55 protein-coding genes and 1 tRNA gene (1 of these 56 only partly in view) are annotated in these 55593 nt (G+C 71.5%); 19 read left to right on the top strand and 37 right to left on the bottom strand.

Annotated elements, in window-relative coordinates:
- A protein-coding gene (gene murA / locus ABZ805_RS13345; RefSeq protein WP_358438826.1) for a UDP-N-acetylglucosamine 1-carboxyvinyltransferase crosses the window boundary here: on the bottom strand, positions 1 to 1117 show its 5' portion. It extends 140 nt beyond the left edge of the window; only the first 1117 of its 1257 coding nucleotides appear in the window; it begins with the start codon at positions 1115 to 1117; its stop codon lies beyond the left edge, outside the window.
- 151 nt (positions 1118 to 1268) lie between these two features.
- Here murA and ABZ805_RS13340 point away from each other — a divergent pair, with 151 nt between their 5' ends.
- A complete protein-coding gene (locus ABZ805_RS13340) occupies positions 1269 to 1841 on the top strand; it encodes a cob(I)yrinic acid a,c-diamide adenosyltransferase (RefSeq protein ID WP_358438824.1) in 573 nt (190 codons plus the stop codon).
- Positions 1842 to 1844: 3 nt separating this feature from the next.
- On the opposite strand, the gene ABZ805_RS13335 is transcribed toward ABZ805_RS13340, so the two are convergent.
- Together ABZ805_RS13335 and ABZ805_RS13330 are read right to left on the bottom strand one after the other, a co-directional pair.
- Positions 1845 to 2315, bottom strand: a complete 471-nt coding sequence (locus ABZ805_RS13335) for a GNAT family N-acetyltransferase (protein ID WP_358438822.1) — start codon at positions 2313 to 2315, stop codon at positions 1845 to 1847.
- A 19-nt stretch (positions 2316 to 2334) separates the two neighbouring features.
- Complete coding sequence (locus ABZ805_RS13330; RefSeq protein WP_224956412.1) at positions 2335 to 2826, bottom strand: GNAT family N-acetyltransferase; 492 nt, start codon at positions 2824 to 2826, stop codon at positions 2335 to 2337.
- A gap of 71 nt (positions 2827 to 2897) precedes the next feature.
- On the opposite strand from ABZ805_RS13330, the gene ABZ805_RS13325 reads away from it, so the two are divergent.
- On the top strand, positions 2898 to 3815 hold the full coding sequence (locus ABZ805_RS13325) for a LysR family transcriptional regulator (RefSeq protein WP_358438819.1): 918 nt from the start codon (positions 2898 to 2900) through the stop codon (positions 3813 to 3815).
- 101 nt (positions 3816 to 3916) lie between these two features.
- Here the strand turns inward: ABZ805_RS13325 and ABZ805_RS13320 are convergent, their stop codons facing one another.
- From ABZ805_RS13320 to ABZ805_RS13265, 12 genes are all read right to left on the bottom strand, one after another.
- Positions 3917 to 4369, bottom strand: coding sequence for a DUF2550 domain-containing protein (locus ABZ805_RS13320; protein ID WP_358438817.1), 453 nt, complete (start codon positions 4367 to 4369; stop codon positions 3917 to 3919).
- A gap of 12 nt (positions 4370 to 4381) precedes the next feature.
- Positions 4382 to 4747: a F0F1 ATP synthase subunit epsilon gene (locus ABZ805_RS13315; RefSeq protein WP_358438815.1), complete on the bottom strand. Its 366-nt coding sequence runs from the start codon at positions 4745 to 4747 to the stop codon at positions 4382 to 4384.
- Positions 4748 to 4992: 245 nt separating this feature from the next.
- Positions 4993 to 6426, bottom strand: a complete 1434-nt coding sequence (gene atpD, locus ABZ805_RS13310; protein WP_224956408.1) for a F0F1 ATP synthase subunit beta — start codon at positions 6424 to 6426, stop codon at positions 4993 to 4995.
- Between the two features lies 1 nt (position 6427).
- On the bottom strand, positions 6428 to 7351 hold the full coding sequence (locus tag ABZ805_RS13305; protein ID WP_358438813.1) for a F0F1 ATP synthase subunit gamma: 924 nt from the start codon (positions 7349 to 7351) through the stop codon (positions 6428 to 6430).
- A 10-nt stretch (positions 7352 to 7361) separates the two neighbouring features.
- The gene (atpA, locus tag ABZ805_RS13300; RefSeq protein ID WP_358438809.1) at positions 7362 to 9005 is read right to left on the bottom strand and encodes a F0F1 ATP synthase subunit alpha; all 1644 of its coding nucleotides are present in this window, start codon (positions 9003 to 9005) and stop codon (positions 7362 to 7364) included.
- 64 nt (positions 9006 to 9069) lie between these two features.
- Positions 9070 to 9900: a F0F1 ATP synthase subunit delta gene (locus ABZ805_RS13295; RefSeq protein WP_358438806.1), complete on the bottom strand. Its 831-nt coding sequence runs from the start codon at positions 9898 to 9900 to the stop codon at positions 9070 to 9072.
- Positions 9901 to 9972: 72 nt separating this feature from the next.
- Positions 9973 to 10530 carry a F0F1 ATP synthase subunit B gene (locus tag ABZ805_RS13290; protein WP_224956477.1) on the bottom strand — a complete coding sequence of 186 codons (558 nt, stop codon included), beginning with the start codon at positions 10528 to 10530 and terminating at the stop codon, positions 9973 to 9975.
- 37 nt (positions 10531 to 10567) lie between these two features.
- Positions 10568 to 10825, bottom strand: a complete 258-nt coding sequence (locus tag ABZ805_RS13285) for an ATP F0F1 synthase subunit C (RefSeq protein WP_308011215.1) — start codon at positions 10823 to 10825, stop codon at positions 10568 to 10570.
- Positions 10826 to 10887: 62 nt separating this feature from the next.
- Entirely contained in the window at positions 10888 to 11667 is a 780-nt protein-coding gene (atpB, locus tag ABZ805_RS13280) for a F0F1 ATP synthase subunit A (RefSeq protein WP_224956399.1), read from the bottom strand.
- A 231-nt stretch (positions 11668 to 11898) separates the two neighbouring features.
- A complete protein-coding gene (locus tag ABZ805_RS13275; RefSeq protein ID WP_358438802.1) occupies positions 11899 to 12354 on the bottom strand; it encodes a hypothetical protein in 456 nt (151 codons plus the stop codon).
- On the bottom strand, positions 12355 to 13530 hold the full coding sequence (locus ABZ805_RS13270; protein ID WP_358438799.1) for an MraY family glycosyltransferase: 1176 nt from the start codon (positions 13528 to 13530) through the stop codon (positions 12355 to 12357).
- A 247-nt stretch (positions 13531 to 13777) separates the two neighbouring features.
- Positions 13778 to 14428 carry an L-threonylcarbamoyladenylate synthase gene (locus ABZ805_RS13265; protein ID WP_358438797.1) on the bottom strand — a complete coding sequence of 217 codons (651 nt, stop codon included), beginning with the start codon at positions 14426 to 14428 and terminating at the stop codon, positions 13778 to 13780.
- A gap of 255 nt (positions 14429 to 14683) precedes the next feature.
- Between ABZ805_RS13265 and ABZ805_RS13260 the strand changes: the two genes are divergently transcribed.
- Positions 14684 to 15553 (top strand): alpha/beta fold hydrolase, encoded by an 870-nt coding sequence (locus ABZ805_RS13260; RefSeq protein WP_358438794.1) that lies wholly within the window; start codon positions 14684 to 14686, stop codon positions 15551 to 15553.
- A gap of 61 nt (positions 15554 to 15614) precedes the next feature.
- Here the strand turns inward: ABZ805_RS13260 and ABZ805_RS13255 are convergent, their stop codons facing one another.
- Genes ABZ805_RS13255 through ABZ805_RS13240 form a run of 4 tightly spaced genes read right to left on the bottom strand, consistent with a single transcriptional unit; the run spans position 15615 to position 19452 of the window.
- Complete coding sequence (locus ABZ805_RS13255) at positions 15615 to 16574, bottom strand: ABC transporter substrate-binding protein (RefSeq protein WP_358438885.1); 960 nt, start codon at positions 16572 to 16574, stop codon at positions 15615 to 15617.
- A gap of 58 nt (positions 16575 to 16632) precedes the next feature.
- Complete coding sequence (locus ABZ805_RS13250; RefSeq protein ID WP_358438791.1) at positions 16633 to 17676, bottom strand: ABC transporter permease; 1044 nt, start codon at positions 17674 to 17676, stop codon at positions 16633 to 16635.
- On the bottom strand, positions 17676 to 18440 hold the full coding sequence (locus ABZ805_RS13245) for an ATP-binding cassette domain-containing protein (RefSeq protein WP_358438788.1): 765 nt from the start codon (positions 18438 to 18440) through the stop codon (positions 17676 to 17678). The genes ABZ805_RS13250 and ABZ805_RS13245 overlap by 1 nt, the downstream gene beginning before the upstream one ends.
- Before the next feature lie 37 nt (positions 18441 to 18477).
- Positions 18478 to 19452, bottom strand: a complete 975-nt coding sequence (locus tag ABZ805_RS13240; RefSeq protein WP_358438785.1) for a LacI family DNA-binding transcriptional regulator — start codon at positions 19450 to 19452, stop codon at positions 18478 to 18480.
- A gap of 356 nt (positions 19453 to 19808) precedes the next feature.
- Between ABZ805_RS13240 and ABZ805_RS13235 the strand changes: the two genes are divergently transcribed.
- Positions 19809 to 20168 (top strand): DUF3817 domain-containing protein, encoded by a 360-nt coding sequence (locus ABZ805_RS13235; RefSeq protein ID WP_358438782.1) that lies wholly within the window; start codon positions 19809 to 19811, stop codon positions 20166 to 20168.
- 379 nt (positions 20169 to 20547) lie between these two features.
- Here the strand turns inward: ABZ805_RS13235 and ABZ805_RS13230 are convergent, their stop codons facing one another.
- The gene (locus ABZ805_RS13230; RefSeq protein ID WP_358438779.1) at positions 20548 to 21048 is read right to left on the bottom strand and encodes a MarR family transcriptional regulator; all 501 of its coding nucleotides are present in this window, start codon (positions 21046 to 21048) and stop codon (positions 20548 to 20550) included.
- Between the two features lie 123 nt (positions 21049 to 21171).
- On the opposite strand from ABZ805_RS13230, the gene ABZ805_RS13225 reads away from it, so the two are divergent.
- Entirely contained in the window at positions 21172 to 21477 is a 306-nt protein-coding gene (locus ABZ805_RS13225) for an MTH1187 family thiamine-binding protein (protein WP_358438882.1), read from the top strand.
- 60 nt (positions 21478 to 21537) lie between these two features.
- Here the strand turns inward: ABZ805_RS13225 and ABZ805_RS13220 are convergent, their stop codons facing one another.
- Positions 21538 to 21798, bottom strand: a complete 261-nt coding sequence (locus ABZ805_RS13220) for a hypothetical protein (protein WP_358438776.1) — start codon at positions 21796 to 21798, stop codon at positions 21538 to 21540.
- A 337-nt stretch (positions 21799 to 22135) separates the two neighbouring features.
- Here ABZ805_RS13220 and trxA point away from each other — a divergent pair, with 337 nt between their 5' ends.
- From trxA to ABZ805_RS13205, 3 genes are all read left to right on the top strand, one after another.
- Positions 22136 to 23062, top strand: a complete 927-nt coding sequence (gene trxA / locus ABZ805_RS13215) for a thioredoxin (RefSeq protein WP_358438773.1) — start codon at positions 22136 to 22138, stop codon at positions 23060 to 23062.
- Between the two features lie 223 nt (positions 23063 to 23285).
- Positions 23286 to 23471 (top strand): hypothetical protein, encoded by a 186-nt coding sequence (locus ABZ805_RS13210; RefSeq protein WP_358438770.1) that lies wholly within the window; start codon positions 23286 to 23288, stop codon positions 23469 to 23471.
- Positions 23472 to 23585: 114 nt separating this feature from the next.
- Positions 23586 to 24911 carry a DNA polymerase IV gene (locus tag ABZ805_RS13205; protein ID WP_358438767.1) on the top strand — a complete coding sequence of 442 codons (1326 nt, stop codon included), beginning with the start codon at positions 23586 to 23588 and terminating at the stop codon, positions 24909 to 24911.
- A 181-nt stretch (positions 24912 to 25092) separates the two neighbouring features.
- Here ABZ805_RS13205 and ABZ805_RS13200 read toward each other — a convergent pair whose 3' ends face one another.
- The 3 genes from ABZ805_RS13200 to ABZ805_RS13190 form a co-directional block, all read right to left on the bottom strand.
- Positions 25093 to 25878, bottom strand: coding sequence for a hypothetical protein (locus ABZ805_RS13200; RefSeq protein ID WP_358438764.1), 786 nt, complete (start codon positions 25876 to 25878; stop codon positions 25093 to 25095).
- A gap of 109 nt (positions 25879 to 25987) precedes the next feature.
- On the bottom strand, positions 25988 to 27175 hold the full coding sequence (locus ABZ805_RS13195) for an acetyl-CoA C-acetyltransferase (RefSeq protein WP_358438761.1): 1188 nt from the start codon (positions 27173 to 27175) through the stop codon (positions 25988 to 25990).
- 335 nt (positions 27176 to 27510) lie between these two features.
- On the bottom strand, positions 27511 to 28452 hold the full coding sequence (locus tag ABZ805_RS13190) for a hypothetical protein (protein ID WP_358438758.1): 942 nt from the start codon (positions 28450 to 28452) through the stop codon (positions 27511 to 27513).
- A gap of 124 nt (positions 28453 to 28576) precedes the next feature.
- Here ABZ805_RS13190 and mce point away from each other — a divergent pair, with 124 nt between their 5' ends.
- Positions 28577 to 29017, top strand: a complete 441-nt coding sequence (gene mce / locus ABZ805_RS13185; protein ID WP_358438755.1) for a methylmalonyl-CoA epimerase — start codon at positions 28577 to 28579, stop codon at positions 29015 to 29017.
- A gap of 3 nt (positions 29018 to 29020) precedes the next feature.
- On the opposite strand, the gene ABZ805_RS13180 is transcribed toward mce, so the two are convergent.
- Both ABZ805_RS13180 and ABZ805_RS13175 read right to left on the bottom strand, forming a co-directional pair.
- Complete coding sequence (locus tag ABZ805_RS13180; protein ID WP_358438753.1) at positions 29021 to 29593, bottom strand: TetR/AcrR family transcriptional regulator; 573 nt, start codon at positions 29591 to 29593, stop codon at positions 29021 to 29023.
- A gap of 310 nt (positions 29594 to 29903) precedes the next feature.
- Entirely contained in the window at positions 29904 to 30293 is a 390-nt protein-coding gene (locus ABZ805_RS13175; RefSeq protein ID WP_358438750.1) for an SPW repeat protein, read from the bottom strand.
- 184 nt (positions 30294 to 30477) lie between these two features.
- Here ABZ805_RS13175 and ABZ805_RS13170 point away from each other — a divergent pair, with 184 nt between their 5' ends.
- Complete coding sequence (locus ABZ805_RS13170) at positions 30478 to 32148, top strand: M protein (protein ID WP_358438747.1); 1671 nt, start codon at positions 30478 to 30480, stop codon at positions 32146 to 32148.
- A 216-nt stretch (positions 32149 to 32364) separates the two neighbouring features.
- Here ABZ805_RS13170 and prmC read toward each other — a convergent pair whose 3' ends face one another.
- From prmC to rpmE, 3 genes are all read right to left on the bottom strand, one after another.
- Positions 32365 to 33240 (bottom strand): peptide chain release factor N(5)-glutamine methyltransferase, encoded by an 876-nt coding sequence (prmC, locus tag ABZ805_RS13165; protein ID WP_358438745.1) that lies wholly within the window; start codon positions 33238 to 33240, stop codon positions 32365 to 32367.
- 137 nt (positions 33241 to 33377) lie between these two features.
- A complete protein-coding gene (gene prfA / locus ABZ805_RS13160; protein ID WP_358438742.1) occupies positions 33378 to 34451 on the bottom strand; it encodes a peptide chain release factor 1 in 1074 nt (357 codons plus the stop codon).
- A gap of 138 nt (positions 34452 to 34589) precedes the next feature.
- Entirely contained in the window at positions 34590 to 34814 is a 225-nt protein-coding gene (gene rpmE / locus ABZ805_RS13155) for a 50S ribosomal protein L31 (protein WP_358438739.1), read from the bottom strand.
- A gap of 237 nt (positions 34815 to 35051) precedes the next feature.
- Here rpmE and ABZ805_RS13150 point away from each other — a divergent pair, with 237 nt between their 5' ends.
- A complete protein-coding gene (locus tag ABZ805_RS13150; protein WP_358438737.1) occupies positions 35052 to 35438 on the top strand; it encodes a hypothetical protein in 387 nt (128 codons plus the stop codon).
- A 147-nt stretch (positions 35439 to 35585) separates the two neighbouring features.
- Here the strand turns inward: ABZ805_RS13150 and ABZ805_RS13145 are convergent, their stop codons facing one another.
- Both ABZ805_RS13145 and ABZ805_RS13140 read right to left on the bottom strand, forming a co-directional pair.
- Entirely contained in the window at positions 35586 to 36275 is a 690-nt protein-coding gene (locus ABZ805_RS13145) for a DUF305 domain-containing protein (protein ID WP_358438734.1), read from the bottom strand.
- 4 nt (positions 36276 to 36279) lie between these two features.
- Positions 36280 to 37080, bottom strand: a complete 801-nt coding sequence (locus tag ABZ805_RS13140; protein ID WP_358438731.1) for a DUF3105 domain-containing protein — start codon at positions 37078 to 37080, stop codon at positions 36280 to 36282.
- Between the two features lie 208 nt (positions 37081 to 37288).
- Here ABZ805_RS13140 and argS point away from each other — a divergent pair, with 208 nt between their 5' ends.
- The 6 genes from argS (at position 37289) to rho (ending at position 46564) form a co-directional block, all read left to right on the top strand.
- Positions 37289 to 38950 carry an arginine--tRNA ligase gene (gene argS / locus ABZ805_RS13135; RefSeq protein WP_358438728.1) on the top strand — a complete coding sequence of 554 codons (1662 nt, stop codon included), beginning with the start codon at positions 37289 to 37291 and terminating at the stop codon, positions 38948 to 38950.
- Between the two features lie 86 nt (positions 38951 to 39036).
- Positions 39037 to 40455: a diaminopimelate decarboxylase gene (gene lysA, locus ABZ805_RS13130; protein ID WP_358438726.1), complete on the top strand. Its 1419-nt coding sequence runs from the start codon at positions 39037 to 39039 to the stop codon at positions 40453 to 40455.
- The gene (locus tag ABZ805_RS13125) at positions 40456 to 41760 is read left to right on the top strand and encodes a homoserine dehydrogenase (RefSeq protein ID WP_358438723.1); all 1305 of its coding nucleotides are present in this window, start codon (positions 40456 to 40458) and stop codon (positions 41758 to 41760) included.
- The gene (gene thrC, locus ABZ805_RS13120; protein ID WP_358438720.1) at positions 41757 to 42842 is read left to right on the top strand and encodes a threonine synthase; all 1086 of its coding nucleotides are present in this window, start codon (positions 41757 to 41759) and stop codon (positions 42840 to 42842) included. The genes ABZ805_RS13125 and thrC overlap by 4 nt, the downstream gene beginning before the upstream one ends.
- Positions 42843 to 42844: 2 nt before the next feature.
- On the top strand, positions 42845 to 43765 hold the full coding sequence (thrB, locus tag ABZ805_RS13115) for a homoserine kinase (RefSeq protein ID WP_358438880.1): 921 nt from the start codon (positions 42845 to 42847) through the stop codon (positions 43763 to 43765).
- A gap of 855 nt (positions 43766 to 44620) precedes the next feature.
- A complete protein-coding gene (rho, locus tag ABZ805_RS13110; RefSeq protein WP_358438717.1) occupies positions 44621 to 46564 on the top strand; it encodes a transcription termination factor Rho in 1944 nt (647 codons plus the stop codon).
- A 332-nt stretch (positions 46565 to 46896) separates the two neighbouring features.
- Here the strand turns inward: rho and ABZ805_RS13105 are convergent, their stop codons facing one another.
- Positions 46897 to 47817 (bottom strand): cation diffusion facilitator family transporter, encoded by a 921-nt coding sequence (locus tag ABZ805_RS13105; protein WP_358438715.1) that lies wholly within the window; start codon positions 47815 to 47817, stop codon positions 46897 to 46899.
- 165 nt (positions 47818 to 47982) lie between these two features.
- Here ABZ805_RS13105 and ABZ805_RS13100 point away from each other — a divergent pair.
- Positions 47983 to 48055, top strand: a tRNA-Arg gene (locus tag ABZ805_RS13100).
- 70 nt (positions 48056 to 48125) lie between these two features.
- Here ABZ805_RS13100 and ABZ805_RS13095 read toward each other — a convergent pair.
- Positions 48126 to 49583 (bottom strand): SDR family oxidoreductase, encoded by a 1458-nt coding sequence (locus tag ABZ805_RS13095; protein ID WP_358438712.1) that lies wholly within the window; start codon positions 49581 to 49583, stop codon positions 48126 to 48128.
- A 227-nt stretch (positions 49584 to 49810) separates the two neighbouring features.
- Between ABZ805_RS13095 and ABZ805_RS13090 the strand changes: the two genes are divergently transcribed.
- Positions 49811 to 50416 (top strand): GNAT family N-acetyltransferase, encoded by a 606-nt coding sequence (locus tag ABZ805_RS13090; RefSeq protein ID WP_358438710.1) that lies wholly within the window; start codon positions 49811 to 49813, stop codon positions 50414 to 50416.
- A 131-nt stretch (positions 50417 to 50547) separates the two neighbouring features.
- On the opposite strand, the gene ABZ805_RS13085 is transcribed toward ABZ805_RS13090, so the two are convergent.
- Genes ABZ805_RS13085 through ABZ805_RS13070 form a run of 4 tightly spaced genes read right to left on the bottom strand, consistent with a single transcriptional unit; the run spans position 50548 to position 55437 of the window.
- Positions 50548 to 52119: an ABC transporter ATP-binding protein gene (locus ABZ805_RS13085; protein WP_358438707.1), complete on the bottom strand. Its 1572-nt coding sequence runs from the start codon at positions 52117 to 52119 to the stop codon at positions 50548 to 50550.
- Positions 52116 to 52922 carry an ABC transporter permease gene (locus tag ABZ805_RS13080; RefSeq protein ID WP_358438704.1) on the bottom strand — a complete coding sequence of 269 codons (807 nt, stop codon included), beginning with the start codon at positions 52920 to 52922 and terminating at the stop codon, positions 52116 to 52118. Before ABZ805_RS13080 ends, ABZ805_RS13085 begins: the two co-directional genes overlap by 4 nt.
- Positions 52919 to 53866, bottom strand: a complete 948-nt coding sequence (locus ABZ805_RS13075; protein WP_358438702.1) for an ABC transporter permease — start codon at positions 53864 to 53866, stop codon at positions 52919 to 52921. Before ABZ805_RS13075 ends, ABZ805_RS13080 begins: the two co-directional genes overlap by 4 nt.
- Positions 53863 to 55437, bottom strand: a complete 1575-nt coding sequence (locus ABZ805_RS13070) for an ABC transporter substrate-binding protein (RefSeq protein ID WP_358438699.1) — start codon at positions 55435 to 55437, stop codon at positions 53863 to 53865. The genes ABZ805_RS13075 and ABZ805_RS13070 overlap by 4 nt, the downstream gene beginning before the upstream one ends.
- Between the last annotated feature and the right edge of the window lie 156 nt (positions 55438 to 55593).

The raw sequence follows: 55593 nt of genomic DNA, 5'->3' as shown, positions 1-55593 counted from the left end.
CGGCGCGGATGTCCGACGCCCACACCGGGGCGCTGGAGAGCCGCTCCAACCCGCGCACCACCGCGTGGTGCCCGTCGGTGCGCGCGTCCGCACCCATCCGCACCAGTTCCTCGATGAACCGGAAGCGGGACTCGAACAGGTTCTCGGTGATCATCGAGGTGCCGTCGGCGACCGCGGACAGCGCCAGCGCCATCGGCTGCAGGTCCGTCGCGAACCCCGGGTACGGCAGCGTCACGTAGTCCACGGCCAGCGGGCGGCGGTCCGCGACCACGCGGAACTCCTCATCGCCCACCACGACCTCGGCACCCGCGCTGCGCAGCTTCTCCAGCACCAGGTTCACGTGCTGCGGGTCCACCCCGCGCACCTTGATGTCGCCCTGGGTCGCCACCGCGGCGAACGCCCAGGTGGCGCCCACGATGCGGTCGCCGATGACCCGGTGTTCCACCGCCTTCAGCGAGGTCACGCCGTGCACGGTGAGCGTCGAGGTGCCCGCGCCCTCGATCTTCGCGCCCATCTGCTGCAGCATCACGCACAGGTCGACGATCTCCGGCTCGCGAGCCGCGTTGTCGATCATCGTGGTGCCTTCGGCGAGGACCGCGGCCATCAGGATGTTCTCCGTGGCGCCGACGCTCGGGAAGTCCAGCCAGATCTGGGCGCCGCGCAGGTTCTCCGCCTCGGCCACCACCGCGCCGTGCTCGATGTGGCTGGTCGCGCCCAGCTGCCGCAGCCCGCTCTGGTGCATGTCCAGCGGGCGCGAACCGATCGCATCGCCACCGGGCAGCGTCACCACGGCCTTGCGGCACCGCGCCACCAGCGGGCCCAGCACGCACACCGAGGCGCGCAGCTTGCCCATCGACGGCGACACCGCCTCGTGGCTGATCTCCGCGGGCGTCGTGATGTACGCGGTGCGGCCGTCGATGTCGACCTCGCAGCCCAGGCTGCGCAGCACGTCGCCCATCAGCGGGACGTCCAGGATCTCCGGGCAGTTGGTGATCGTCGTCGTGCCCTCGGCCAGCAGCGCGGCCGCCATCAGCTTCAGCACGCTGTTCTTCGCGCCGACCACATCGACTTCGCCGACGAGGCGCGCCCCGCCGTGCACGCGGAAGTGCTCACTCACGAACAGCAGGTTACGGGCCGGGCGCCGCCCCGTCCGTGGCGGGTGCGCCGCGTCGCGCGGCCGTGCGATGAAGGGAACCTTCCTGCCACCGGTGACCGGAAGGTTCCCTTCATCGCACGATCACCGGACCTGCGGCACCTACCCTGGGGGCATGGCCGTACACCTGACGAAGATCTACACGCGGACCGGAGACGCGGGCACCACCCGGCTCTCGGACAACTCGCAGATCAGCAAGACCGACCCGCGGCTGGTCGCCTACGCCGACGTGGACGAGACGAACTCGGTGCTGGGCGTGGCGCTGGCCACCGCGACCTTCGACGCGGCGATCGTCGAGGTGTTGCGGACCGTGCAGAACGACCTGTTCGACGTGGGCGCCGACCTGGCCACCCCGGTGGTGCCGGATCCGGAGTTCCCGCCGCTGCGCGTCACCCAGGACTACGTCGACCGGCTGGAAGGCTGGTGCGACGAGTACAACGCGCGGGTGCCGAAGCTGAACTCGTTCATCCTCCCCGGCGGCACCCCCGGCGGTGCGCTGCTGCACCAGGCGCGGTGCACGGCCCGGCGCGCCGAGCGCTCCGCGTGGGCGCTGCTCGAGGTCGATGCGGAGCGCAGCAACGCGCTCGCCGCGAAGTACCTGAACCGGCTCTCCGACCTGCTGTTCATCCTCGCCCGCGTCGCCAACCCGGACGGCGACGTGCTGTGGCGCCCGGGCGGCGGCGCCTGACGCTCACAGCTGCTTGGCGAAGCACACCGAGTCGGGGTCGTCGCGGTACGGGCCGAACGCGGGGATGCCCGCGTAGCCCGCCGAGCGGTACAGGGCGATGGCCTCCGGCTGCCGGTTCCCGGTCTCCAGCAGGACCCGCTTGTGCCCGGCGTCGGCGGCCCGTCCTTCCAGTTCGGCCAGCAGCCGCCGCGCCAGGCCGCGACCGCGCGCCGCGGGCGAGACGTACATCCGCTTGAGCTCGACGTCGCCGTCCTCGAACTCCGGTTCCGCCGGGTCGTACACCCGCCAGCCGCCGATCGCGACCGGTTCCGCCTCGAGGTAGCCGAGCAGGAACGTCCCGTGCGGGGCGCTGAACTGGCCCGAGTCGATCGGCGTCTCGTCCCGGCGCCCGTAGCGGCCCACGTACTCCTGCTGGACCTCCTCGATCAGCCGCTGCGCGTCGGGGTGGTCGAACTCGGCGATCTCGATGTGCATGCGCCCAGCTTAGGAGCGCTCAGCCCAGCACCTTCTCGAACCAGTGCCGGGCGTACTCGTTGTCGTTGTAGGCGGGGATCTCCGCGTAACCGGCCGAGCCGTACAGGGCGCGCGCGGCGTGCAGCTCGGCGGCGGTGTCCAGGCGCACCACCCCGCACCCCAGCTCCGCCGCGCTGCGCTCCAGCTCGGCCAGCAACGCCCGGCCTGCGCCGCGACCACGCAGCACCGGGGAGATCCACATCCGCCGGATCTCCGCGATGCCGGGCTCCAGCACCCGCACCGCGCCGCAGCCCCGCACCGCGCCCGCCGCGTCCCGGACCAGCAGGAAGCGGCCGCGCGGCGGCGCGAAATCGCCCGGTTCCGGCGGCGCCGCCCGGCCCGGGTCGAACCCGGCGGGGAACACCTGCGCCAGCTCGGCGACGTACTGCTCCAGCGCGGCCGTGGCGTCCGCACCGGCGATCGATTCGGCGGTGATCGTGAACCGGCCGCTGTCCGGGGTCGCGTCCATCATGCGACCAGTCTTTCCGAGCCGGAGCCTTCACCGCCAGTTACCCCGGCTTCCGATGGCTAAAGTGGAGCTTCATGGATCCGGCGAAGTTGCTGCTGCTGTTGGCGTTGCGCGAGGGCGGCAGCGTCACCCGTGCCGCCGAGCTCACCGGGCGTACCCCGCCCGCGGTGTCCCAGCAGCTCGCCCGGCTGGAGCGGGAAGCGGGCACCGCGCTCGTCGAACGCCTCCCGCACGGTGTCCGGCTCACCCCACTCGGGGAACAGCTCGCCGAACGCGCCGACCGGATCGCGCACGCCCTGCGCGGCGCCGAAGCGGACCGGGCGCGGCACCTCCGGCTGCACCGCACCAGGCTGCGGCTCGGCGCCTTCCCCACCGCGGGCGTGCGGCTGCTGCCCGAGGCCCTGGCCGCGCTGAACCGGCTGCACCCGGACAGCGAGCTGTCCGTCGTGGACCTCGGTCCCACCGAGGGCAACGCGCTCGTCGCCGAACGCGAACTGGACCTGGCGCTCGTCGCCTCCTACGGCGAACCGCTGCACCCGCCCGCCGGGGTGCGACTGGTGCCGCTGCTCGACGACCCGGTGCTCGCCGTGCTGCCCGAACGCCACCCGGCCGCCACCGGTGGATCCCCGCTGGTGCTGCGGGACTTCGCCGCCGACGCGTGGGCGTGCGCGCCGCGGGAACTGCCGAACCGGCGCCAGCTCGACGACCTGGCCCGCACCGCCGGGTTCACCCCGCACGTCCCGTTCGAATCCGAGTCGTACGCCGTCGCGCAGGCCGTGGTGTCCGCCGGAGTCGCCGTCGCCTTCCTGCCGCGGCTCGCCATCGGCGACGTGCCGGGCACCGTCACCCGGGAACTCGACGAGCCCGCGCTGTTCCGGCGGGTGCACGCCGTGCTGCCCGCGCACTCCCCCACCGAGCTCGCCGAGGTGTTCCTCGGTCTGCTCCGCGACCTCTGCGCCGAACACGGCGGCACCGCGCACCCGGTGCGATGAAGGGAACCTTCCTGTCACCGGTGACAGGAAGGTTCCCTTCATCCACCCCCGACGCGCGAAAAAGCGCCCCCTCCGAAGAGGGGGCGCTGCACGTTCGGGGATCAGGAAGCCCAGGGCACGGAACGTCCGGGCGGCGCGGATTCCAACCAGGACAGGAAGCCGGTGAGCGCGTCCGCGCCCATCGCGACCTCCAGCTCCTCACCGCGACCGGTCAGGTGCAGCACGGTCGCGGCCTGCGGCAGCGCGTACACCTCGGACGCGGACGGTTCGCGGCGGGTGGCGATCTCCACCTCGCGGCGGTTCACCACCCAGTTCGGGCCCGAGCTGAGGCTCAGCACCCGGTACCAGCTGAACTCCTCGCCGCGGTAGTGCGCGACACCGAGGTGCCAGCCCCGCCCGCGGTCATCGGTGCGCAGCCGCAGCGCCACGTCGATCCCGCCGGCGCGCAACTGCTGCAACCGCCGGCGCGCGGCCAGCACCACGCTCAGGGCCGCGGCCGCCAGGAGCAGCACCAGCCCGAAAACGATGATCGACCACACGCCCGCGGAGCCCATGTTCGCGGCCCGTCAGACCGACTGCCCGGCCGCCCGGAGTCGGCTCAGCGCTCTCGTGCGCGCTTCCTCGTCGTCGCTCTTCGCGTCGGTGCGCGCCTGCGCGACGTCGATCTCCTGGGCGAGTTCGGCCGACTCGGCGAGGACGCTGACGCCGTCGGCGGTGACGGACAGGAATCCGCCCTGGACGGCGGCGGTCACGGTGTCGCCGTCGATGGTCGTGATCTTCACGACGCCACCCTCGACGAGCTGGCCGAGCAGCGGCTCGTGCCCCGGCAGGATGCCGATCTCGCCTTCGGTCGTCTGGGCCACGACGGTGGTCGCCTCACCAGACCACAGGCGGCGCTCGACAGCGACCAGCTGGACGGACATGTTGGCCACGCGCGTCTCCTTTGTCGGGTGTACAGCCCGCAGTCTAGCCAACGCCAGGCGGGCCCTGGTGACGGGCCGAGCAGGGCCGCGTCACATCCGGAGGGGTGCGAGCAGGGGAACCTTCCGGTCACGGGTGACCGGAAGGTTCCCTTCCTCTGGGAAGGGCGAAAAAGAAGGCCGGGGCCCGTGACCGGACCCCGACCCCTGCCGATGGGTCTTCGCCGCGGTGGGTGCACCGCGGCGAAGACCGGGGCTCACTTCTCGGTGAGCTTCTTGTAGGCCTGCTCCAGGTCCTCCAGACCACCGATGGACAGGAAGGCCTGCTCCGGGTAGTGGTCGAAGTCGCCCTTGCAGAGCTTGTCGAACGCCTCGATGGTCTCCTTCACCGGCACGAAGGAGCCGTCCTGCCCGGTGAACTGCTTCGCCACGAAGAAGTTCTGCGACAGGTAGCGCTGGATGCGCCGCGCCCGCTGCACCGTCACCTTGTCCTCTTCGGACAGTTCGTCCATGCCGAGGATGGCGATGATGTCCTGCAGCTCCTTGTACTTCTGGAGGATCCGCTTGACCTCCTGGGCGACGCGGTAGTGCTCGTCGCCCACGACGGCCGGGTCCAGAATGGTGGAGCTGGAGGTCAGCGGGTCGACCGCCGGGTAGATGCCCATCTGCGAGATCGGCCGGGACAGCTCCGTCGTCGCGTCCAGGTGGGCGAAGGTGGTCGCCGGCGCCGGGTCGGTGTAGTCGTCCGCGGGCACGTAGATCGCCTGCATCGAGGTGATCGAGTTGCCGCGGGTCGAGGTGATCCGCTCCTGCAGCTCACCCATCTCGTCGGCCAGCGTCGGCTGGTAACCCACCGCGGAAGGCATCCGGCCCAGCAGGGTGGACACCTCCTGGCCTGCCTGGGTGAACCGGAAGATGTTGTCGATGAACAGCAGCACGTCCTGGTTCTGGACGTCGCGGAAGTACTCCGCCATGGTCAGCGCCGACAGGGCGACCCGCATGCGGGTGCCCGGCGGCTCGTCCATCTGCCCGAAGACGAGGGCGGTGTCGGCGAGCACGCCGGACTCCGCCATCTCGACCCAGAGGTCGTTGCCCTCACGGGTGCGCTCGCCGACGCCGGCGAACACCGAGGTGCCACCGAAGTTCTTGGCGACGCGGCGGATCATCTCCTGGATGAGCACCGTCTTGCCGACACCCGCACCGCCGAACAGGCCGATCTTGCCACCCTGCACGTACGGGGTGAGCAGGTCGATCACCTTGATGCCGGTCTCCAGCACCTCGGTGCGGCCTTCGAGCTGGTCGAACGCCGGGGCCTTGCGGTGGATGGACCAGCGCTCGGCGTCCGAGGCGTAGCCCGGCTCGTCGAGGCAGTGCCCGAGGGCGTTGAACACGTGGCCCTTGACCACGTCGCCCACCGGCACCGAGATGCCCTCGCCGGAGTCGCGCACCGCGACACCCCGGACCAGGCCCTGGGTCGGCTGCATCGAGACGCAGCGCACCACGCTGTCGCCGAGGTGCTGTGCGACCTCGAGCGTCAGCGTCTTCGCCATGGCCTCGGCCGTGATGTCCACGGTGAGGGAGTTGTTGAGGTCGGGCACCTGGTCGCGCGGGAACTCGACGTCCACGACCGGGCCGAGAACCCGGACGACGCGGCCGGTGCCAGTAGCCGTGCTAGTGGCAGTCGCAGTCATGTCACTCACTTCCTGCTGACGAGAGCGCCTCGACACCACCGACGATCTCGCTGATTTCCTGGGTGATCTGGGCCTGGCGGGCCTGGTTGGCCTCACGGCTGAGGTTGCGGATCAGTTCGTCCGCGTTGTCCGTGGCCGCCTTCATCGCGGTACGACGTGCCGCGAAGACGGACGCCGCCGAGTCCAGCAGCCCGGCGAAGATCCGGGTGTTGATGTACTTCGGCAGCAGGGCCCGGAACAACGTGTCCGCGTCCGGCTCGAAGTCGTACACCGACCGCGGCTTCTTCGGCTCGTCGGAGTACTCGACCTCCAGCGGGGCGATCCGCGTGACGGTCGGCCGCTGGGTCAGCATCGAGACGAACTCGGTGTGCACCATGTGCAGCTCGTCCACGCCCAGCGTACCGTCCGGCCCGCCGTCGTCGAGGTAGTCGTCGGCGCCCGCGAGGAACGCCTTGACCAGGGTCTCCCCCACTTCGGCGGCATCCGAGTAGCCGGGCTTCTCGGCGAAGCCGGTCCAGCTGGCCGCGACCGGGCGCTGGCGGAACCGGTAGTACGCGTCGCCCTTGCGGCCGATCACGTACAGCACCGGGGTCTTGCCCTGCTCGCGGAGCAGGCTCTGCAGCTCCTCCGCCGCGCGCAGCACGTTGGAGTTGTAGCCGCCGCACTGGCCGCCGTCACTGGTCACCACGAGCACCGCGGCCCGCTTGGGGTTGTCCCGCTCCACCAGGAGCGGGTGGTCCAGCGAGCTCGCGCCTGCCAGCTCGGACAGGGACTTGGTGATCTCGGCCGCGTACGGCCGGGACGCCTCGACCCTGGTCCGGGCCCGCATGATGCGGGAGGTGGCGATCAGTTCCTGCGCCTTGGTGATCTTCCGGATCGACTTGACCGACCGGATGCGGTCTCGCAGTTCTCGAAGATTGGCCATGGCTACCCGGTCACTTCTTCGGGGCGGGCTTGTTGACCTGGACGGTTTCCTGGCCCACCGCGCCCGCGTCCATCGCCTCGGCGTCGGCCTCCTGCGTGAGCGAGGTGCCGTCGGAGGTCGTGAACTGCTTCTTGAACTCCTCCACCGAGTCCACGATCAGCTTCTGGCCGTCGTCGGAGAGCTTCTTGCTCTCGACGATGTCCTTGAGCAGCGACTCGTGGGTCCGGCGCAGGTAGGCGAGGAACTCCGACTCGAAGCGCCGCACGTCGCCGACCGGAACGGTGTCGACGTGGCCCTTGGTGCCGAGGAACAGCGAGACGACCTCTTCCTCGACCGGCAGCGGGTCGCCTGCGCCCTGCTTGAGCAGCTCCATCAGGCGGGCACCGCGGTCCAGCTGCGCCTTCGATGCGGCGTCCAGGTCCGAGGCGAAGGCGGAGAACGCCTCCAGCTCGCGGAACTGCGCCAGGTCGATCTTCAGCGAGCCGGTGACCGACTTCATCGCCTTGATCTGCGCGGAACCACCGACGCGGGACACCGAGATGCCGACGTCGATCGCGGGGCGCTGACCGGAGTTGAACAGATCCGACTGCAGGAAGCACTGGCCGTCGGTGATGGAGATGACGTTCGTCGGGATGTAGGCCGACACGTCGTTCGCCTTGGTTTCGATGATCGGCAGACCCGTCATCGAACCGGCGCCCATCTCGTCCGACAGCTTCGCGCAACGCTCCAGCAGACGGGAGTGCAGGTAGAAGACGTCACCGGGGTAGGCCTCGCGGCCCGGCGGGCGGCGCAGCAGCAGCGAGATCGCGCGGTACGCCTCGGCCTGCTTGGTGAGGTCGTCGAACACGATCAGGACGTGCTTGCCCTGGTACATCCAGTGCTGGCCCAGCGCGGAGCCCGCGTACGGCGCCAGCCACTTCAGACCCGGCGAGTCCGAGGCGGGGGCGGCGACGATGGTGGTGTACTCCATCGCGCCCGCGTCCTCGAGGGACTTCTTGACGCCGGCGATCGTGGAGCCCTTCTGGCCGATCGCGACGTAGATGCAGTGCACCTGCTTGGCAGGGTCACCGCTGTCCCAGTTGCCCTTCTGGTTGATGATCGTGTCGACCGCGACCGTGGTCTTGCCGGTCTTGCGGTCGCCGATCAGCAGCTGGCGCTGGCCGCGGCCGATCGGGGTCATCGAGTCGATGGCCTTGATGCCGGTCTGCATCGGCTCGGCGACGCCCTGGCGCTGCACGACCGTGGCGGCCTGCAGCTCCAGCGCGCGCTGGCTCTCGGCCTTGATCTCGCCGAGGCCGTCGATGGCCTCGCCCAGCGGGTCCACCACGCGGCCGAGGAAGCCGTCGCCGACCGGCATGGACAGCACCTTGCCGGTCCGCTTGACCTCCTGGCCCTCTTCGATGCCAGCGGACTCGCCCAGGATGACCGCGCCGATCTCCTGAGCCTCCAGGTTCATCGCCACGCCGTAGACGCCGCCGGGGAACTCCAGCAGCTCTTCGGTCATCACCGAAGGCAGGCCCTCGACATGGGCGATGCCGTCACCGGTATCGGTGACGACGCCGACCTCCTCGCGGCTGACCTCCGGGGAGTAGCTGGAGACGTACTTCTCGATCGCACTGCGGATCTCGTCCGACGAGATCGTCAGCTCCGCCATGTCTCGTTCCTGCTCTCGGTTCGTTCTGGAAGGAAGTTCTGTGTCCGGGCCGCGGCCCTCGCCGTCAGTCGGCGAGGTCGCGCCGGAGGGACTGCAGGCGCCCCGTGGTCGTTCCGTCGATGACCTCGTCACCGACCTTGATCAGCAGGCCGCCGCCGACCGCAGGATCCACTTCCAGGTGGACCGCGATGGGCCGCGAGTAGATCCGCTGCAACGTGGCTGCGAGCCGCTGCTGCTGCTGCTCGGTCAGTTCGATGGCGGACCGCACGTGCGCCACCGAACGCTCCCGGCGCTTGGCCGAGAGCTCCGCGAGCTCCTCCAGCCCCTCGCTGACGTGCCCGCCATGCGGGTGCGAGACCAGCTGGCGCACCAGGGCCTGGGTGACCGGTTCGACTTTGCCGCCGAGCAGCTCGTCGACCAGCGCGGTCTTGCCGTCGGTGGCAGCGGCCGGGTCGGCCAGCAGCCGCTCCAGCTCCAGTTCGGCGCCGATGATGCGGCCGAGGCGGAACAGCTCGTCCTCGACCGCGTCCAGCCGGCCCGCCCGTTCCGCCTGCACCAGCAGGGCGACCCGGGCCAGCCGTTCCAGACCTCCGACCAGATCCTTCGCGCTCGACCAGCGGGAGCGGACGGCTTCGACCACCACGGGCAGCGCCCGGGCGCCGAGCTTGCCGGCCAGCAGCTGCTTGGCCAGCTCCTCCCGCGAACGGGGTTCGGTGGAGGCGTCCGCCAGCGCCCGGCGCAGGGTCGACTCGCGACCCAGCAGGGCGGCCACGCCGAACAGTTCGTCGGCGAGGCCGGTGATCTCCGCGGCCCCGGCCCCGTCGGTGGCCTGCAACAGCTGCAGCTCGGTGGCTGCCAGCGCATCGCGGCTCGCGGCGTTCACGAGGGTGCTCAACTCTCCAGGGCCTTTCGTTCTGGGGGAACCTTCGGGGACCACATCATGTGCGTGTCCATCGCACCGGCGCCGTCAGGACCTGCTGGACCCGGACGGTGCCGACGTGGATTCCAGTTCCTCCAGGAACCGGTCCACGGTGCCGCGACGACGGGTCTCGTCCTCGAGGGACTCACCGACGATGCGACCGGCCAGATCCACGGCCTGACGGCCGAGGTCGCCGCGCAATTCCGCGACGATCTGCGAGCGCTGCGCGGCCAGCTGGTTCTGGCCTTGCGTGACGATGCGCTCGGACTCGGACTGCGCCTGCGCGCGCATCTCCTCGACGATCTGCTGGCCCTCGGCCCGCGCGTCGTCCCGGATCCGCGCCGCTTCGGCACGCGCCTCGGCCAGCTGCGACTTGTACTGCTCCAGCGTCCGCTGCGCCTCGGCCTGGGCCTGCTCGGCGCGGGCGATGCCGCCCTCGATCCGCTCGCTGCGCTCCGCGTAGAGCTTCTCGAAGCGCGGCACCGCGTACTTCCACAGTACGAAGAGCAGGATCAGGAAGGCGATCAGGCCGACGACGATCTCGGACGGCTCGGGGATGACGGGACTGTGCCCGCCCTCGGCCGCCAACAGCATCTGTGTCTTCACCACGACGTCTCCCAACGCTTTCCAGCCGTGAACAAGATCAGGCGGCGGAGGCGATGAAGTACACGACCAGGCCGATCAGGGCGAGCACCTCGACCAGGACGAAGGAGATCCAGGCGATGCCCTGCAGCTGGCCCTGGGCCTCCGGCTGGCGGGCGGTGCCGTTGATGACCGCGGCCCAGATCAGGCCGACGCCCACGCCCGGGCCGATGGCGCCGAGCCCGTAACCGATCGCGGCCAGACCGGGGTTGATGTTCCCAGCGGTTTCAGCGGCCTGCGCAAGAACGATGTTGCTCACTTTCACTACCTTTCAACTCGGTCCGCGCGAGTCGGCGCGGATCGGAGGTCTTGGTCTTGCTCTCAGTGCTCCTGGGCCAGCGCACTGCCGATGAAGTTGGCGGTCAGCAGCGCGAAGATGTACGCCTGGAGCACCTGGATCAGGGCTTCGACGAACGTCAAGGCAATGGAGAAGGCGAAAGCGACGATGGAGACCGGCTTCAACCCCGCACTCGCCTCCATGAGCAGGTACTCCCCGCCCAGGGTGAACACCAGCAGGATGAGGTGACCGGCGAACATCGCGGCGAACACCCGGATCGCCAGCGCGACCGGCTGAGCGATGAACTTCTGGAAGAACTCGATCGGCGACAGCAGCAGGTAGATCGGCTTCGGCACGCCCGGGGGGAACATGACGTGCTTGAAGTAGCCGAGGAATCCGTGCCTGGCGAAACCGACCGTGTGCATCACCACGTACGCGACGATGAACAGCGCGATCGGGAACCCGATGCGCGACATCGTGGGGAACTGGATCAGCGGGATGATCCCGAAGATGTTGTTCACCAGGACGAACGTGAACATCGCGAAGATCAGCGGGACGAACTTGCGAAAGTCCTTCGCCCCGATCTGCTCCCGCGCGATGTTGTTGCGGCTGAACTCGTAGAGGAACTCCGCGACGAACTGGGACTTGCCCGGTACCAGCTTCAGGTTGCGGGTCGCCATCACGAAGTACGCGCCGACGATCACCACCGACAGCGCGATCAGCACCATCGGTTTGGTTACGCCGCCGAAGATCGGCGGGAGGTCAAAAGCATCGGCACCCGGCGGTACGAACTGTCCGCCTTGGGCCAGCACCAGCGCGCCCAACTGGGCTCCTTCCGGTTCTCCCGAGGTTCACACCACCGGGGGAATCGTCATGATTTGCACGTAACGTACCCGATACGCGATCTGGCACGTTCGCCGACCCCACCCTAGTGAGCGCGAATACGTTCAGTAAGAGGTGGACGGTCGCCACACTGATGGGCGACCTGGCCGAAGCGGACAATACCAGCGGGTAACAAGTTTCGGGAAGCTACCCGCTGCAGATCAGCGACACCGTCACTGACCAGGAACGATGGTCGGAATCTTGGTCTTGCGGAAGGCAACGACCTCGGCTCCGGCCCACACCATGATGGTGGCCAGCATGGTGAGTGCCAGCGACGTCGGATGCAGCGCGTCGACCCCGCCCAGCAAGGTCATCACGATGAGTAACACCAGCATCTTGCCGACGTACCCGCCGAGCGCGACCGCCATCACGAACATCGGGTGCAACCCACCCGTCCAGCGCATCAGGAAGATCGTCAGCAGTGACGACCCGAACGCCACCACTCCGCCCACCACCGCGCCGAACGCACCGGTCGCACCGACCAGCACCGCGGACACCACGACTCCGAGCAGCACCGTCACGGCACCCGGCACCAGCGCGGTGCGCAGCATGGCGTCGGCCAGCTTGCGCACCGTCGCAGCGTGCGGGTTCTCCGCGGACTGCCCGGTGGACTGCTCGGTCTCGCTCATTCAGGCCCCTCGATCGGATCGCCATCGTCCGGCCATTCTCGGAATCAGCGAAATGATAGCTGCCGCTACCACGCCCAATCCGGCGACCCAGCCGACGACGGCCGCGCTGAACAGCGTCAACGACACCGCCCCGAACGCGAGCACCCCGGCCCACAGGTAGATGAGCAGCACCGCGCGCCGCTGCGAATGCCCGATCTCCAGCAACCGGTGGTGCAGGTGCATCTTGTCCGCGTGGAACGGGCTCTTGCCCGCCGCGGTCCGCCGCACCACCGCCATGATCAGGTCCAGCAGCGGGACGAACAGCACCGCGGCCAGCACCAGCAGCGGCGACAACAGCGCCAGCAGGTCCTTGCCGCCGAAGCCCGCGTAGTCGGCCTTGCCGGACGCCGAGGTGCTCGCCGTCGCCAGCATCAGCCCGATCAGCATCGACCCCGAATCACCCATGAAGATCCGGGCCGGCTGGAAGTTGTAGGGCAGGAAGCCCACGCAGGCGCCTGCGATCGAGGCCGCGATCAGCGCGGGCGGGTAGGCCGTCACGTCCCCGCCGTGCTGCTGCAGCAGGCTCAGGCAGAACGCGCAGGTCGCGCTCGCCGCGATCACCCCGATGCCGGAGGCCAGCCCGTCCAGGCCGTCCACGAAGTTCATCGCGTTGATCATCGTGACGACCAGCAGCACCGTCAGCAGCTGCCCCTGGTTGCTGTTGAGCACCATCAGCTGGCCGATGTGGCCCTCGTCGCCGCCCCACGGCACCCAGAAGCCGAACCACTGCACGCCGAACAGCACCAGGATGCCCGCCGCGGTCACCTGCCCGGCGAGCTTCGTCAGCGAATCCAGCTCGAAGCGGTCGTCCAGCGCGCCGACCAGCACGATCAGCCCGCCGGCCACGATCGCGGCGGCCGCATCGTTGGAGAAGTCGAAACCCCGCGACAGCGCGGGCAGGTTGCTCGCCAGGAACATCGCCGCGAGCACCCCGCCGAACATCGCCACCCCGCCCATCCGCGGGATCGGCGTCAGGTGCACGTCGCGCTTGCGCGGGTAGGCGACCGCGCCCACCCGGATCGCCAGCAACCGGACCAGGCCGGTCAGCAGGAACGTCACCGCCGCCGCGGTGAGCAGAACGAGCAGGTATTCGCGGACGGGCAGACCCGCCGGCGCCCACAGAGGTGCGTTGTCCATGGCGGCGGCTCTACCCTCGCGGCCCGACGGCCCGCGGAAGGTGGAGGTCCGGCCACCGGAACGGCGTCTTCAAGCTCGGCGCTCCTCATCGCTGTCCACGTTGCGCATCCGGGGGCTAACGCTATCGGCAAACAGCCGCGCCACGACCACCGGTCCGGATCAGCCAAGATCGTCCGGCCGGTCCGCCTCCGCCCGCTCCCCTCCCCGGCGAGCGGCTCGCGGCCGGAGCGGGGCCGGCGGGCGGCGGTCAGGCGAGCGGTTCGACCTCGACGCCCAGGACCTCGGTGAGCTGCTCCAGGGTGATCTCGCCCTGGCGCAGCACGCGCGGCGTCGCCTGGGTCAGGTCCACGATCGTCGAGGCGACCGGCTCGCCCGTCGGCCCGCCGTCCAGGTAGACCTGCACCGAGTCGCCCAGCTGGTCCTGCGCCTGCTGCGCCGTCGCGGGCGGCGGGTTGCCGGTGCGGTTCGCGCTCGACACCGCCATCGGACCGACCTCGCGGAGCAGGTCCAGCGCCACCGGGTGCAGCGGCATCCGCAGGTTCACCGTGCCGCGGGTGTCGCCCAGGTCCCAGGCCAGCGACGGCGCCTGCGGCAGGATCAGCGACAGGCCACCGGGCCAGAACGCCTCCACCAGCGCGCGGGCCTGCTGCGGCACGGACTGGACGAGGCCGTCGATGGTCGACCACGAACCCACCAGCACCGGGACCGGCATGTCGCGGCCGCGGCCCTTCGCCGCCAGCAGCGCACCCACCGCCTCCGGGTCGAAGGCGTTCGCGCCGATCCCGTACACGGTGTCGGTGGGCAGGACCACCAGTCCACCGGCACGGACGGTGTTGGCGGCGGTGGCGAGACCGGATTCCCGGCCGTCCGGACGGTTGCAGTCATACGCGGTGCTCACGCTCCGAATCCTGGCACGGCCCGCGCGCAGCACGGCGGGTGGTGCCCGTCCGCACCGGCGCGGGCCTATCCTGCCGAGTAACACCGGCGCCCCCGCACGAGATCTGAAGGGGTGCGCCCGTCCCCGGCGGAGTCGTCGCCCCCAGCACGCTCGAACGCGGCCACGCGACGGACCCGCCCACGTCTGCTCGAACGATCGGCAGGTCCGCGTCGCCGCACCGGACTGCCGCACGCCGGTCCCGAACAAGGAGTACAGATGACCGCCCCGCCCCAGGGTGTCGAGGTCGACCACGTCGAGTTCCCTGCCGGCAAGATCCGCTACTACCGCGCCGGGACCTCGGGGCCCGCGATCGTGCTGCTGCACGGCGGCGGCCTGGACAACGCGATGCTGAGCTGGCGGCACACCATCCCCGTGCTCGCCGCCGACCACCGCGTCTACGTCCCCGACCTGCCCGGCCAGGGAGGCAGCCTGCCCTGGCACGGCCGCGCCAACCAACGCACCTGCGAAGAGGTGCTGCGCTGGCTGCTCGACGCGTGGGGCGTGCGGGACACCATGATCGTCGGGCTGTCGCTGGGCGGCAGCATCGCCACCGGCTTCACGCTGCGGCACCCGCGACGAGTGCGCGGGCTGGTGCTCGTCGGCTCCGGCGGGCTGGTGGCCCGGCTCGACCGGCACCTGCTCGGCTACCTCGCCACCCGCGTCGACTTCATCGGCACCACCGGCGCGAAGCTGCTGGCGCGGCACCGCGGGCTCGCCCGCCGGATGCTGGAGCGGCGGCTGTTCACCGGCGACCGCTCGGTGCCCGACCTGGAGGGCATCGTCGAGGAGGTCGCCGCCGAAGCCGCGCAGCGCGACTCGGTGTTCGCCGACTGGCAGCGGGACTCGGTGGGACGGCGCGCCATGCGCGTCAACCACGGGCCGCACTTGGACCAGATCCGCTGCCCCGTGATGTTCATCCACGGCGAGCAGGACGCGGTGGTGCCCGTCACCTCGTCGCGGCAGGCCGCCACCGCCATCTCCGGCGCCCAGCTGCACGTGATCCCCGGCGCCGGGCACTGGCCGAACCGGGAGAAGTCGAACGAGTTCAACGCGCTGCTGCGGGAGTTCGTGAACGCCCGGGCGTGAGCGGGGAAGGGAACCTTCCGGTCACCGGTGACCGGAAGGTTCCCTTCATCGCACCCCCGCGTCAGCAGGTGGCGCGGTAGAAGTACTGCGCCTGCTCCTCCATCGAATCCCGGGTGAGCGCGATCATGTCGGTCTTCGTCTCCCGCTCCACCGGCTCGCCCTTGATCGCGGCGATGGCCCGCTGCACGCCTTCCTCGCCGATCTCGGCGGGGTTCTGCGCGATGAGCGCCTGCACCCGCCCGCCGCGCAGGTCGTCGACCTGCTTGGGGCTGGCGTCGAACCCGACGAGCTGCACCTGACCGGACCGACCGGCGTTGGCGAGCGCGGTGCCCGCGCCCTCACCGGTGTTGAGGTTGGTGCCGAACACGCCCACCAGGTCCGGGTTGGCGGCCAGCGTCGCGGACACGATCTGCGCGGCGGTGGCCGGTTCGTTCTCGGTGTACTGGGTGGGCAGCAGCTTCAGGTTCGGGTGCTTCGCGATCTCCTCCTCGAAGCCGCGGGCCCGCTCGTCGGTCGTGGAGGTGCCCGCCTTGGTGTTGAGCGCGAGCACCGAGCCGGGCCGGTCGCCGACGAGCTCGGCGAGGGTCTGCGCGGCCAGCACCCCGCCCGCGTGGTTGTCCGAGGACAGCGAGCTCACCGCGATCGACCGGTCCTCCAGCGCGGTGTCGACCTCCACGACCTGGACGCCGTTGTCCTTCGCCTGCTGCAGCGGGGTGGCGAGCGCCTTGTCGTCGGTCGGCGCGATGATCACCGCACCGGGCCGGGAGCTGACGACGCCGTTGAGCAGCTGCGCCTGCTCGGCCTGCTCGAACTTCTCCGGGGCCTGCGCGTTGAGCCGGTAGCCCGCGGCCGCGGCCGCGTCCTTCGCCGCGCACTCGATGGAGACGTAGAACGGTTCCCCGCGCATGCCGGTCAGCAGCGCCAGGTCCTTGTTGCCCGGGTCCGTGGTGCTCCCGCCGCCGTCCCCGATCTGCCCGGATCCGCAGCCGGCGAGCAGGGTGCCCGCCGCCAGCACGACCATCACCTTCGACTTGATCTTCACTTGTCTCCTCCACACACCGTTGTGCCGCACAAGGGGGTCAGCGGCTGCTGCGCGCCCGGCGGCGCCGCTGGTCGAGCCAGACGGCGGCGACGAGCACGGCGCCGACCGCGATCGGTTGCCAGAACGGCCGGACCCCGGCCATGACGAACCCGGCGTCGAGCACGGCGGGGATGAACACGCCGATCACGCTGCCGAGGATGGTGCCCACGCCGCCGAACAGGCTGGTCCCGCCGAGGACCACCGCGGCGATCGCGTTCAGGTTGTCGTTGCTGTGGCCGCTGATCGTGGTGGTGCCGAAGTAGGCCAGCGACAGGAATCCGGCGAGCCCGGCCAGCACCCCGGTCAGCGCGTACACCGCGACCAGGTGCCTGCTGACGTCGATGCCCGCGCGCCGCGCCGCCTCCGCGTTGGAGCCGATCGCGTAGGTGTGCCTGCCGAACCGGGTGGTGTGCAGCACCCAGCCCGCCAGCAGGGTGACCGCCGCGGCCAGCAGCACGAGGTTCGGCACCACGCCGAACGAGGTGCCGGTGCCGAGGGTCTCGCGCAGCGCCGAGGGCACGGTCCGCACGTCGATGCCGTTGGTGAGCAGCTGCGCGGCACCGAGGGCCGCGCCGAACGAGCCGAGCGTCACGATCAGCGCGGGCACCTTCGCCACCGCCACCAGCAGCCCGTTGAGCACGCCCCACGCCGCGCCGCCGAGCAGCGCCACCACCAATCCGACCGCGATCACGCCCCACCCGGCGCCGGTGGCATCGCCGCCGCTGAGCGCCTCCATCGTCTGCGCCGACACCACCCCGGCGAACACCAGCACCGACCCGACGGACAGGTCGATGCCGGAGGTGATGATCACGAAGGTCATGCCGACGGCGAGCATCAGCAGCGGCGCCGCCTGCACCAGCAGCGTCTGCAGGTTGAACAGGGTCGGGAAGGCGTCCGGCCGCACCGCGCTGAACAGCACGCACAGCACGACCAGCACCAGCCCGGTCCACAGCGTCGGCGAGGCGGCCAGCCGGGCGCGGAAGCCCTTCGGGGTCTCGGCGAGTTCCCCGGTGACCTCGGGGTTCGATTTCGTCGCGGGCATCAGTTCTCGTCCTCCTGGGTCAACGCCCCGGTCATGGCGCCCACGAGCTCTTCCAAGCTGACGTCGGCGGCGCGGAAGCGGGCGACGCGGCGACCCAGCCGCAGCACCTCGACGCGGTCGGCGACCGACCGCACCTCCGGCATGTTGTGGCTGATCAGCACCACCGAGATCCCGGTGTCGCGGACGCGGCGCACCACGTCGAGGACCCGTTCCCGCTGCACCACGCCGAGCGCGGCGGTCGGCTCGTCGAGGAACACCAGCTTGTCCGCCCAGGCCACGGAGCGGGCGACCGCGACGCTCTGCCGCTGGCCGCCGGAGAGCGCGCCGATCGGCACGTCCAGGTCCGGCAGCGAGACGCCGAACGTCGCGAACTGCTCGGCGGCGCGGCTGCGCATGGCCTTCTTGTCCAGCATCCCGAGCTTGCCGAGCAGACCCGGGCGGCGGATCTCCCGCCCCAGGTACAGGTTCGCCGCCGGATCGAGGTCGGGGGCCACCGCGAGGTCCTGGTAGGCGGTCTCCACCCCGTGCGCGCGGGCGGCGACCGGCGAATCCAGCTCCACCGGTTTCCCGGAGATCAGGACCTGCCCGGAGTCCGGGCGCTCCACACCGGACAGGCACTTGACCAAGGTGGACTTCCCGGCGCCGTTGTCGCCGATCAGGGCGACCACCTCGCCGGGGTGGACGGTGAACGAGGCGCCGCGCAGCGCCTCCACGCCGCCGTACCTCTTGGTCAGTTCGCGTGCTTCCAGCAGCGGTTCGGACATCAGGCCTTCCCAGGTCGGTTCGAAGGATGGGTTCGGGTCACGCCGACACCTCGCCGGAGCCGCGCGCCAGCAACCGGGTCGGCAGCACCAGCCGCCGCGGCGGGCCCGCGTCGCCGCCGAGCCGCGCGTACACCGCCCGCGCCGCCGAAGCGCCCAGTTCCCGCACGTCGTAGGTGATCACCGTGATCGGCGGGTCCAGCAGGTCCGCCAGCTCGAAGTCGTCGAAGCCGACGAGCGCGGGCCGCGTCGCCCGCCCGGCCAGCGCCCGCAGCGCGTGCACGGTGATCCGGTTGTTCCCGGTGACCAGGGCGGTGGCCGCGCGCAGCGGGCCGGCCAGCGCGCCCGCCACCGACTCGGCGGTGTGCGGGCCCATCCGCACCAGCTCGGCGTCGAACGGGACGCCCGCCTGCGCGCAGCCCGCCCGGAATCCGCTGAGGCGCTCCGCCGCCGTGCTGATGCCCGGCGCGTCCCCGAGGAACGCGATCCGCCGGTGCCCGTGCTCGGCGAGGTGCCGGGCGGCCAGCGCGGTGCCGCCCGCGTTGTCGACCAGCACCGTGTCCGCGTCCACCCCGCCGGCCGGCCGGTCCACGAACACCACCGGGGTGCCCGCGTGCGCCTCCCGCGCGAGGTAGCCGTGCCGGTCCCCTGCCGGCACCACCAGCAGACCGTCGACCCGGCGGGACAGGAATTCCAGCGCCAGTTCCCGCTCCCGCGCCGGATCCTCGCCGGAAGAACCTGTCAGCACCTGCGCGCCCTGCTCGCTCGCGACCTCTTCCACGGCTCGCGTCAACATCGAGTAGAACGGGTTCGCCACGTCTTCCAGGACCAGCCCGATGATTCCGGTCTCGGCACCACGCCGCAGATTCCGCGCCCCCAGGTTGCGCCGAAAACCGAGCTGCTCGATCGCGTCGAGAACGCGCGACGCCGTTCCCGGATGCACCCCGCGCTCGCCGTTGACCACCCGGGACACCGTCTTGATGCTCACCCCGGCGAGGCGCGCCACGTCGTTCATCGTGGCGCGCCGAACATTCCCGGAATCAGACAACGTTGTCATGATCTGGCGGATTTCACCGGGCTGGACCAGCGGTGTCAATGCTCGACCCCGCCGCTGCGTACCGACGGGCGCAGAAATGCGGCCGAACGGCGCAACGAAGCCCCGAAAACCATTCGTCCGCGATCTGTCCAGCGATTTTCAGAATCATGATCGAATTCCGTGGAATCCGCGGAAACGCGCGGCGGTCACAATTCCGTTTCGGGATCGATCACGATGCGGCCCTCGTCACCGGTGGCCGTGTGACCGCGCGCACCCGGCACACTCGGAGAGGTCGAGCGCCGACCGGCGGCGCCGGACCGGAAGGCTGGTGGACGGTGTTGCGCACCTACGCGGGGTGGTTCCGCCTCGTCGCGATCGCCGAGGCGTGCTCCTGGGCGGGGCTGCTGATCGCGATGGGGTTCAAGTACGGGCTCGGGATGCCGACGGGCGTCACCGTGCTCGGCTGGGTCCACGGGCTCGTGTTCACCGGCTACGTCGTGACCTGCCTCGTGGTGTTCAGCCCGCTGCGCTGGTCCTTCCCCGTCCTGGTTGCCTCGCTGGTGGCGTCGATCCCGCCGCTGGCCTCCGTCGCCTTCGAGCGCTGGGCGAACGGGCGCGGACTGCTGACCTGGCAGGAGTCGGCCGAGCCGACGTTCTGGGGCCGCGTCGCGCACGTCCTGCGCACCCTGAACTGACCGCGCCCCGCCGCGCGGCGGGTGTGGCGGAACCGCATTGCCCGTCTCGCTGCTTCTGCCGCGTAGCGCTCGGGTAGCGGAACCTCAGCGGCTTCCTCGCTGCGGGATCGATGTCACCGGTGGCTCCGCCACAGGAGAAAACGCTGTCCTCGCGAGGAACCAGCTGAGAACCCGCGGCGGTGCGAGTTGCTCGGGTGGTCGGCGGCTCAGCGGCTTCGCCGCCGACAGGAAACCGACGAGACCCGCAGGCGGGTTCGAAGGCGGACGGCGCTCGTGCGATGAAGGGAACCTTCCGGTCACCGGTGGCAGGAAGGTTCCCTTCATCACCTCGGCGCGCGGATGGGCCCGGCGGTGATCCGGAGGGCGCGGGCGGGACGCCTCAGAAGTCCCCGGCGGCGTGCCGGACCTTGCCGAGTAGTTCGGTGAGCTGCTGGGTCTGCCGCTCGGTCACCCCGCCCAGGCCGAACTCGATCTCGGTGACCGACTCGGTGGCGCGCTTCATCAGGTCCCGCCCGTCGTCGGTGATCTCCACCAGGGTGGTGCGCCGGTCCGTCGGGTGCGGCACCCGGCGCACCAGGTCGTCGTGCTCCAGGCGGTCCACGATGTTGGTGACGCTGGTGGGGTGCAGCTGCAACCGGTCGCCCATGACGCGCATCGGCAGGCTGCCCCGCCGGGAGAAGGTGAGCAGCACGAGCGCCTCGTAGCGGGCGAAGGTCAAGTTGTGCGGCCGCAGCGCCGTGTCCACTGCGGACTGGAGGATCTGCTGGACCCGCATCACGCTGGTCACCGCGGCCATCGTCGTCGACGGTCCGATCCGCTCCGACCACAGCTCGGCCGCTCGGGCGATGGGATCGAAGGGCAGCGGACTACGAGCGCTCATGCCCCGACGCTAGCAGCGGGCTCCGCGGAGGCGAATGACCATTCGCCCGCCGATGCGCGAGTTCCCGGCCGGATCGCGCATGATCGTGCGAAAGGTGCCCGAACAGTGCAGGAGGAACAGCGAATGCTGGTGGCGTTCAGCGTGGCCCCGTCCGGTTCCGGCGAGGACGGCGGCGTGAGCGAGGCGGTCGCGGCAGCGGTGCGGGTGGTGCGCGAATCGGGCCTGCCGCACGAGACGACCTCGATGTTCACCACGGTCGAAGGCGACTGGGACGAGGTGATGGACGTGGTGAAGCGGGCGACGGAAGCGGTGTCGTCGCGGTCGCCGCGCACCAGCCTGGTGCTCAAGGCCGACATCCGGCCCGGCCACACCGGGCAGCTGCAGGAGAAGGTGCGGCGGGTCGAAGAGCACCTGTCGTCCGGGGAATGAGCGAGGCCGGCCGGGGAGCCCTCGCGGACTCCCCGGCCGGCCCGGTTCGCACTGGGTCGATCAGCCCTTGATGGAGGGGTGGTCGACGACCGGCGCGTTGGTGCAGTCGCTGGTCTGCGGCGACAGGACCGGCACCACGACGCCGATGGCGGCACCGACGTTGTTGCCGCAGGCCTGCACCGGCACGGCGCTGACGTTGTTGTCGTCGACCAGGTTCACGCCTTCGTTGCCGGCGGTGTCCGCGAAAGCGGTCGAGCCGAGGGACACCATGCCGAGGGCTGCGATGCCGGCAGCGCCGGCGACGCGGGTTGCAATACGCACGTTCTGAAACCTCTCCTAGAACTTCGGGCAGGGAGCTCGGTCCCGGCTCTTTCCCGGGGCTCCCCTCGCGCCGGACGAGACGGGATCTCGACCAGGCACAGTGGCTCCTTCGGCGACGGGCCCGGGAAAACATGAGGGGGTTCCACGTAACCTCAGTCTTTCGAGTGGTCATCAACACTCGTTCAGGTCGATCTCTCAGCTATGGCTGGCGGACCGTGATGGGCGGTGCACCGCTGCTCCCCGCCCCTCCGAAGAACCCTTGCCCACGCACCGCGCGCCAGTCGCCGCGTGTCAGGATGGAGAGGTGACGAGGCCCGATCCACGCCAGAACGCAGCCATGCCCGCCGCGATGGCGGGCGCAGTCGACCTGTCCGCGCTGAAGACGAGAGCGGACAACGCCTCCCGGCAGCCCGCCGCGGGCGGTCCCGCCGAGAACACCTCGCCCACCGGGCCGACGGTCATCGACGTCACCGAATCGACCTTCCAGGCCGAGGTCGTGGACCGCTCCATGCAGGTCCCCGTCGTCGTCGACCTGTGGGCCGAGTGGTGCGGCCCCTGCAAGCAGCTGTCCCCCGTGCTCGAACGCCTCGCGAACGAAGGCGGCGGCAGCTGGGTCCTGGCGAAGGTCGACGTGGACGCCAACCCGCGGATCGCGCAGCTGTTCCAGGTGCAGTCCATCCCCACCGTGATCGCGATCGCCGGCGGCCAGCCCGTCGAGGCCTTCGCGGGCGCCCAGCCCGAACCGCAGATCCGGCAGTGGATCACCCAGCTGCTCGACGCGCTGCGCGACCAGCTCCCCGGCATCCAAGCCGCCGAGCAGGGCGCGGGCGACGCCGACGAGCAGGAAGAACCCGAAGACCCCCGGTTCACCGCAGCCGAGGACGCGCTCGAGAACGGGGACTTCGCCGCCGCCGAAGCCGCCTACCAGCAGATCCTCGACGCCGAACCCGGCAACGAGCAGGCCAAGGCCGCACTCGCCCAGGTCCGGTTCGCCGCCCGCGCCGAGAACGCCGACCCGGCCGCCATCGAGCGCGCCGACGCCGCACCCGACGACGTCGACGCCCAGCTCGCCGCCGCCGACGCCGAACTCGCCGGACAGCAGGTGGAAGCAGCGTTCGACCGGCTCGTGCGCACCGTCAAGCGCACCGCCGGCGACGAGCGCAACCGGGTCCGCCAGCACCTCATCGACATGTTCGAGCTGTTCCCCGACGGCGACCCGCGGGTCACCCAGGGAAGGCGAGCGCTGGCCAGCGCGCTGTTCTGAGCTCCGCCGCGAAACCGGCCGTCACCGATCCCCGGTGGCGGCCGGTTTCGCGTGCACGGCCTCCGATGACCGGAAGGTTCCCTTCCTCGTCCCGCGGCACCGCACGCCTCCCGCGTGACAGGAAGGTTCCCTTCACCCCACCGGTGGCAGAAAGGTTCCCTTCCTCGCACCGGCCCGCGGCGGATCGGTGCCGCGGCTCTGGCGGCCGTCCTACGCTGGGGTCATGGCTTCCTACGGAGAACTGTTCCCGGGGCGCAAGCTCCGGCACGAGGGCGATCAGGGCGCGCCCGGACGTGAGCACGATCCGGGTGGTCCGCTGGATCTGGACCGCGGGGTCGTCTTCTTGGCGCCGCCGAAGCGGGACACCGGCACCGAGGAGGCGCCGGAGCAGGACCCGACCGAGGACTGATCCGGCCGCGGCCGGCGGAGGAAGGGAACCTTCCGGTCATCGGTGGCGGACCAGTTCCCCCGCGCACGGCCGGGGCGCGTGCCGTTTGTCGGTGGAATCTCGTTGAATGTGCACATGCGCAGATGGGTGCTGCACGTGGACATGGACGCGTTCTTCGCGTCGGTCGAGCAGCTCACCCGTCCCACGGTCGGCGACCGGGCGGTGCTGGTGGGCGGGCTGGGTCCGCGGGGCACGGTCGCGGGAGCGAGCTACCAGGCCCGCGCGTACGGGGCCCGCTCGGCGATGCCGATGGCGGAGGCGCGCCGCCGCTGCCCGGTGGCGGTGGTGCTGCCACCGCGAGGAGCCGTGTACCAGGCGGTGAGCCGCCGGGTTTTCGAGATCGTCCGCGAGGTGTCGGACGTGGTCGGCCAGGTGTCGATCGACGAGGCGTTCCTGGAACCGGTGGAGCTGGCGGACGCCTCGACGGCGGAGGTGGAGCGGTTCGCGGCGCTGCTGCGGGAGCGGGTGCACCGCGAGGTGGGGGTGCCCGCATCGGTCGGCGCGGGTTCCGGCAAGCAGCTGGCGAAGATCGCCTCGGGCTTGGCGAAGCCGGACGGGGCGCTGGTGGTGCCGCCGGGGCAGGAGCTGGAGCTGCTGACGGGGTTGCCGGTGCGGAAGTTGTGGGGCGTGGGCCCGGTCACCGAGTCGAAGCTGCACCGCATCGGGGTGTACAGCGTGGGTGAGCTGGCCGCGTTGCGCTTGGGCGATGCGACGGCGCTGCTCGGGCAGGCGCACGGCGCGGAGCTGCACCGGCTGGCGCACGGCATCGACGATCACCCGGTGGCGGAGCGCGCGGAGGCCAAGCAGGTCAGCGCGGAGACGACCTTCGACGTGGACATCACCGAGCCGGTGCGGCTGGCGTTCGAGGTGGACGGGATGGCGGAGCACGCGCACCGCAGGCTGGTGTCCTCGGGCCGCGCGGCGCGCACGGTGACGGTGAAGGTGCGGGACGCGGACTTCACGACGATCAGCCGGGCGGAGACGTTCGCGACGGCCACGTCCGACCTGGGCCCGCTGGGCGCGGCGGCGCGGCGGTTGATCGGGGTGGCGGTGCCGCCGGGCACTCCGATCCGGCTGGTGGGGGTGTCGTTCTCGGGGTTGGCGACCTCGGAGCAGGAAGCGTTGTTCGACAGCCCGTCGCGCGAGCCGGAGGTGGTGCCGGACGCCGAGCCGGCGGATCCGGTGGCGGAGCCTGCGCCGGTGGTGGCGCACCAGTCGTGGCGGGCGGGCGACGACGTGTTCCACCCGGACGGCGGGCACGGCTGGGTGCAGGGCGCCGGGCTGGGCCGGGTCACGGTCCGCTTCGAAACGGCCGCGACGGGCCGCGGCCGAGCCCGCACCTTCCGCGAGGACGACCCGTCCCTCGCTCCGGCCGATCCCCTGCACAGCCTCGGCTGGTGAAGCACCCGCGGGCGCTCGTCGGCGGCGGAGCCACCGAGCGGCACCGCCCCGGATGCTCAGCGGCCTGCTCGCGAGGCCTGCGACGTCGCCGGTGGCGGAACCTGCGCGAACCATCCCGCAGCGAGGAGGCCACCGGGACTCCGCCGCCCGCCCCGCGAAGCAGCGCGAACCCGGAACGACCTCACAACTTCGTCGAGTCCGGGAGGTGCAGCGGCGGGAGGTGCCTGCGGTAGTGCCCGACCCACTTCCGCGGCGCCACGGTCTGCACGGCGCGTTCGAGGGCGCGCGGGAGCCGGGTGAACGGCGGCAGGTGGAACCGGTACCGCACCGACGGCGTTTCGGGCAGCGAGGGCTGTTCTTCCACGCGCCAGCGGTCGAGTTCGGGATGCCTGGCCGCGAATCCGCGGTCGGCCGGGTAGAACTCGAGCGCGACGCGCCGCTCCGGGTGCATGGGCCGCTTCTGCTCGATCCAGGGGAGGCTGCCGATGCCGATGGCGGAGATCTCGTTCCACGACACCCCGTACACCTCGCCGAGGGTGCGCGCGTAGAAGCCGCTGCGGTCGAGCAGGAAGCCGCGGCTGCTGAGCATGCCCCGGGAGGAGATCAGGAAGCCGAGGAACACGATGCCGAACACGAGCTGCCACACCCACATGCCGACGGTGCTGCCGTTGTTGGCGAGGGTGGCGGCGCACAGCACGGTGCCGAGCCCGCTGACACCGCCGCCGATCAGCAGCAGCCGGAAGCTGCTCGCGGACACGTCGACGTCGTGCGCTTCGGGGCCGAGGCCGACGGGTGCGGGCGGTTCGGGCGGCTGTTCCCGGTTGCCGTAGACGCGGGTCGCGGGCCCGCCGCGCTCCGCTCCGAGCCGCGCCGTGGCGTCATCCCTGCGGGTGACGCGGCCGGGTACCGTCGCCCATTCCCGTCCGGCCCGGTCTGCGCGTTGCCATCCACCTGGAAGCCACTTCATGCTCGCCAGGGTAGCGGCGAACACGGAACGTGATCACGGTCGGTGGCGCGAATCAGGGGCGGCATCGGGGTGATTTCCGGGTACCCCGACGCCGCCCGCCGACCGGGGTTCAGCTGCCGGGGACCTTGAGGATCAGCGCATCGCCCTGCCCGCCGCCGCCGCAGAGCGCGGCCGCTCCGGTGCCGCCGCCGCGGCGCCGCAGCTCCAGCGCCAGGTGCAGCGCGATGCGGGCGCCGGACATGCCGAGCGGGTGGCCGAGGGCGATGGCGCCGCCGTTGACGTTGACGACGTCCGGGGACAGCCCGAGCGCGCGGGTGGAGACGATGCCGACGGCGGCGAACGCCTCGTTGATCTCCACCAGGTCGAGGTCGGCGACGTCCACACCGCCCTTGGCACAGGCGGCCTTGATCGCGTTCGAGGGCTGTTCGTGCAGGCTGGCGTCGGGTCCGGCGACGACGCCGTGCGCACCGATCTCGGCGAGCCAGGTGAGGCCGAGCTCCTCCGCCTTGTCCTTGCTCATGACGACGACGGCGGCGGCGCCGTCGGAGATCTGCGAGGCCGAGCCGGGGGTGATGGTGCCGTCCGGGGCGAACGCGGGGCGGAGCTTGCCGAGGGATTCGGCGGTGGTGTCGGGCCGGATGCCTTCGTCGGCGTCGACGACGACCGGGTCGCCCTTGCGCCGCGGTACTTCGACGGGGGTGATCTCGTCGGCGAACACGCCGCGGTCGGCCGCCGCCCCGGCGCGCTGGTGCGAGCGGGCGGCGAACTCGTCCTGCTCGGGCCGGGTGAGGCCGTGCCGGGCGTTGTGCGCCTCGGTGGACGCGCCCATCGCGATCTCGTCGAACGCGCAGGTCAGGCCGTCGAACGCCATGTGGTCGACGAGCTGGGCGTCGCCGAACTTGGTGCCTTCGCGGGAACCGGCCAGCAGGTGCGGGGCCTGCGTCATGGATTCCTGGCCGCCCGCGACGACCACGTCGAACTCGCCGGCGCGGATGAGCTGGTCGGCGAGGGCGATGGCGTCGAGGCCGGACAGGCAGACCTTGTTGATGGTGAGGGCGGGCACGTCCATCGGGATCCCGGCGTGCACGGCGGCCTGCCGGGCGGGGATCTGGCCCGCGCCCGCGGTGAGCACCTGCCCCATGATCGTGTACTGCACCTGCTCCGGGGCGACTCCGGCGCGTTCGAGGGCGGCCTTGATGGCCACGCCGCCGAGCTGCGCGCCCGAGAAGTCCTTCAGCGAGCCGAGCAGGCGCCCCATCGGGGTGCGCGCCCCGGCAACGATCACAGATGTGCTCACAGTGGCCTCCCGGCCCTCTCGTTCGACTTCCGCCGCGCACCGCTCGGGCGCGCTCCATCCATCATGCGCTCGGCGCGGGCACCGGCCCACGACCCGACGTGGCACGCAGTGCCACCCGGGGCACTCTCGCACAGGACCACCACCGGCAGGAAGGGAACCTTCCGGTCACATCCCGCCTCCGGTCGGTGCGAGGAAGGAAACCTTCGGATCACGCCCCGCCCCGGATCGGTGCGAGGAAGGGAACCTTCCGATCACATCCCGCGCCGGGGCCGGTGCTGCGATGAAGGGAACCTTCCGGTCACCGGTGACAGAAAGGTTCCCTTCCTCGCACCCGGTCAACAGCGGCCGCGGTGCGCGGTGCGGTCGCACAACCCCGCCCCCGCCGACCACCGCAGCGACTCCCTGGCGTCGGCGCCGAGCTCGCGGGACGCGACCACGTCGGTGCCCGCCCCGGTGTCGACGGCCAGCCAGTAGCGCACTTCCTCGCCACCGAGGGCGAGCACGTAGAACGGGTCCGGCACCGGTGCGGGCCCGTAGCCGGGGACCCGCCACGCCTCGTCGCCCTGCGCCGCGGCGGGGTCGACGTAGGCGCAGTCGTGGGTGGCGCCCGCGTAGTGGCACCGCCGCGGGTCGGCCCCGCCGTGCCTGCCGACGGTGCCGTCCTCGACGACGCCCTCGTCGAGGAGCCGCTGGTACACGTCCTCGCAGGCGCCTTCGTCGCAGGCGTACCAGGAGCTCCAGGCGGCGGCGCGCGCCGCGGCCGGGGACGAGCCGTCGCCCAGCTCGGCGCAGTACCTCCCCACCACGTGCGGCGCGACGGTGCGCGCGGCCGCGCCGGTGTCGATGGCGGCCGCCGCGGTCGCGGTGGCGCCGAGCCCGGCGGAGTCGAGCTGCCAGGCACCGACGCCGGGGCTGAAGAAGATCCCCGGGGAGCGCCGCCCGGGGTCGGCGAGCGCGGTCCCGTCGTCGTACCGGGAGAGCGTCATGGGCGCCGGCGCGCTGCCGGAGGCCGCGACCTCCGGCCAGGTCGGTGCGAGGACCAGGCGGGCGGCGGTGTCCACGTCCACCGCGCAGTCCGCACCGGCCGCGGCGTCGGCGGCCGCGGCGCGCACCGCCGCGTGCGGTTCGGCCCCGAATTCCAGCGGCCCCGAGTCGACCCAGGCGCGTTCGTGCTTGAGCCGGATCGCGTCGGGTTCGCCGGCGGAGATCGCCGGGAGGCCGATCGCGAGCACCGCGGCGGCCACCGCGACCGGCCGGGTTCGTCTTCCGGAGACCATGTCCCACCCTCCACGTCGACGGCACGTGACTCCCGGCGCGCACCGCGGCGCCACCCGGGCCGAGGCCTTTCCTGCCACATCTCGCACCCCCGCGCAGCGCAGGCGCCGCGTTAGGCTCCCGGCCATGCAGAGCGAACTGAGCGGGTTGGTCACCGCCGTCGACCACGTCGGCATCGCGGTCACCGATCTCGACGCCGCGATCGAGTTCCAGCGCGCCACGTTCGGCCTGGAGGTCGCGCACACCGAGGTCAACGAGGAGCAGGGGGTGCGGGAGGCGATGCTGCGCGCGCCCGGCGACGCCGCGGGCGCCACCCAGCTGCAGGTGATCGCGCCGCTGCGCGCGGACTCGGCGATCGCGAAGTTCCTGGACCGCAACGGCCCGGGCCTGCAGCAGCTCGCCTACCGGGTCACCGACGTGGAGGCGGCGAGCGCGGCGCTGCGGGACAAGGGCCTGCGGCTGCTCTACGACGCGCCGCGCCGGGGCACCGCGGGCAGCCGCATCAACTTCGTGCACCCGAAGGACGCGGGCGGAGTGCTGGTGGAGCTCGTCGAACCGGCGACCTGACCGTCAGCGCGGGTCGAGCCCGCGGGCGATGAAGTCGATCTCGCGGTCGGCGGAGTCGTCGCGCTCGGCCCGCCCGGCCACCGCGTGCCGGTGGTCGACGATCCTGGCCAGCAGGACCGCCGCGGTGTCCACGTCGGCCCCCGCCGGACCGGGCACCGCGGCGGCGACGACCTCGTGGACCTGTTCCACGACGGCCCGGAACCGCTCGCGCAGCGCACGCCGCACCGCGCTGTGCGTGTCGGCCTCCCGCCACAGCAGGTGGTGCAGCGGCAGCGCCGACTCGAACCCCCGGTCCAGCTCGGCGACGAGGCCGCGCAGCGTGGCCGCCACATCGCCCGGCACCACGATCCGCGCGAGGTCCACCCGCTCCGCGGGCAGCCGGTCCACCAGCGCGACCAGCAGGTCCGGTTTGCGGCGGAAGTAGTAGTGGATCAGCCCCTTGGGCACGTCCGCCCGCGCGGCGATCCGCGAGGTGGGGGTGGCGGCGAACCCCGATTCGGCGAACAGCTCCCCCGCCGCCGACAGGATCCGCTCCCGCGCGGGGACCGCGGGCGCTCGGCCCGGAACTCGTCCCATCGGCGCCCTCCCCCGCCGAACCCGGCCGCCGGGCGGCATCGCGGAATCCGCGCGGCCCGGCTCGGTGCTCGCCCGGCCCGTCCGGCCCGGCCCGTCCGGCCCGGCCCGTCCGGCTCGGTGCTGCCCTCGGCCCGCCCGGACCGGCGCTGTCCGGCGCTGTCCGGCTCGGTCCCGGCCGGTCCTGCCCGGCCTGCCGCTCAGTGCTGGGCGACCCGGTGCCGGGCGACGGTGCTGCCCGGACCGGCTCCAGTCCCGGCTGGGTCCTGCTCAGCCTGCCGCTCAGTGCTGAGCTGCCCGGTGCTGAGCGGGCTCAGTGCTGCCCGGCCACGCCCCTGCCGTGCGCCACGGTCGCCTCCGGCAGCGCCGCGGCACCGACGAGGACGGCCAGCACCCCGACGACCCACGAGGTCCACGCCGCCCCGGTCAACGCCGAATACCCCAGCACCCACGGCGCGATGAACAGCAGCACGCCCAGCAGCATGTGGGCGTACTCACTGGTCATCGAGCGGGGCAGCGCCAGCGACCACACCGCGGCGATCACCAGCAGCCCGCCCAGCACGACCATCGCCGACAGCGCTCCGCCGCTGGTCCGCGTCCACATCGTCGCGAGCACCGCGTACAACCCGAGCACCAGCGCGGCCCAGTCCTGCCACCGCGTCCACGGCCGCACCTTCGAGGGTTCGTTCGCCCTGGTGGCCATGTCGATCACCTCCAGCAGCCGCTGCCGACGCACCCCACCGTTCGCGTTGACCGGCCGGCCGAACAAGGGACTTCCGGCCCGAAGGCGCGCGGTCCGCCCCGGTCCGGTGGTTCCGGGGCGCGATTCTCCGGTCATCCCGCCCACACCTCCCACAACGCGGTTGTCTTCCAGGTAGCGTTGAACCATGGGCCTCGCCGACGATCGTGATCTTCTCCCGCTGGGATCGGGCTTCGACCTCGTTCGCAAGAACGGATACGACCGCGCCCAGGTCGACGAGCATCTCGAACGGGTCGACGCGGATCTGCGCATCATCACCTCCGACCGCGATGCGGCCGTGTCGCAGGCGCGCGACCTGTCGAAGCAGCTCGAGTCGTCGCGTTCGGAGATCGAGAACCTGCGCGGTCAGGTGGAGCGGCTGTCGAAGCCGCCGACGACGCTGGAGGGGCTCAGCGAACGCCTGCAGCGGATGCTGCGCCTCGCGCAGGACGAGGCCAACGACATCCGCGGCCGCGCCGAGAAGGACGCCGCCGAGACCCGGTCCCGCTCCGAGGCCGAAGCGGGCGCGCTGCGCACCCGCTACGAGAAGCTCATCGCCGAGGTCGACACCCGGCGCACCGAGATGGAGCAGGAGCACCGGTCGACGCTGGAGAAGGCGCAGGCCGAAGCCGAGCGGATCACCACCGAAGCGGAGGCGAACCGCAAGCGCGCCGACGAGGAGTCCGAGGCCCGCCGCGTGCAGGTCGAAGAGGACTTCGAGATCGCGATGGCCGCGCGGCGCACCGAGTCCATGAAGCTGCTCACCGAGCAGGAGACGACCAGCAAGGCCGACGCCCAGCGCCGCGTCCGCGAAGCCACCGAAGAGGCCAACCGCAGGCTGCGGGAAGGCACCAACGAGGCGCACCGCCGGGTCCGCGAGGCCACCGACGAGGCCACCAGGCTCACCACCGAGTCCCAGCAGGCCGCCGAGAAGCTGCAGCGGGAGAGCACCGAGGCCGCCCAGCTCCTCGAACGCGAGAGCACCGAGGCCGCGGAGAAGCGCGAGAAGGACAGCGTCGCCGCCGCCCAGCAGCGCGAGCAGGACAGCATCGCCGCCGCCCAGCAGCGCGAGCAGGAGAGCATCGCCGCCGCCGAGAAGCGCGAGCTCGACAGCACCCGGGAAGCCGAGCGGCTCGTCACCGAGGCCACCGCGAAGTCCGAGCGGATGGTCCGGGAGACCACCGACGAAGCGACCCGCCTCGTCGAGGAGGGCACCCGGGAGCGCGAACGCCTCATCCGCGAGGCGCGGCTCGACGCCGAGCGCAGGCTCGGCGCCACCTCCGAGGAGTGCCAGCGCAGGCTCACCAAGGCCGACCAGCAGGTGCACTCGCTCACCGAGCTGCGCGACACCGTCGCGAGCAAGCTGCGGGACGCCGCCGAACTGCTCGGCCAGACCACGCCGCTGCTCGCCCGCCTCGACCAGGAGGACGAGGAGGAGGCCGCGCTGCGGGAGGCCGCCGCGGAAGCCCGCGAGCAGGCGCGCAAGTCCGCCGAAGCCGAAGTCGCCGAAGACCGCTCGCACGAACCGGCCCCGCAGCCGCAGCCGCAGCCCGGCGGGCCGAACGGGCAGCGGCCGGCGCAGCAACCCCAGCAGCCCCGGCAGCAGCGGGGCGGTGGCGAAGGGCCGACCGAGAAGATCCAGCGGCAGCACCTCCCCGGTGGCGGCAACCCCGGGCAGCAGCAGCGCAACCCGCACGACCCGCCGACCCGGCGGATCCAGCTGCCGATCCCCGGCGCCGCCGACCAGCAGCGCCAGGGCCCGGAGCAGGGCGGGCCGAAGCCCGCGCCCGCCGAACAGGCACCCCGCCAGCACCGCTGAGCCCCCGAGGCCCGATCCCGCAGGTGCTCTCCCAGCCCGGCCAGGCACGCCCTGGCCGGGCTTCTTCACGCCCGCACCCGGTGCGATGAAGGGAACCTTCCGGTCACCGGTGGCAGGAAGGTTCCCTTCATCACCGGCAGCGGCGGGCGTGCGGGCAGCACGAATGCCCGCTCGTCGCGGGGAGGGGAAGCGGCCGGCAGCGCACCGGCCGGGGAATCAGAGCTCCGGCGCGGTCCGCCGCGCGGTGGCGAATCGCGGGCGCCCCGCCAGGTCGGGGTGGTCCTCGACGTCGGACAGCACCCGCCGCGCCTTGAGCAGCGCGGGCACCGAACCGCCGTGGGTGTCGTCGTGCTCGATCGCGACGCCGCCGCCGGGCCGCAGCAGCCGCGCGGCGCATCCGACGACGTGCCGCACCACGTCGAGCCCGTCGCGGCCGCCGAACACGGCGTCGTGCGGGTCGTGGTCGCGCACCTCCGGCGGCACCGGCGTGCCCTCCGGCACGTACGGCGGGTTGCACAGCACCAGGTCGACGAGGCCTTCGAGCTCCATCAGCAGCGTCGGATCGCACACGTCACCGGAGTAGAGCCGCACCGGGGTGTCGCCTGCGGCGGCCTGCTGGTCCATGTTGTGCCGCGCCCACGCCAGCGCGTGCGGTTCGAGTTCGACCGCGTGCACCTGCGCGTCGGGCCGCGCGTGCGCGGTGGCCAGCGCCAGCGCCCCGGTGCCGGTGCACAGGTCGACGACGACGGGCCGCTCCACCCCGTCCAGCAGCGACAGGCCCCACGCGAGGAGCAGTTCGGTCTCCGGCCGGGGGACGAACACGCCGGGCCCGACGCTGAGCTCCACGCCGCCGAGGTGCGCGCTGCCGACGAGGTGCTGCAGCGGGATCCGTTCGGCGCGCCGCTGCACGAGGGCGTGCAGCGCCTCCACCACCGGCGGGTCGACCAGCGGCACCATCATCAGTTTGGTGCGCTCCACACCGAGCAGGTGTGCGGCCAGCAGTTCGGCGTCCGTCCGGGGGCTCGCCACGCCTGCCGCGGACAGTCGACGTTCCGCTTCGAGGATGGCCAGGCGCAGTGGCTGTCGAGTCACGGGGGCAAGCTTAGAGCGCGGGTCGCGGGAGCTCGTTCAGGCGACACCCCGCGAGGAGCGGAACGTTCCCGTCACAGCGAACACGACCCGGTCGGGTCGCCCCGCCGGCCGGATCCACCGGGCCCCGGCGCGGGTGGTCAGGAGCTCGCGGCAAGCCGGTCGGCGCGGTCGGCGGCGACGAGCGCCTCCAGCACCCCGGCCAGGTCGCCGTCCAGCACGTGATCGAGGTTGTAGGCCTTGTAGTTGACCCGGTGATCGGAGATGCGGTTCTCCGGGAAGTTGTAGGTGCGGACCCGTTCGGAGCGGTCCACGGTGCGCACCTGGCTGCGCCGGGTCTCGGCGGCCTCCTTCTGCGCTTCCTCCTCGGCGAGGGCCTGCAGCCGCGCGCGCAGCACCTGGATGGCGCGCAGCTTGTTCTGCAGCTGCGACTTCTCGTTCTGGCAGGAGACGACGGTGCCCGTCGGCAGGTGCGTGATGCGCACCGCCGAGTCGGTGGTGTTGACGCTCTGCCCGCCCGGCCCCGAGGAGCGGTACACGTCGATGCGCAGGTCCTTCTCGTCGACCTCGACCTCGACCTCTTCGGTCTCCGGGTACACCAGCACCCCGGCCGCGGAGGTGTGCACGCGGCCTTGCGATTCGGTGACCGGCACCCGCTGCACGCGGTGCACGCCGCCTTCGAACTTCAGCTTCGCCCACACGCCGTCCGGCCCGGTGTCGCCCGCCTTGGCCTTCACCGCGACCGTCACGTCCTTGTAGCCGCCGAGGTCGGATTCGGTTGCGTCGAGCACCTCGGCCCGCCAGCCCTGCCGCTCGGCGAAGCGCAGGTACATCCGCAGCAGGTCCCCGGCGAACAGCGCCGACTCCTCGCCGCCCTCCCCGGACTTGACCTCCAGCACCACGTCGGAGGAGTCGTGCGGGTCGCGGGGCAGCAGCAGCTCGGTGAGCTTGTCCTCCAGCGCCGGCACGGATTCGGCGAGCGACTCGGCCTCGGCGGCGAAGCCCTCGTCGTCCGCGGCCAGCTCGCGGGCCGTCACCAGGTCCGAGCGGGCCTGCTCCCACTCCTTCGCGACCTTCGCCACGGGGGTCAGCTCCGCGTAGCGGCGGCCGAGCTTGCGCGCGGTCGCCTGGTCGGCGTGCACATCCGGTTCGGCCAGGCGCCGCTCCAGTTCCGCGTGCTCCGCGAGCAACTCCTCGAGCTTCGACGTTTCCACGGGAACCTTCTTCACTGCTGGACCGGAGCGGCTGAACCGGAATGGCTGGACCCGAACGGGCCGGACGGACGGGCGGGGCCCGACATGACGACGGCGCCCGCCCTGCGCGGTGCGCGAGGACGGGCGCCGTCGGCCCAGCTACTTGGTGGCGTTCTTCTGCCGCCGGCCGTAGCGGGCCTCGAAGCGAGCCACCCGGCCGCCGGTGTCCAGGATCTTCTGCTTGCCCGTGTAGAACGGGTGGCAGTTGGAGCAGACCTCGACCGAGATGTTGCCGGCCTTGCTGGTGCTCCGGGTGGTGAAGCTGTTACCGCAACCGCAGGTCACCTGGGTCGCGACGTACTCGGGGTGAATGTCCGCCTTCAAAGCGTGTCCTCCTGTTCGGGGCCGCCGGGTCCTCGCCGACGATCATCGCGAGGTGAACCGGAGCCGACTCGGCCTGTCATTCTGCCAGACCGAAGGCGCTGACCTGGAACGCAGTCGGTCCGCACGTTATTCCTGGCGAGCGGGCCGCTCGACCGCCCGGCGCGGCCAGGTGACCGCCCGCCGAGCGGGGGCCGCGCCGCGGTGCGAACGGAGCAGTCCGGCAGCATCCTTGATCTCGTGCTGCTGTGCCCTGCGCTGCGTGACCTCACGGTCCGGATGTGGATCCTGCTGCCGCCGTTGTTCCTCGCCGGCGCGAGCGGGGTCGCCGCGCTGGTGTCCTGGTCGTTCGAGCCGGGGCGTCCCGGGCTGGAGGTGTCGCCGCCGGTGCTGCTCGGGTTCGCCGCGGGCCTCGCGCTGCTCACCGGCGGGAAGGTGCGCTGGTCCCGCGACTGGCAGCGCTTCGGGCTCCGCTTCGCCTACCCGGCCGCGATGTTCGGCTGCGCGCTCGGCGCCGACCGAGTGCTGGTGCCGCTGCTGCCGACGCTGCTGCTCGGCGGGGTGGCGATCGTGGCGCTGGTGGTCGTCGCGTTCCGCGGCGCGGCACGGCACTGCGACTACCGCTGAACCGGTCCCCGGGTGGAGGAAGGGAACCTTCCTGTCACCCGTGACCGGAAGGTTCCCTTCCTCGTCCCCACGGCGCGCCCGTCCCGGGCCGGAAAAGACCCAGGGCCGGTGCGCGGAGTTCGCGCACCGGCCCTGGACGGGTCGACGTCAGTTCGCGGGCAGCGGTGCCACTCCGCGGTCCGCCAGCATCCCGCGCATCAGCTCGCTCTCGGTGCCCTGCGAACCGAGCATGTTCGCGGCGAGCCCGCGCACCGGTCCGAGCCCGGCGTGCTCGGCGCCGTAGCGGGCCATCGGCGCCCCGCCCTCGTGGTGGCGCAGCATCAGCTGCAGGAAGTACGCGTCGAAGGCGGGACCGTCGAGCCCGCGCAACCGGTCCAGCTCGGCCGTGTCGGCCATGCCGGGCATCGTGGGCGCCCCGGATCCGGTGGACGCGCCGTGCATCGAGTGGTCCGTGCCGTGCTCGTGCCCGCCGGAACCCATCCACTGCATCGGCGAGCTGCTGCCGGACGGCTCGCCCCACAGGTTCAGCCAGCCCTGCATCCGCCCGATCTGGTCGCGCTGGTTGGTCTCGATGTCGAAGGCGAGCTGGCGCACCGCGACGTCCGACGCATGTTCCCTGGCGAGGGTGGCCATGGTCACGGCCTGCTGGTGGTGCGTCGACATGTCCTGCGCGAACCCGACGTCGACGGCGCTGGGCGCCGGGTCGGAGTCGTGCGAGGGGGTGGCGATGAGCAGTCCGCCCGCGCCGCCGAGCAGCAGCAGCGCCGCGGCGGCCACGACGGCGATCGCGATGCGCACCGGCATCGACGCCGCGGTGGTGTCCTCCTGGGTGCTCATCGGGTCACCGCCCGCCCATCTCGCCCTGCCCCTGCTGGGTGCCCTCACCGCTCATCGGGATGGCGTCCGCGGGCGGCGGGCTCGCGTCGAACGGCGGCGGGTTCTGGGTGTCGAACGCGCCCGGGTAGGCCTGGCAGGAGCCGCCGATCTCCGGGTAGACCTTGTTCGGGTTTTCCTTGAGCGCGGTGATGAACTGGTCGATGCGCGCGTCGTCGGGGCTGTCCAGCTTCAGCTGGTGGCCCCAGGACTGCAGCGAGATCGGGGAGTCCAGGCCCGGGTAGGGCGACATCATCGTGTAGGGCTTGTTCTCGACCCGGCGGGCGAGCGTCTCCTTGCCCGCCTCGTCGATCCGCGCCGGGTCGTAGGCGATCCAGATGGCGCCGTGCTCCAGCGAGTGCACCATGTTCTCGGTGCGCACCGCGTTCGGGTAGACGACGCCGGTGCAGTCGGCCCAGATCCCGTCGTGCGGGCCGCCGTAGGGGGGCGTCTTGTCGTAGGCGACGCGCTGGTCGGGCCGGACGTGCTGCTGGCCCGGGTACTCGGCGGTGACGACGCCGGGGATGCCCTTGGACGGGTCCGGGTTCTCGGGGGTCGGCTTGAACGGCGCGGCGGCCGCTTCGGCCTTGGCCTGCGCCTCCCGCGATTCGGCTTTGTCGGCGTAGCGGACGTAAATGGTCCCGAAAACCGCAGCGGCGACGACGAAGACAACCCCGACGCTGAGGATTACCATCCACGGGATCGACCGCTGCTGCACCACGGAACCGCGCGCCTTGCGCATCGCCTTGCTCTGCTTACCGCTCGCCATGCTGTCCGGACCTCGTCTCGCCATCGGTCGCCAGGTGACCCGGCACGCCAGTCTAGAGATCCCACGGCCACCGGAGGGCGTACGTCGAACACGTCGCGGTCACGTTCTCACATCGAGGTCACCACCCGATCACCCACCGTGCACGCGACCGGCGCGGCGATCGCACCCGTTCGCTGAACAGCGGCGACGCATCCTTAGACTTCTCCAGGTGACTCCCGCCGCGCTCGCAGATCTGGTCCGCACCGCCGCCGTCGACGTGCTCTCCGCACGTGACCTGGACGTTTCCGTCCTCCCGGAGACGGTGACGGTGGAGCGACCCCGAAACCCCGAGCACGGCGACTACGCGACGAACCTGGCGATGCAGGTGGCGAAGAAGGCCGGGGTGCCGCCGCGCGACCTGGCGACCTGGCTGTCCGAGGCGCTGGCCGCGCAGGACGGCATCACCGAGGTCACCGTCGCCGGGCCGGGATTCCTGAACCTGCGGCTGGCCACCGACGCGCAGGCCGGGATCGTGCGCGACGTCGTCACCGCCGGTGCCGAGTTCGGCCGCGGCGACCGCTACCAGGGCCTGCGGGTGAACCTGGAGTTCGTCTCCGCGAACCCGACCGGCCCGATCCACCTGGGCGGCACCCGCTGGGCCGCGGTCGGCGACGCGCTGGGCCGCACCCTGACCGCGCAGGGCGCCGAGGTGGTGCGCGAGTACTACTTCAACGACGCGGGCGCGCAGATCGACCGCTTCGTGCTGTCGCTGCTGGCCGCCGCGAAGGGCGAGCCCGCCCCGGAGGACGGCTACGGCGGCGACTACATCGCCGACATCGCCCAGCGGGTGCTCGCCGCCGAACCGGGCGCGCTGGAGCAGCCGGAGGCCGAGCGGCACGAGACGTTCCGCCGCGTCGGCGTCGGCCTCATGTTCGAGGAGATCAAGCGCAGCCTGCACGAGTTCGGCACCGACTTCGACGTCTTCTTCCACGAGGACTCGCTGCACGCCTCCGGCGCGGTCGAGACGGCCGTCGCGCAGCTGAAGGAATCCGGGCACCTGTACTTCGAGGACGGCGCCTGGTGGCTGCGCTCCACCGAGTTCGGCGACGACAAGGACCGGGTGGTGATCAAGAGCGACGGCGGCACCGCCTACATCGCCGGGGACATCGCCTACCTGCGGGACAAGCGGGGCCGCGGCTTCGACCTGTGCCTGTACATGCTCGGCGCCGACCACCACGGCTACGTGAGCAGGCTCAAGGCGGCGGCCGCCGCGTTCGACGACGACCCGAACGCCGTCGAGGTGCTCATCGGGCAGCTGGTGAACCTGGTGCGCGACGGGAAACCGGTGCGGATGAGCAAGCGCGCGGGCACCGTCGTCACCCTGGAGGACCTGGTCGAGGCGGTCGGCGTGGACGCCGCCCGCTACTCGCTGACCCGTTCCTCGGTGGACTCGGCCGTGGACATCGACCTGGACCTGATCAGCAAGCGCAGCAACGAGAACCCGGTCTACTACGTGCAGTACGCGCACGCCCGGCTGTCCTCGTTGCAGCGCAACGCCGCGTCCCTCGGCATCGACCGGGGACCGGTGCAGGAGGCGGACCTGTCGCTGCTCTCCCACGAACGCGAGGGCGACCTGATCCGCACGCTCGGCGAGTACCCGCGAGTGGTGCTCTCCGCCGCCGAATTGCGGGAACCGCACCGCATCGCGCGGTACCTGGAGGAAGTGGCCAGCGCCTACCACAAGTTCTACGACGCGTGCCGCGTGCTGCAGCCCGGTGACGACCAGGCGAACGCACTGACGATCGCGCGCCTGCAGCTGTGCGAGGCGACCCGCCAGGTGCTGGCCAACGGTCTGGGGCTGCTCGGAGTGAGCGCCCCCGACCAGATGTGACCGACGACGTCCACGCCCGGCGTTCGGGCGGCCGCGCCGGGGAACGGCTCCCCGGTCCGGCACGAATCCGCAGAGGAGCCGCGATCATGCGCGCCCATCCCGCCGGACCTCGGCACGCCGAGGTCCTGTTGCCGGGCAGCACAGCCGGGCCGGTCCCGGCGGACGAGTCCGAGCTCGACGAGTTGCACGCGGCGGTGTGGCCGCGCGGTTCGCACCGGGAGGACGACGGCGCCGTCTCCTTCGCCGGGACGGACGTGCGCGAACTCGCCCGCGAGCACGGCACCCCGCTGTTCGTCCTCGACGAGGCCGACTTCCGGTCCCGCTGCGCCGAGTACGCCACCGCGTTCGGCGACCCCACGTCCGTGCACTACGCGTCGAAGGCGTTCCTGTGCACCGAGGTGGCCCGCTGGGTCGCCGACGAAGGCCTGAGCCTGGACGTGTGCAGCGGCGGAGAGCTCCGCGTCGCGCTGCGCGCCGAGTTCCCGCCGGAGCGCATCACCTTCCACGGCAACAACAAGTCCGTCGAGGAGCTGGCGACCGCCGTGGACGCCGGCGTCGGTTCCGTCGTGCTGGACTCGTTCCACGAGATCGCCCGCCTGGACCACCTCGCCCGCGAGCGCGGCGTCGTGCAGCCGGTGATGGTCCGGGTCACCGTCGGCGTCGAGGCGCACACCCACGAGTTCATCGCCACCGCGCACGAGGACCAGAAGTTCGGGTTCTCGCTGGCGTCCGGCAACGCCGCCGAAGCGGCCCGCCGCGTCATCAAGGCCGACGGCCTCGAACTGGTGGGCCTGCACAGCCACATCGGTTCGCAGATCTTCGACGACGACGGCTTCGGCCTGTCCGCGCACCGGGTGGTGTCGCTGCTGGCCGACCTGCGCGCCGAGCACGGCGCCGAAGCGCTGGCGAGCCTGACCACCGTGGACCTCGGCGGCGGCCTCGGCATCGCCTACACCCCCGACGACGATCCGCTGCCGGTGCAGGAACTGGCGACCCGGCTGCACGACGTGGTCCGCAAGGAGTGCGACCTCGCCGGGTTCGAGCCGCCGCGGGTGGCCGTCGAACCGGGCCGCGCCATCGCCGGGCCCGGCACGGTCACCGTCTACGAAGTGGGAACGATCAAGGACGTCGAGCTCGACGGCGGCGTGTCGCGGCGCTACGTGAGCGTGGACGGCGGCATGAGCGACAACATCCGCACCTCGCTCTACGACGCCGTCTACGACTGCAGGCTCGTCTCCCGATCGGCCGAAGCACCCCCCGTGCTGTCCCGCATCGTGGGCAAGCATTGTGAGTCCGGTGACGTTGTGGTGCGAGACTGCTGGTTGCCGGAGGACATTGCTCCGGGCGACCTGCTGGCCGTCGCCGCGACGGGGGCCTACTGCTACGTGATGGCGAGCAACTACAACCGACTCCCCAAGCCGCCGGTGGTCGCCGTGCGGGACGGGCGGTCGCGACTGCTGCTGCGCAGGGAGACCGAGGACGACCTGCTCCGGCTGGAGGTGTGAGTGATCGAGGACCGTGAGCCGATCCGCGTCGCGCTGCTGGGCTGCGGCACGGTCGGCACCGAGGTACTGCGCCTGCTGCAGTCCCGCCCCGAGGAGTTCGCGGCGCGGACCGGAGCACCCGTGCAGGTCACCGGCGTCGCCGTGCGGCGCCTGCACAAGCATCCGAACGTCCCCGAGCAGCTGCTCACCACGGACGCCGCCGCGCTCGTCGACGGCGACGTGGACGTCGTGGTGGAGCTCATCGGCGGCATCGAACCGGCCCGCTCGCTGCTGCTGCGCGCGCTGCGCAGCGGCAAGTCGGTGGTGACCGGCAACAAGGCGCTGCTGGCCGAGCACGGCTCGGAGCTGTACGCCGCCGCCGACGAGTCCGGGGCGGACATCTACTTCGAAGCCGCCGTCGCCGGGGCCATCCCGCTGCTGCGCCCGCTGCGCGAATCCCTCGCCGGGGACCGCATCAACCGGGTGATGGGCATCGTCAACGGCACCACGAACTACATCCTGTCCGCGATGGACTCCACGGGCGCCGGCTATTCGGAGACCCTCGACGAGGCCGGGCGGCTGGGTTACGCGGAAGCGGATCCGACCGCCGACGTGGACGGGTTCGACGCGGCGGCGAAGGCCACCATCCTCGCGTCGCTGGCGTTCCACACCCGCGTCGCGGCCACCGACGTGCACCGCGAGGGCATCTCGAACGTGACCCCCGGGGACATCGCGGCGGCGAAATCGCTGGACCGGGTGGTGAAGCTGCTCGCGATCTGCGAGCGCGTCGTCGCCGAGGACGGCACCGAATCCGTCTCGGCCCGGGTGCACCCGGCGATGATTCCGCGCGACCACCCGCTGGCCGGGGTCGGCGGCGCCTACAACGCGGTGTTCGTGGAAGCCGAAGCCGCCGGGAGCCTGATGTTCTACGGCCAGGGCGCCGGCGGCGAACCGACCGCCAGCGCCGTGCTCGGCGACCTCGTCGCGGTGGCGCGGAACCTGGTCGTGGCGGGCAAGGGGCCGCGCGAGTCGGCGCACGCGAACCTGCCGGTGCAGCCGATGGGCGCCACCCCCACCCGGTACCACATCAGCCTCGACGTGGACGACAAACCCGGCGTGCTGTCCCAGGTCGCGGCCACGTTCAACGACAACGATGTGAGCATCTCGGTGGTGCGCCAGGCGGGCAGGGGCGAAGAGGCCAGCCTGGTGGTGGTCACCCACACCGCCACCGATGCCGCCCTGAAATCCACAGTGGACAAGATTGCCGGGTTGGCCTCGGTGCGCGAGGTCGTCAGCGTGATGCGCGTGGAAGGTGAACCGTCGTGACTTCGAACATCCAGGGTGCGCCCACGAGGGCCGGGTGGCCCGGCCTCATCGAGGCGTACCGGGACCGGGTGGAGATCCCCGAGGGCGCCCGCGTGGTCACCCTGCAGGAGGGCGGCACCCCGCTGGTGCCCGCGCAGCACCTGTCCGAGCTCACCGGCTGCGAGGTGCACCTCAAGGTCGAAGGCGCGAACCCGACCGGTTCCTTCAAGGACCGCGGCATGACGGTCGCCATCACGCACGCGCTCGCCGCGGGCAGCAAGGCCGTCATCTGCGCCTCCACCGGCAACACCTCCGCCTCCGCAGCGGCCTACGCCTCGCGCGCCGGGCTCACCTCGGCGGTGCTGGTGCCGCAGGGCAAGATCGCGATGGGCAAGCTGGCGCAGGCCGTGGCGCACGGCGCGAAGATCCTGCAGGTGCAGGGCAACTTCGACGACTGCCTCGAACTCGCCCGCAAGACCTCCGCCGAACACCCGGTGACGCTGGTCAACTCGGTGAACCCGGTGCGGCTGGAAGGCCAGAAGACCGCGGCGTTCGAGATCTGCGACGTGCTCGGCTCCGCCCCCGACGTGCACTGCCTGCCGGTGGGCAACGCGGGCAACATCACCGCCTACTGGAAGGGCTACGCGGAGTACGCCGCGGACGGCGTGATCCCGTCCACCCCGCGGATGTTCGGCTTCCAGGCCGCGGGCGCCGCGCCGCTCGTGCACGGCGCGCCCGTGCTCGAACCGGAGACGATCGCCACCGCCATCCGGGTCGGCAGCCCCGCCTCCTGGCAGCACGCGGTGTCCGCGAAGGACGCCTCCGGCGGCCGGTTCGCCGCGGTCACCGACGAGCAGATCCTGCACGCCTACCGGCTGCTGTCCACCAGGGAGGGCGTGTTCGTCGAACCCGCCTCCGCCTCCAGCGTGGCCGGGCTGCTGGCCGCCGTCGAGGACGGCTCGCTGCCCCGCGGGTCCCGCGTGGTGTGCACCGTCACCGGGCACGGCCTCAAGGACCCCGACACGGCGCTGTCCGGCATGGTCGAGGTCGAGCCGCTGCCGGTCGACCCCCGCGCCGTGGCCACCGCGCTGGAACTGGTGTGAGCCTGCGGGCCGGCGGTGGGGTGCGGGTCGTGGTGCCCGCCTCCACCGCCAACCTCGGGTCCGGGTTCGACGCGCTCGGCATGGCGCTCGCGCTGCACGACACCGTGCACGTCGCGGTGACCGACGGGCCGCCGGGCAGCGCCGTGGTGACCGCCGAAGGCGAAGGCGCCGGATCCATCCCCACCGACCACGAACACCTGGTCGTGCGGGTGCTGCACCGCACCTGGGCCGAGCTCGGCGTGGCCGCGCCCGCGGTCCGGTTGCGCTGCCGCAACGCCATCCCGCACTCCCGCGGGCTGGGGTCCTCGGCGGCGGCGATCGTCGCCGGGGCCGCGGCGGCCTACGAGCTCGCCGGTTTCCCGCTGCGGGAGACCAAGAACCTCGAACAGGCGCTGCACCTGGCCGCCGACTGCGAAGGCCACGCCGACAACGTCGCGGCCAGCCTGCTCGGCGGCGTGGTGATCGCCTGGCGGGACACCGACCGGTTCCGCGCCGCCGCGCTGCCCGCGCACCCCGACGTGCACCCGGTCGCGCTGGTCGCGGGCGGTGAGTCCGCCACGCACACCACGCGCGGCCTGCTGCCCGAGCAGGTGCCGCACGCCGACGCCGCGTTCGCCGCGGGCCGCGCCGCGCTCGCCGTGCACGCCCTCACCACCGACCCCTCGCTGCTGCTGGCGGCCACCGACGACCGGCTGCACCAGGACTACCGGGAGTCCGCCTGGCCGAGCACCATCGAGCTGGTGCGGCGGCTGCGCGCCGCCGGAGTGCCCGCCGCGGTGTCCGGCGCGGGCCCGACCGTGCTGGCGCTGCCCGCGGGCGGCGAACTGCCCCGCACGGTCGACATCGGCGGGTTCACCGCGCTGCGCCTTCCGGTCGATCGGCGCGGCGTTCAGGTGATATCGGAGCCGACAACGGCGGAATGACCGGCCCGGCCCGACCATTCCGCCCGGCGTGGTGGTACAAAGGACATGTCGGCAGGACGTCAGTGCTGCTCGGCAGGTGTTCCGAAACGGTGGATGCTCCGGCACGGCCGATTGCGCGAACACCGTGATCGAACGAGGGCGTGCCACGCCTCCGGAGGTTGTTGCACCTCGGTGGTGAGGCGTCTACCCTCAAGGTCAATCAGTCACCGCGCGCTCGGCGCCGGTGCCGCATCCGGGGCTTCGTTCCCCGGGGCACATTTCCCGCTAGTGAATCGACTCCACTCCACACGGGTGAAGATCAGGATCTGCGGGTTGCCGGACGCGGTGGCAGAGGCAGGAGTTGTCAACTCAATGGGGTTCGCGCGGGGCTGCCGACCTGTGGGTTCCGGCCGACGCAGCATGGGGGCCTGACCGCGGTGGTCATGTTTCCGACGCGATCGACGCCGGTTCGGCGCACCCCGGTGCCCGTCGTCCCGTCTCCGCTCAGCGGCAGATCGGGCCGGACCGGAAATCACAGCGCTCCCCGCGGAAGACGACATCTGAGTGAGGCGGCAGCAGGGCGTGCATCGGCGAGTGTGGATCGGAGTGGATGCGTCGCACGTGCACCGTGGTTCTGGCACGCAGAAGCGTGAAAACCGCACCGCGCAACGGCATTCGGACGAGCACATGACCCGGGTACCTCCCACCGCCCGGTGCTGCTGGTCCCCCTGATCGCCGACGTCGATCGAGCCGCGCGTGCGTGTTGAACTCGACCGGCATCGGGCTGGTAGCACATCAAGGCCGTTCCGCTGACAGCAGCGGGCGGGCAATCCGCTGGGTCGCGTAGGAGGCGCGGTCCGGTCAGGAAGGACATTCGTGAGCAACACCGAACTGTTGAGCAGCGAGACGACCAACGGCGTCTCCCAGGCTGGCCAGCAGGAGTCTGAGCAGCCGTCCGCGGGCGCCGAGGCCAACGGCGCCCCGCGCCGTCGCGGCGGGCTGTCCGGCATGGTCCTCGCCGAGCTTCGACAACTCGCCGGGGAACTGGGGATCGACACCAGCGGCCTCCGCAAGGGCGACCTGATCGCGGCCATCAAGGAGCGGCAGGGCGGCGCCCCCGCCAAGCCGCGCGCGGCCGCCAAGCCCGCGCAGGAGGACGCCCCAGCGCAGGAGACCGCGCCGAGCCGTGACAAGGCCCGCCAGCCCGCGCTGGACGAGACCGACTCCGCCGCCCCGCAGCAGGACTCGGCCCCGGACGCCGGCAACAACGGCTCCGCGCCGAACCGCGGGCGCTCCCGGCGCCAGCAGTCCGCCGAGCAGGGCGGGGAGGACGAAGGCCGCCGCGGCAACAACCGCCGCCGCCGCTCCTCCAACCGCTCCGGCGGCAACCAGGACCAGGGCGACGAGCGCGGCCAGGACCGCGGCGACCGGCAGAACGACCGCGGTGACCGCGGCGACAACCGGGACCGCGACAAGGACAACAACCGGGGCGACCGGGGCGGTCAGGACCGCGGCGACCGGCAGAACTCCCGGCAGCAGCAGGACAAGCAGGACAACCGCCCGCAGGACGACTCCGACGAGGACGGCGGCCGCAGGCGCGGACGCCGCTTCCGGGACCGCAGGCGCAACCGCGGCCGCACCGAAGGCGGCGGCAACGAGCCCGAGGTCCGCGAGGACGACGTGCTGCTGCCCGTCGCGGGCATCCTCGACGTGCTGGAGAACTACGCGTTCGTCCGCACTTCGGGCTACCTCGCCGGGCCGAACGACGTGTACGTGTCGCTGTCGCTGGTCCGCAAGTACGGCCTGCGCCGCGGCGACGCCATCAAGGGCGTCATCCGGCAGCCCCGCGACAGCGAGCAGCAGCGGCAGAAGTTCAACCCGCTGGTCCGCGTCGACTCCATCAACGGCCTCGAGCCGGAGGCGTCGAAGGGCCGCTCGGAGTTCCACAAGCTGACCCCGCTGTACCCGAACGAGCGACTGCGGCTGGAAACCGAACCGCAGAACCTCACCGGCCGGATCATCGACCTGGTGATGCCCGTCGGCAAGGGCCAGCGCGCGCTGATCGTCTCGCCGCCCAAGGCGGGCAAGACGATGGTGCTGCAGGCGATCGCCAACGCGATCACCACGAACAACCCGGAATGCCACCTCATGGTGGTGCTCGCCGACGAGCGCCCCGAAGAGGTCACCGACATGCAGCGCTCGGTCAAGGGCGAGGTCATCGCCTCCACCTTCGACCGCCCGCCGTCGGACCACACCACCGTCGCGGAGCTGTCCATCGAGCGGGCCAAGCGGCTCGTCGAGATGGGGCACGACGTGGTCGTGCTGCTCGACTCGATCACCCGCCTCGGCCGCGCCTACAACCTCGCGGCCCCCGCGTCCGGCCGGATCCTCTCCGGTGGTGTCGACTCGACCGCGCTGTACCCGCCGAAGCGGTTCCTCGGCGCGGCCCGCAACATCGAGAACGGCGGCTCGCTGACCATCTTCGCCACGGCGCTGGTGGAAACCGGGTCCACGATGGACACGGTGATCTTCGAGGAGTTCAAGGGCACCGGCAACGCCGAGCTCAAGCTGGACCGCAAGCTCGCCGACAAGCGGCTGTTCCCCGCCGTCGACGTGGACGCCTCCAGCACCCGCAAGGACGAGATCCTGCTCGCGCCCGACGAACTCACCGTCACGCACAAGCTGCGCCGGGTGCTCGCCGCACTGGACGCCCAGCAGTCGCTGGAACTCCTGCAGGAACGGCTGCGCAAGTCGCGCACCAACATCGAGTTCTTGATGCAGGTCGCCAAGAACGCCCCCGGCGGCAAGGACGACAACTGACGTCCGCTCCGCGCACGAAGCCGGCCCGCACCTCGCAAGAGGAGCGGGCCGGCTTTCTTTCCACCCTGGTGCGAGGAAGGGAACCTTCCTGTCACGGGTGCGATGAAGGGAACCTTCCTGCCATCCGGTCAGCTGCCGACGCGAACCGGTCAGGGGTGGAAGGGAACCTTTCCGCCACGGGTGCGAGGAAGGGAACCTTCCTGTCATCCACCCGCCCGACTACCCGAACCCGTCCCGATGTGGAAGGGAACCTTCCTGTCATCGGTGCGCGGAAGGGAACCTTCCTGTCACTTCAGCCCGGGTCCCGCTCCGGGAACCTTCCGATCAGATGATCACCAGGTGAGCGCCTGGCACCGCCGTGCGCACTCGGTGGGTTCGACCTGCAAGGTGGCGTGCTCGATCCGGTACTGCTCGGCGAGCAGCCGCTGCGCGGCGACCAGCACGTCCCCGTGGTCGGCTTCGGCCGGGATGCTGAGGTGCGCCGAGGCGACCTCCATGCCGGAGGTCAGCGTCCACACGTGCAGGTCGTGCACCTCCTTCACCCCGGGCAGCGCGGCGAGGTCCTGGTGCATCGCGTGCACGTCGACGCCCTCCGGCGCCTGCTGCACGAGGATGCGCAGCGCCTGCCCGGCGAGCTTCCAGGTGCGAGGCAGCACGAACAGCCCGACGGCGACGGCGACGATCGGGTCGACCAGGTACCACCCGAAGGCCCAGGCGAGCGCCCCGCCCAGCAGCACACCGACCGAGCCGATGGTGTCGGCGAGGACCTCCAGGTAGGCGCCGCGCAGGTTGAGGCTCTCCCCCGCCCCTTCGCGCAGCAGCAGGAACGCCACCACGTTCGCGGCGAGCCCGGCGGCCGCCGTGATCATCATCGGCAGTCCGGCGACCTGCGGCGGGTCCTGGAAGCGCCCGACGGCCTCGACGAGGATGTAGCCGGCGACGGCGAACAGCAGCACCGCGTTGGCGAGGGCGGCGAGCACTTCGACGCGGTACCAGCCGAAGGTCCGCTTCGCCGAGGCCGGGCGGCGCGCGGCGGTGATCGCGGCGAGCGCCATGCCCACGCCCAGCACGTCGGTCAGCATGTGCCCGGCGTCCGAGAGCAGCGCCAGCGAGGACGTCAGATATCCGACCACCGCTTCCAGCACGAAGAACGCCAGCAGCACCCCGAACGCCATCGCCAGGCGCCGCGAGTACCGCCCGGAAGCGCTCGCGGGCGACGCCGTCCCATGCCCGTGGCCGTGCCCGTGGCCCATCACGAACCTCCCCTTCGCCTACCGCCCACCATGATATATAGCGAGATGCGCATGAATGCAATGGAGGGTCCACCCACTGGACACGACCACCCGTCCGACGAACGTTCACCCCCTTCCGGTCGACATCGGAGCGTGCGCTAAGCTGACCTAAGTCAACAACAGCAAGCCCTCGTAGCTCAGCGGATAGAGCACTGCCCTCCGGAGGCAGGTGTCGCAGGTTCGAGTCCTGCCGAGGGCGCCCACGCAGAAGAGGACGAGCAGCAGATGCTCGTCCTCTTCTGCATTTCCACGCAGGTTTTCGCCGCACCTCACCCGCCGCCCGCTGCGACGCGGAGCACGTTGCGCACCATCCCGCCGAAGACCACACCGTGGAACGGCGCGACCAGCCACCAGTAGAGGTGGCCGGCCAAGCCGCGCGGGACGAACACCGCTCGCTGGCGGTAGTGCGAACCACCCGCATCGTCCGGCTCCACGGTGAACTCCAGCCACGCCCGTCCCGGCAACCGCATCTCCGCGCGCAGCCGCAACATCCTGCCCTCCACCAGCTCTTCCACCCGCCACCAGTCGAGCGCCTCGCCCACGCGCAACCGTTGCGCGTCCCGGCGGCCTCGCCGCAAGCCCACTCCGCCGGAGAGCTTGTCGACGACGCCGCGCACCGCCCACAGCAGCGACGAGGAGTACCAGCCGTGCTCCCCGCCGACGCCTTCGACCACGCGCCACAACCGTTCCGGTGACACCCGGCTGCGCCCTTCGCGGACGTCCGAGTACACGGTGCCGCCGGACCAGGCCGGGTCCGACGGCAGTGGGTCCGAGGGCGCGTCCGAAGGCGCCGCATCCGACCAGCGGGTCTCCACCTCCGCGTTCCGGATCTTCCGCAGCGCCAGCCGGACCGAGCGGTCGTAGCCGGTGAGCCCGCCCGGCGGCTGCGGGATGAGCTCGTCGATGTCGTCCTCGGCGCAGACCGCCTCGTGGATCAGCGATTCGATCAGCGGCCGCCCCACGCTCTTCGGCACCGGCGTCACCACGTTGATCCACTGGGCGCTCAGCCACGGCGTCAGCACGCCCACCGACAGCATCCGACGCGGCGGCAGACCCGCCACGATCGCGTAGCGGCGCATCATCTCCCCGTAGGTCAGCACGTCCGGTCCGCCGACGTCGAAGGTCCGGTTGATCGAACCCGGCAGCCGGGCCACCTCGACCAGGTAGTGCAGCACGTCCCGGACCGCGATCGGCTGCACCCGGTTGCGCACCCAGCGGGGTGTCACCATCGCGGGAAGCCGCTCGGTCAGGTGCCGCAGCATCTCGAAGCTCGCCGAGCCCGACCCGATGATCACCGCGGCCTGCAGGACCACCGTCGGAACCCCGCTGCGCAGCAGGATCTCGCCGACCTCCGCCCGCGAGGCCATGTGCTCGGACAACCGCTCCCCCGTCGGATGCACCCCACCCAGGTACACGATCCGCTGAACCGACATCTCCCGCGCCGCCTGCCCGAGCAGCAGCGCCGCCCGCCGGTCCCTGGCCGCGAAACCCGACTCGGCCATCGCGTGCACCAGGTAGTAGACGACGTCGACCCCGTCGCAGGCGGCGCGGACGTCGTCCTCCTGCAGCAGATCGCCGCGGACCACCTCCACCTGATCCCGCCAGGGCACGTCGCGCAGCTTCTCCGGATTCCGGACCAGGCAGCGGACCTGCCGCCCGTCCTCGAGCAACCGCGGAACCAACCTGCCGCCGACGTACCCGCTCGCCCCCGTCACCAGACACACCATGGCCGAAGCGTGCGGTCCGCCGGCCACCCGCGCACCCCGGCTCCCCGGGTGCGATGAAGGGAACCTTCCGGTCACGGGTGGCAGGAAGGTTCCCTTCATCGCACGATCTCCGCGGGCTTTGCGCCACACCCCCGACTTATTGAAAATGACAGTCATTGTATTGTGACCGCGGCGCACCGGGAGTCGCGTTGCTCGCGGTTCAAGCGCGAGAGCCCGATGGAGAGCACATGGATCACCAGGAAGAGCACCGGATCGGCGAGTACGCGGTGCGCCGAGCCCGCCCGGAGGACGTCGAGGGCGCACGGCGGGTCATGCTCGACACGTTCTACAAAGAGTTCGGCCACGGCTACCACGCGCGCTGGCACTCGGACGTCGTCGACATCGAGGGCGCGTACCTGAAGAACCCGCGACACGCGCTGTTCGTCGCGGTGCGCGACGACGAGGTAGCCGCGACCACCGCCATCCGCTCCGGCGGCCCGCGCTGCCCTCCGCACCCCGAGTGGCTCGCGGCCAAGTACGGGGACGGCAGCACCGCGCAGCTGTTCCGGGTGTACGTGGACCGGGCGCACCGCCGCAACGGCCTGGCGAGCGCGCTGGTGTCGATGGCGTGCGACTTCGTCGCCGACACGCCGGAGTATTCGACGATCTACCTGCACACGAATCCGGCGATCGAGGGCGCGGCGCCGTTCTGGCACAGCGCGGCCACCGAGATCTACGACGGCAGGCAGGACTCCCGGTACAGCCCGAGCGTGCACTTCGAGATCCCGATCCCGGGCCGGGCCTCGCGCCCGAGCCAGGCGTTCGAGCTCCAGGACGTCGATTACGCCGGGTGACATCGGCTGCGAGATCGAGTGAGCTCGTTCCTACCCGCTTCAGTGATGCGAACGCGCGTTCGACCGAGCAGCATGGAGGCATGACCTCCTCCACGCACTTCCTCGCCCGGTGGCACGGCGCGGTCCGCGCCCTAGTCCTGGCCGATCCGGCTCGTCGCGGCTTCGACCAGCGCGCGCGTCATCGCATGTCGTGGCGCACGCAGCACTTCCGAGGCGGCACCCTGCTCGATGATGTGCCCGCCGTCGACGATCACGACGTGTTCGGCGAGATCGGCCACGACCCCGAGGTCGTGGGTGATCAGCACGAGCGCGCACTGAGCGCTGTGCTGCAACTCCTTGAGCAGGACGAGCAGTTCGGCCTGCGTGACGGTGTCGAGGCCGGAGGTGATCTCGTCGCAGATCAGCACCCTCGGCTCGGCGAGCAGCGCGCGCACCAGCGCGGCACGTTGCAGCTCACCGCCGGACAGGGAGTCGGGGCGCCGGGCGGTGATCTCGGCACCGAGCCCGACCCGCTCGAACCACTCCGCCGCCCGCCGCCGTGCCTGCCGCCGGTCGGTGCCGCGGAGTCGTTCGGCGGTCCGCGCGACCTGGTCGAGGACGGGTGCGAACTCGTTGAACGAGGCGCGGGCGTCCTGGAAGACGTATTGGACGTCGGCGAGCTGCGCCCTGGTGCGCCCGCGCAGGCGCGCTGCCAGCGGTGTCCCATCGAGCACGATCGAGCCGCGCCGCGGCGGGTGCAGCCCGGCGAGGCACCGGGCCAGCGTCGTCTTGCCGCTGCCGGAACGACCGACGACGGCGATCCGCCTGCCCGGCCCGACGGCCAGCGACATCCCGTGCAGCGTTTCCACCTGCCTGCCCCGGTCCCGGTGGCCCGCGACCAGGTCCCGCGCCGCGAGCACCGGGGATTCGCGGTCGTTCCCGGCCGGCGCCAGCGGTGCTCTGGTGTCGGGCTGGGATTCGACGAGCAGTCGCGTGTAGGCGTGCTCCGGGGAACCGAGCACCTCGCCGGCAGGTCCCGATTCGACCACCGTTCCGGCGCGCATGACCAGCACCCGGTGCGCAAGCTGCCGCACCACGTCCAGGTCGTGGGTGAGCAGCAGCACGGCGATCCCCTGGTCGGCGAGGCTGCGGAGTTCCGCCACGATCTGGGCTCGGGTGAGCGCGTCCTGCCCGGTGGTCGGCTCGTCCGCGATCACCACGGCCGGATCGCAGACCAGCGCCTGCGCCAGCACGATGCGCTGCTGCTGGCCGCCGGAGAGCTGGTGCGGATAGCGGTCGAGCAGAGCTTCCCCGTCGGGGAGCTGCGCCCGGCGCAGCGCGGTGGCGACCTTGGCGCGCACCAGTTCCTTGCGTTCCGCGCGCGCGACCGGCCCCAGGTGGCGGACCGCGATCTCCCGCAGGACCGAGCCGACCCGGCGGACCGGGTTCAGCGCGGCCGCGGGGTGCTGCGGGATGTACCCGACCAATCCCGCCGCCGGTGGCCGCCCCGGACCGATCGGATGACCGGCGACGGTGACTTCGCCGCCGACCACCGCACCGGCGGGGTGCTCACCGAGCAGCGCGAGTCCGGTCGTGGTCTTGCCACTGCCGGATTCGCCGACGAGCGCGGTCACCTCACCTGCCGCGACGGCGAACGAGACCTCGGACACCAGGGGCCGGGAGTCGAGCGAGACGTTCAGCCCGCCGACCTCGACGACGTTCACGCGCGCACCTCTCGCCGTTTCCTGCGCAGCAGCTGGTCGAAAGCCAAGTTCACACCCACCGACAATGCCACGATCAGCAACGCGGGCAGCACGACCGCCCAGGGCTGCAAGAACAGTCCCGTGCGGTTGCGGTCCACCATGGCCGCCCAGTCGCTGGTCTGCGGCGACACCCCCACCCCCAGGAAGCTCGCCGAAGCGACCAGGTAGATGGCGCCGGTGAACCTGGTGCCCGAGTCCGCGGCCAAGGTGCGCGCCATCGCGCGCACCACGTAGCCGAGTCCGATGCGGACGCGGCTCTCCCCCTGCATGCGCATGGCCTCCACGGCCGGGCGTGCGGAGAGCGAGAGCGCCGACGCCCGCGAAATCCTGATGACGTCCGGGAGGTTGATCACGGTGACGATCACGACCAGCACCCAGCCGACGTTCGGCGCGGCGGATGCCAGCAACAACAGCAGGAGCATCGAGGGGATGGCGAGGAGCACGTCCAGCGGGCGCATCACCGCCTCGTCGATGAACCGCACCCGGTTCATCCCGACCGCCACGCCGATCGGCACGGCCACGGCGTACGTGCACACCGTGGCGGCCACGGCGACCAGCACCACCGACCGCCCGCCGAGCAGTACCTCGTTCCACACGTCGCGGCCGACGAAATCGGTGCCGAACGGGTGGCCGGCGCCGCTGCTGAACGCCACGTCCTTGCCCACCTCGCCCGCGGCGAACTGCGGGCCGAACACGGCCAGCAGCACCGGCACGGCGATCAGGATTCCGGGAACCAGCACTCCGGGTCTGAGCAGGCGCCTCATCGATCGTCCTCCGCAGCAGGTGCCAGCAGCCGGGCGACGACGTCGGCCACCAGGTTCACCAGGACCGTCACGACGGCCAGCACCACCGACAACCCTTGCACCACCGGCAGGTCCCGCGCGGACACGGCGTCGATCAACGTCGTCCCCAGACCTGGGATCACGAAGATCGCCTCCACCACGATGATGCCGCCGATGAGCCAATCCGTCGTGCGGGCGAGCTGCTGCACCGCGGGCACGACCGCGTTCGGCAAGGCGTGCGCGAGCTGCACTCGCACCGGCGAGATCCCGGCGCGCCGGGCCTGCCGCACGTACCCGGAGTGCAACGCGTCGATCATGCCCGCGCGCACCAGCCTGCTCAGCGAGCAGATCGGCCGCAGCAGCAGCACCAACACCGGCAGCACCAGCACCTCCGGCCGGCTCAGCAGCCCGCTGCCGCCCACCGCGGTCGGCGGCAACCAGCCGAGCTGCACCGCGAACACGGTCACCAGCAGGATGCCCATGGCGAACTCGGGAACCGAGTACAAGCCGAGAGTGGTCGACGTGATGAGCCGGTCGGCGAACCGGCCCTCCCGGTTGGCCGCCAGCACTCCGAGCCCCAGTGACACCGGCACGATCAACACCAAGGTGAGCACCGCCAGCAACAAGGTCGGGCCGACGGAGGATCCGATGATGTCCAGCACCGAACGCGGCCCCACCAGGGACTTGCCGAAATCTCCCTGCACGGCCGAGAGCAGCCAGCCACCGAGGCGCTCCCACACCGGCGCGTTCAGCCCCAGCTGCTCGCGCAGCAGCGCGATGACCGCCGGGTCGGGATCGTCACCGGCGATCGTGACGGCCGCATCGCCCGGCAACGCCTCGATCAGCAAGAACACGACGACCATGACGAGGAGGACCTGCACGAGTCCCAGCAGCACTCGCCGGGCGAGGTAGCCCGGAATGCTCACCCGAGCCACACCTTGTCGAAGCGCGCCCAGTCCAGGGTGTTCGCCGGAGCTCGGTCATCGATGCCGCCGACCCGGTTCGCCGACGCCACGATCCAATCCGACACGCCCCACCACAGGAAACCACCCTCCTCGAACAGGGTCCGCTGCATCTCCCGGTAGAGCCCGGCGCGCGCGTTCTCGTCCGAAGTGGACTGAGCCTGCTGGTAGAGCGCGTCGAACTCGGGGCGCTGCCACTTGGTGTTGTTCGTCGTGGAGCCCGACAGCAGCCGCTGCGAGATGTGCGACTCGATCGGCATCGCGCCGGACCGGTAGCTGACGAGCGAACCCTGCTCACCGATGTCCGACCAGTACGTGTCCTTGTTCCCCAAGGTCACGTCGACCGTCACGCCGGCGAGCTTCGCCTGGTCGGCGAACGCCAACGCCGCCTCCCGCAGGCCGGGAGACGCTTCGGAGGTGAGCAGTTCGACCCGCAGGTTCTCCGCTCCCGCCCGGCGCAGCAGGTCCTTCGCCTTCGCCAAGTCCTGCCGCCGCTGCGGCAGATCAGCGTCGTAGTACTGGTAGTTCTTGCCGAACAGGTCGTTGGCGATCTCGCCCGAACCCTGCAGCACCGAGCGGACCAGCTCTTCGCGGTCGACCAGGTGGAAGAACGCCTGCCGGACCTCGAGCCGGTCGAACGGCGGCCGGTCCACCTTCATCGCCAGCGCGTGGAAATTGCTCAGCGGTAACCGGTGGATCTGGACCTGCCCGGCCGCCTCGTGGCTGCGGGCCGTGGTGGCGGTCAGGTCGTGGGCGTAGTCCGCCTGGTCGCCGAGCAGCGCGTTGACCCGAGCGGCTTCGTCGTTGCTCACCAGGATCTCGAGCTCGTCGAGCAGCGGGGCGCCCTCCCAGTAGTCCGGGTTGCGCGCGGCGAGGAAACTGCGCCCCGGCTCGAACGAGGTGAACCGGAACGGACCCGAACCGACGGGCCGGTCGAAGTTCTCCGCACCCTCCGGAACGATGTAGGCGCCCAGCGTGGCGAGCGCGTTCGGGAACTCCGCGTAGGGCCGCTTCAACCGGAACTCGACGGTGCGGTCGTCGAGGGCGCGGCTGCTCGACAGGTCGATCACGGACAGGCTCGCCTTCGCCCGCCGCGTGCTGTCCGGACGCAGGATGCGCGCATAGCTGGACAGCACGTCAGCGGCGCGCACCGGCCGGCCGTCGTGGAACACGGCTTCGCGCAGCGGCACCCGCCAGGTCAGCAGGTCAGGGCTCGACTCCCACCGTTCGGCCAGCCGGGGCTGCGGGGACATGTCGGAGCCGTAGTCGGCGAGCTTGTCGAACAGCGCCTTGGCACGGGCGACCTCCGCGTAGAGGTTCGTGGCGTGCGGATCCAGCACCTCCTCCGCTCCACCACCAGGGAATACCGCGCGCAACCGGCCGCCCGGTTTCGCCGGCCCGGCGCTCGAACCCGAGCCGCCCGCCGCGCACCCCGGCACCGCCACCAGCGCGGCCGCCGCGGTGAGCCCCAAGAAGCCCCGCCTGCTCACCGCCCCGCCGGTGGATGAGTAAGCAGCCGACCCGTCGGACTCCATGCGCGGTTCTCCATTCGTCCCGATACCTGCAACGCCGGCGCCGCCCACTGCAACACCAAAAGAAAACGATCCCGCAGCGAGAAGACCGCTGAGGTTCCGCCACCCCCGCCACTAAGCAGCAGAAGCAGCAGAACCGGCAATAGGTTGCAGGTTCCA

Origin of the sequence: Saccharopolyspora sp. NPDC047091, from assembly GCF_040643635.1 — a bacterium.
Taxonomy (GTDB): domain Bacteria; phylum Actinomycetota; class Actinomycetes; order Mycobacteriales; family Pseudonocardiaceae; genus Saccharopolyspora_C.
Note: the sequence above shows the minus strand (reverse complement) of the source record. Positions and strands in the feature narration are given on the sequence as shown.

What these genes read in the sequence shown, in the direction of transcription:
- ABZ805_RS13340 (WP_358438824.1), top strand. Translation starts at nt 1,269, where the DNA reads ATGGCCGTACACCTGACGAAGATCTACACGCGGACCGGAGACGCGGGC.
- ABZ805_RS13335 (WP_358438822.1), bottom strand. Translation starts at nt 2,315, where the DNA reads ATGCACATCGAGATCGCCGAGTTCGACCACCCCGACGCGCAGCGGCTG.
- ABZ805_RS13330 (WP_224956412.1), bottom strand. Translation starts at nt 2,826, where the DNA reads ATGATGGACGCGACCCCGGACAGCGGCCGGTTCACGATCACCGCCGAA.
- ABZ805_RS13325 (WP_358438819.1), top strand. Translation starts at nt 2,898, where the DNA reads ATGGATCCGGCGAAGTTGCTGCTGCTGTTGGCGTTGCGCGAGGGCGGC.
- ABZ805_RS13320 (WP_358438817.1), bottom strand. Translation starts at nt 4,369, where the DNA reads ATGGGCTCCGCGGGCGTGTGGTCGATCATCGTTTTCGGGCTGGTGCTG.
- atpD (WP_224956408.1), bottom strand. Translation starts at nt 6,426, where the DNA reads ATGACTGCGACTGCCACTAGCACGGCTACTGGCACCGGCCGCGTCGTC.
- ABZ805_RS13305 (WP_358438813.1), bottom strand. Translation starts at nt 7,351, where the DNA reads ATGGCCAATCTTCGAGAACTGCGAGACCGCATCCGGTCGGTCAAGTCG.
- atpA (WP_358438809.1), bottom strand. Translation starts at nt 9,005, where the DNA reads ATGGCGGAGCTGACGATCTCGTCGGACGAGATCCGCAGTGCGATCGAG.
- ABZ805_RS13275 (WP_358438802.1), bottom strand. Translation starts at nt 12,354, where the DNA reads ATGAGCGAGACCGAGCAGTCCACCGGGCAGTCCGCGGAGAACCCGCAC.
- ABZ805_RS13270 (WP_358438799.1), bottom strand. Translation starts at nt 13,530, where the DNA reads ATGGACAACGCACCTCTGTGGGCGCCGGCGGGTCTGCCCGTCCGCGAA.
- ABZ805_RS13260 (WP_358438794.1), top strand. Translation starts at nt 14,684, where the DNA reads ATGACCGCCCCGCCCCAGGGTGTCGAGGTCGACCACGTCGAGTTCCCT.
- ABZ805_RS13255 (WP_358438885.1), bottom strand. Translation starts at nt 16,574, where the DNA reads ATGGTCGTGCTGGCGGCGGGCACCCTGCTCGCCGGCTGCGGATCCGGG.
- ABZ805_RS13250 (WP_358438791.1), bottom strand. Translation starts at nt 17,676, where the DNA reads ATGCCCGCGACGAAATCGAACCCCGAGGTCACCGGGGAACTCGCCGAG.
- ABZ805_RS13245 (WP_358438788.1), bottom strand. Translation starts at nt 18,440, where the DNA reads ATGTCCGAACCGCTGCTGGAAGCACGCGAACTGACCAAGAGGTACGGC.
- ABZ805_RS13240 (WP_358438785.1), bottom strand. Translation starts at nt 19,452, where the DNA reads ATGAACGACGTGGCGCGCCTCGCCGGGGTGAGCATCAAGACGGTGTCC.
- ABZ805_RS13230 (WP_358438779.1), bottom strand. Translation starts at nt 21,048, where the DNA reads ATGAGCGCTCGTAGTCCGCTGCCCTTCGATCCCATCGCCCGAGCGGCC.
- ABZ805_RS13225 (WP_358438882.1), top strand. Translation starts at nt 21,172, where the DNA reads ATGCTGGTGGCGTTCAGCGTGGCCCCGTCCGGTTCCGGCGAGGACGGC.
- trxA (WP_358438773.1), top strand. Translation starts at nt 22,136, where the DNA reads ATGCCCGCCGCGATGGCGGGCGCAGTCGACCTGTCCGCGCTGAAGACG.
- ABZ805_RS13210 (WP_358438770.1), top strand. Translation starts at nt 23,286, where the DNA reads ATGGCTTCCTACGGAGAACTGTTCCCGGGGCGCAAGCTCCGGCACGAG.
- ABZ805_RS13205 (WP_358438767.1), top strand. Translation starts at nt 23,586, where the DNA reads ATGCGCAGATGGGTGCTGCACGTGGACATGGACGCGTTCTTCGCGTCG.
- ABZ805_RS13200 (WP_358438764.1), bottom strand. Translation starts at nt 25,878, where the DNA reads ATGAAGTGGCTTCCAGGTGGATGGCAACGCGCAGACCGGGCCGGACGG.
- ABZ805_RS13190 (WP_358438758.1), bottom strand. Translation starts at nt 28,452, where the DNA reads ATGGTCTCCGGAAGACGAACCCGGCCGGTCGCGGTGGCCGCCGCGGTG.
- mce (WP_358438755.1), top strand. Translation starts at nt 28,577, where the DNA reads ATGCAGAGCGAACTGAGCGGGTTGGTCACCGCCGTCGACCACGTCGGC.
- ABZ805_RS13180 (WP_358438753.1), bottom strand. Translation starts at nt 29,593, where the DNA reads ATGGGACGAGTTCCGGGCCGAGCGCCCGCGGTCCCCGCGCGGGAGCGG.
- ABZ805_RS13175 (WP_358438750.1), bottom strand. Translation starts at nt 30,293, where the DNA reads ATGGCCACCAGGGCGAACGAACCCTCGAAGGTGCGGCCGTGGACGCGG.
- ABZ805_RS13170 (WP_358438747.1), top strand. Translation starts at nt 30,478, where the DNA reads ATGGGCCTCGCCGACGATCGTGATCTTCTCCCGCTGGGATCGGGCTTC.
- ABZ805_RS13145 (WP_358438734.1), bottom strand. Translation starts at nt 36,275, where the DNA reads ATGAGCACCCAGGAGGACACCACCGCGGCGTCGATGCCGGTGCGCATC.
- ABZ805_RS13140 (WP_358438731.1), bottom strand. Translation starts at nt 37,080, where the DNA reads ATGGCGAGCGGTAAGCAGAGCAAGGCGATGCGCAAGGCGCGCGGTTCC.
- lysA (WP_358438726.1), top strand. Translation starts at nt 39,037, where the DNA reads ATGCGCGCCCATCCCGCCGGACCTCGGCACGCCGAGGTCCTGTTGCCG.
- ABZ805_RS13105 (WP_358438715.1), bottom strand. Translation starts at nt 47,817, where the DNA reads ATGGGCCACGGGCACGGCCACGGGCATGGGACGGCGTCGCCCGCGAGC.
- ABZ805_RS13095 (WP_358438712.1), bottom strand. Translation starts at nt 49,583, where the DNA reads ATGGTGTGTCTGGTGACGGGGGCGAGCGGGTACGTCGGCGGCAGGTTG.
- ABZ805_RS13090 (WP_358438710.1), top strand. Translation starts at nt 49,811, where the DNA reads ATGGATCACCAGGAAGAGCACCGGATCGGCGAGTACGCGGTGCGCCGA.
- ABZ805_RS13080 (WP_358438704.1), bottom strand. Translation starts at nt 52,922, where the DNA reads ATGAGGCGCCTGCTCAGACCCGGAGTGCTGGTTCCCGGAATCCTGATC.
- ABZ805_RS13070 (WP_358438699.1), bottom strand. Translation starts at nt 55,437, where the DNA reads ATGGAGTCCGACGGGTCGGCTGCTTACTCATCCACCGGCGGGGCGGTG.